Source organism: Vogesella lacus (genome assembly GCF_979366295.1).
On the sequence record NZ_CEETQT010000002.1, the window covers coordinates 195,819 to 252,192 of the forward strand.

Here is a 56,374-nt window from a genome sequence, read left to right on the forward strand (position 1 = left end):
AGCCGGTGACGGTCAGCGCGCCGTCGGCGTCGCTGTCGTTGGCCAGCACATTGCCGGTGGCGTTGCTGTCTTCGGCGACGGTGTTGCTGTCAGCCACCAGGCTGGCCGCGTCGTTGTCCGGGGTGACGTGGAAGGTCAGCGTGTTCGGGGAGCTATCGAAGGCGCTACTGCTGTCCTGCACGCTGAAGCCGATCTGCGCGTAGTTCTGGCCGTTGCCGTTCTCGGCAGGTTTGAACACGAGTTTGCCGGCAGTCAGATCGGCGGCGCTGATGATTTGACCGGCGCTGACGGCTACGCCGTCCAGCAGCAGCTGGCCCTGGGCCGGCAGGCTGTCGATACGGACGGCTTGCAGGCTCTGGCCGGCATCGGCATCCCGGAAGCCGAAGTCTGCGGCGCCCAGGGCTTGCTCGCTGTCTTCTGCCAGGGTGAAGGTCTTGTCGGTGCCGTCCGGCGCGGTGTTGTCACCGATGGTGACGGTGAGGATGGCGGTGTCGCTGCCGTCTTTGCCGTCGCTGATGGTGTATTCGATCTGTACCGCACCGGTGACGTTGGTCGCCGGAGTGAACTTGAGGGTGCCGTCGGTATTGATGCTGACGGTGCCTTTGGCCGGGTCAACGTTGGCCGCCGTGACGGTCAGGGTATCGCCATCGATGTCCTTGTCGTTCACGAGGACGGCGATGTTGTCGAGGGCGGTGTTGATGGCGGTAGTGGCCACGTCGTCTGCGGCGACCGGCGTATTGTTGGCTGGCGGGGTCTTGTCGCCGACCGTCACGGTCAGGGTGGCGGTGTCGCTACCGCCCTTGCCATCGCTGACGGTGTAGCTGATCACAACCGGTCCGGTCACGTCGCTTGCTGGGGTGAACTTGAGGGTACCGTCGGCATTGATGACCACGCTGCCTTTGGTCGGGTCAACGTTGGCCGCAGTGACGGTCAGGGTATCGCCATCGATGTCCTTGTCGTTCGCGAGGACGGCGATGTTGTCGAGGGCGGTGTTGAACGGCGTGGTGGCCACGTCGTCCGCTGCCACCGGCGTGTTGTTGGCTGGCGGGGTCTTGTCGCCGACCGTCACCGTCAGGGTGGCGGTGTCGCTACCGTCCTTGCCGTCGCTGACGGTGTAGCTGATCACAACCGCACCGGTGACATCGCTTGTCGGTGTGAACTTGAGGGTGCCATCGGCATTGATGACCACGCTGCCTTTGGCCGGGTCAACGTTGGCCGCCGTGACGGTCAGGGTATCGCCGTCAGCGTCCTTGTCGTTATCGAGTACCGCGATCTTGTCGAGAACGGTATTGAACGGCGTGGTGGCCACGTCGTCCGCTGCCACCGGCGTATTGTTGGCCGGCGGAGTCTTGTCGCCGACCGTCACCGTCAGGGTGGCGGTGTCGCTACCGCCCTTGCCGTCGCTGACGGTGTAGCTGATCACAACCGCACCGGTGACATCGCTTGTCGGTGTGAACTTGAGGGTGCCATCGGCATTGATGCTGACGGTGCCTTTGGTCGGGTCAACGTTGGCCGCCGTGACGGTCAGGGTATCGCCGTCAGCGTCCTTGTCGTTCACGAGCACCGCGATCTTGTCGAGAGCGGTGTTGAACGGCGTGGTGGCCACGTCGTCCGCTGCCACCGGCGTATTGTTGGCCGGCGGAGTCTTGTCGCCGACCGTCACCGTCAGGGTGGCGGTGTCGCTACCGCCCTTGCCGTCGCTGACGGTGTAGCTGATCACAACCGCACCGGTGACATCGCTTGTCGGTGTGAACTTGAGGGTGCCATCGGCATTGATGACCACGCTGCCTTTGGCCGGGTCAACGTTGGCCGCCGTGACGGTCAGGGTATCGCCGTCAGCGTCCTTGTCGTTATCGAGTACCGCGATCTTGTCGAGAACGGTATTGAACGGCGTGGTGGCCACGTCGTCCGCTGCCACCGGCGTGTTGTTGGCTGGCGGGGTCTTGTCGCCGACCGTCACCGTCAGGGTGGCGGTGTCGCTACCGCCCTTGCCATCGCTGACGGTGTAGCTGATCACAACCGGACCGGTCACGTCGCTTGCCGGGGTGAACTTGAGGGTGCCGTCGGTGTTGATGCTGACGGTGCCTTTGGCCGCGTCAACGTTGGCCGCCGTGACGGTCAGGGTATCGCCATCGATGTCCTTGTCGTTCGCGAGCACCGCGATCTTGTCGAGAGCGGTGTTGAACGGCGTGGTGGCCAAGTCGTCCGCTGCCACCGGCGTGTTGTTGGCTGGCGGAGTCTTGTCACCGACCGTCACCGTCAGGGTAGCGGTGTCGCTACCGCCTTTGCCGTCGCTGACGGTGTAGCTGATGACTACCGGACCGGTCACGTCGCTTGCCGGGGTGAACTTGAGGGTGCCATCGGCATTGATGATCACGCTGCCTTTGGCCGCATCAACGTTGGCCGCCGTGACGGTCAGGGTATCGCCGTCAGCGTCCTTGTCGTTATCGAGCACCGCGATCTTGTCGAGAGCGGTGTTGAACGGCGTGGTGGCCACGTCGTCCGCTGCCACCGGCGTGTTGTTGGCTGGCGGGGTCTTGTCTGCAATAGTTACGCTTGCCGGTGTAGCATCTTCCTTGCCCTGATTATCTACAGCTGCGTAGTTAAAGCTTGCAGAACCATTCCAGCCAGCATCCGGTTTGAATACCAGTGACGCACTATCCCCCGAGGCCGGGATGATATCGCCGGCACCCACTTCTTTTCCGTTCAGATACAACTTGCCACCAGCAGGCGTACCTTTGAGGACAAAGCCGCTCACCGCGCCATCAGGATCACTACCACTCAGTGTGATAGCTACCTCAGTGCTGGCTTTGTCTGTGGTAACCGTGCGATTGTCCGTTTCCGGCCCGATGTTTTCGGTTACCGCCACTTTGACTGTAATGGTATCGGTACCACCTTTGCCGTCGCTGACCGTTACGGTAAAACTATCGTTACCAAAAAATTTGTCTTTCGGGGTGTATTCCCATGTACCGTCGGCGGATACGGTCACCGTACCGTTGGCCGGGTTGCTAGCCTTGCTGAATACCAGCTTGTCGCCATCAACATCGAATGCCTGCAAGGTACCGCCTACCGGGGTTTTCTCGCGGGTTTTTGCCGAAATATCATCACCCAGCGGCTTGCTCTCGCTATCGACAAACTCTGGCGCATCGTTGACCGGGGTGATATTCACGTTGACGGTGATGGTATCCGTGCCGCCCTTGCCATCACTCACCACAACGGTGAAGGTATCCTGGCCGTTGTAGTCCTTCTTCGGGGTGTAGATCCAGCTGCCATCTGCCGCAACGGTGACCGTACCGTTAGCCGGGTCGCTACCCTTGCCAAAGCTCAGGGTGTCACCATCGACATCAGTCGCATTGACCTTGCCACTGACAGCCTTGTCCTCTGGCGTGGTAACACTCAGATCAGCACCCAGCGGCTGATTATTGTCGTCAACGAACTCTGGATTGTCGTTGACCGGCTTGACCGTCACATTGATGACGAGCGTGTCTTCACCGCCGCGGCCATCGGTAACGTTGACAGTAAAGCTGTCGCTGCCGTTGTAATCCTTGTCCGGCACATAGCTCCAGCTGCCGTCGACATTGACGATCAGCTTGCCGTGAGTCGGGTCGGTCAGTTTGGCATAGGCGAGTTGATCGCCATTGGCATCGACGGCAAACAGATTGCCGGACAGGGTATTGTCTTCATCAGTGCTGACTGCAAAAGTACCGCCCAGCGGCTGGCCGCTGGCCTGATCGACAAACTCGGGAGCCTGATTGCCGGTTTCAGCCAGGCTGTAGGTGTTGCCACCACTACCAGTGGCATCTGTGCCGCTGGCCAGAGACAGGGGCTGCACACCCTCGGCGACACGATTGATGCGGATAAAGCTGTTGCCGCCGTCTTCGCCACCGGCACCGTTAAGGCCTGCCGCCGTCGCTTCGAGATCGGCCAGTGGGTCCTGGCCCGCTTCGAGGGCGGCCAGGATTTTTTCTGCTTCGGTAGTCAGTGGCTGGATGGCGGCATCGGTCTGGTCGACAGGGTTGGCCGCAAGCACCTCCTCGGTCAGCAGCACTTCTCTTGGATCATCCAGCTTGACCAGCTGACCATCGGCCAGTTGCAGCTCAAGCTGGGCACCTTCGGCCACAATCAGTCGTTCGCCGGCGCGGACGATATCGCCCAGTTGCAATACACGTTCACTGCCATCAGCGGCAATCGCGATGACTTTGCCAACCAGGGTAACGACTTTGCCTTCAGCGGCGACGGTTTGGGCTGCGGTGGTCATGATCCAGATTCTCCAGACACAAATAGATATGCTGGAGAGCTTAGGCCGACCTTGCCAGTTCGACTACTGTACTAAAGGGCAGTACTGACAGCAGTTTTAAGCAGCGGCTAATTTCAATAGCAGCTGTACGCGGTCATGCACACCGAACTTGGCGAAAATAGCTGTCAGATGTGCCTTGACCGTGCGCTCGGAAATATCCAGTTCACGTGCAATCAGCTTGTTGCTGGCACCGAGGCGCAATTGCGCAATCACTTCCTTCTCACGCTGGGTCAGCTCGACAGTCTGTACGGCGTCGGGTTTGCTCAAGGCACCAAAACGCTCGCACAACTGCTGCATCAGGCTGCTGCCCACCCAGATTCCGCCGGACTGCACCACCGTCAGTGCCTGCCGTAAGGTTTCTGCTTGGGCATAGCCATGCAGATAGGCCACCGCACCATGTCCGAGCCAGGCTACGGCGTCGGCGTCAACTGGCTGCATGCTGAGAATGATGACCTTGACGCGGCCAAGCTCACCCCGGCACAGGGCCTGCAGACTGGCCCTGTCCTGTTCGTCAGCATCCACCCACAGGATGTCGCCTGCCTGCAAGGCATACTTTCCGGGCAGATGATCAAGACTGGCAACGACTTCGACAAAACAACCCAGTGCTTCGGTCAGATGATTACGCAGGGACTGACTCGAGGTCAGCAATAGACTAAACATGCTCAACGCTCGCTCAATGCCTGGGCTTTGGCCCGCAATACCGGTTTCAGCAGATAGCTGAGTACGGTTTTCTCGCCGGTAATGATGTCAACCTCGGCCGTCATGCCCGGGATGATGGGCAACTTGCCATCGCCAAACCCCGCCTTGTCGGTCTGCACCCGTACCAGATAATAGGTATTACCCTTGTCATCGGTAATCGAGTCTGCACCGATTTGCTGAACCTGACCTGCCAGCCCGCCGTAAACAGTCGAATCATAAGCAGTAAAACGCACAAAGGCTTTCTGCCCCGGATGCAGGAAGGCAATATCCCGTGGCAGGATCTTGGCTTCGATCAGCAGCGACTCGTCCAGCGGTACGATCTCGATGATGTCGCGGCCCGGTTGCACCACGCCACCAACGGTATTCACCAGCAGTCTCTTGACCTCGCCACGCACCGGCGAGCGGATTTCGGTCAGCTTGACCTTGTCTTTCAGCGCTACACTACCTTCGGACAGCGCGCCCATCTTGGCCATGGTTTCCGACAACTCGGCACTGGCCTGGTTGCGGAAGGCGAGCTCAACCTCCTGGATCTTGCGATTGGCCTCGGCAATCGCCGCCTGGATGCGCGGTACCTGTGCTGCCGCCATATCACGCTCGCCACGATAGCGGGCGACATCGCGCTCCAGACGCAGGATATCCACATCCGACACGGCACCGGATTCGCGCAGCGGCTTGGTAACCGCCAGCTCGCGCGCGGTCAGTTCCAGGCCCTGATTAGCCTGACTGCGCCGGGCGATGGCTTCGTTAAGCTCCTGCGTACGCTGTGCCAGCTGTTGACGTGCGATACCCAGATTGGCATCCAGCTCGCTGCGACGCGACTGGTACAGATCCATTTCCTGACGGGCGATATCAGGAGCTGCCGCACGCACTTCTTCCGGCAGATTGAAAGCCGAACCTTCGGCCAGCGCACGCAGACGTGCAGCCTTGGCCTGTAGCGCCACATTTTGCACCTGGCTTTCGCGCAGCGACGACACAAAACGGGTGTTGTCCACCTGCAGCAACAGTTGGCCGCGCTCGACGATATCGCCTTCTTTCACCAGAATCTTCGACAACACCCCGCCGTCCAGGCTCTGCAGCCGCTGGATCTGGCTGACCGGCACCACCTTGCCCTCGCCGCGCGCCGACTGGTTGATGGTGGCGAACGCGCTCCACAAAATGGCAACCACCATGAAACTGCCTATGGTCCACAGGAACAAGCGCGGCCGCTTCGGGCTTTGCTCCATGATGGCCCAATCGGCATCGGCCACAAAATCCTGCCTGTCCTGCAAGTCCTTGGCGCTTGCCCACTCCAGCATTCTGCCCAGCAGACGATTGAGCACCGCCTGCATACGAGACCACAATCCCTTGCCCATCATGCGCCCCTCCCTACCTTGCCTTGCTGCAAGGCAGCGATCACTTCATTCTTCGGGCCATCCGCCAGAATCTGCCCACGGTCGATCACGATGATGCGGTCGACCAGATCGAGCAGGGTGTTGTGATGGGTCACCAGAATCATGGTTTTACCCGTCGAGATATCGCGCAGGGTTTTCTTGATGGCCGACTCGGTCGTGTGATCCATATTGCTGGTCGGCTCGTCCAGCAACAGTATCGGCGGCGCATTCAGCAGTGCGCGCGCAATGGTGATCGCCTTGCGCTGGCCGCCGGACAGCGACTCGCCGCGCTCGCCGATGATCATGTCAAAGCCTTCCGGATGGCTATTGACGAATTCGGACAGGCCGGCCAGTTCAGCGGCGGCGTTGATGCTGGCATCGTGGACATGCGGCTGGCCCATACTGATGTTCTGGCGCAATGTGCCATAGAACAGAATAGGGTCCTGCGCGACATAGCCGATATGCCGGCGCAGCTCGGCCGGGTCGATCTGACTGAGGTTGATGCCATCAATGCGCACCGAGCCTTCCTGCGGCTGATACAGACCCATCACCAACTTCTGGATGGTGGATTTGCCCGAACCGACCCGCCCAAGAATCGCCACGCGCTCGCCGCGACGAATGGAGAAGGACACATTGCTCAGCGCACCCAGCGGGCTGCCCGGATAGTTGAAGCTGACATTGTTGAATTCGATGTCGCCGCTAAAGTGCGTGCGATGGAAAAACGATGCCTCATCCGGACGTTCACTAGGCATCTGCATCAGGCCTTCCAGCGAGGTCAGCGAGGACTTGGCATTGCTGTACTGGGTCATCAGGCCGGCAACCTGGCCCATCGGCGCCAGTGCACGGCCGGCCAGCATGGTCGTGGCAATCAGGCCACCCATGCTCAACCATTGCTCGCGAATCAGATACACCCCCAGCACCACGATGCTGACGGTCATCAATTGCTGCACGAAGGCCGAGAAGTTCATGGTCAGCGAGGACAGCAGCTTCAGCCGGCTGCCGACTTGCGCCAGATAAAGCGTGGCTTTCTCCCAGCGGCCTTGCAGCTCGCCTTCGGCACTGATGGTCTTGATGGTTTCCAGTGCCGTCAGGGTTTCGACCAGATGGGCATTGCGCTGGGCACCGGCACGGAAGGTGGTCTCGGTCAGTTCCTGCATACGGCCCTGCACCACAAAGGCAAAACCGACCATCAACACAATCGCAATCAGCGGCGGCAACACCAACCATGGCGAGATCCACCCGATCACCAGCAGGAACAGCAAGGCAAACGGCAGATCGATCAGTGTGGTGATACTGGCCGAGGCAATAAAATCGCGGATGGTTTCGAATGCACGCAGGTTGGCCGCAAAGGCACCGACCGACGCCGGCCTCGCTTCGAGACGGATGCCCAGCACCCGCTCCATGATCAGCGCCGACAGCATCACATCGACACGCTTGCTGGCCAAGTCGAGCAAATAACCGCGCACCAGCTTCATGATCAGGTCAAAGCCCAGCATCAGCAGCACGCCCAGCGCCAGCACCCACAGCGTCTCGAACGCCATATTGGGGATGACCCGGTCGTAGACATTCATGCTGAACAGCGGGAAAGCCAGCGCAAACAGATTGATGAAGAAGGCGGCAATCATCGCATCGCGATACAGCGGACGGCCTTCGTAAATCGCATGCCAGAACCAGTGTTGGCCGCGCGCCTTGCTCAGCTCCGGCACCCGTTTGTCAAAACGGAAGCGCGGCTTGACCAGAATCGCAATACCGGAATATTGCGCGGCCAACTCTTCACGCGAGAACTCGACGACAGACTCCAGCAGCTCGGCCGGGCTGATGCGGTAAACACCATCTGCCGTCACTTCATGCAGAATGCAGGCCTGATTGTCCTGCAGCAACAAGACGGCCGGCAGCATCGCCGCCGGCAGATTATCAAGAGAGCGGCGCAATACACGAGACGTCAGGCCGGCACGGCGTGCCGCCCGGGAAAACATCGCCGGGCTGAGCTGGTTGTTTTCCAGCGGAATACCGGCAATCAGCGAGTCACGCGTGGTGGCAATGCCATTACGCCGCGTCAAATCAAAAAGACAATCCAGTAACGGATCGCTGTGCGTGGCACGCTCTCCTATGCCCTGCCGACCAGAATTCTGCATGCCCCGATCTTCCCCAAAATTTTCCATGCCGTGAACGCCGCCGGTATTTGTCTAGTTGTAAAGATAATCCAAAGAATCTGCCGGCCAGCTTATGTGCGCAGATTATATGACCAACAACTTAAAACAGCAATTCGCTTTAAATTAGATGTAAGTCAATATTTAAAATAAATCAGCAATAAAAGGAGGGCCGCAATGCGGCAACCTCCTTTTTGAATCAGCTCTGCGCAGCCAACTGCAAGCGCTTTGCCCTGACATAAAGCACAACGCAGGCAAAGAACACTACCGTCAGCAGGACTTCCAGCATCGCCAACTGCTGTGACAAACCCTTGTCAGACCAAGCCCGCATCACGCCCTCACCAAAATAGGCGAGGATGAACATGCTCGACCACTGGTAGGTATAGACACGCTCTTTCAGGATGCCCATCAGTGGCAACAATAGCACTACTGCCTTGATAACCAGAAAAGAGCCGCCCGGACGCAAGGGTGCCAGCCACAACTCCCAGGCCAGACTTAACAGGATGAGGGCAATCAGCGAGCTGACTGCCCCCCAGTGAAACAACAAGGGTTTATTCATTCACGGCCTCTTGCGCCGCTGTCTTGCCACGCCCCAGCAGCACGGCCATCAGGATGCCGGCCTCGTACAACAGCCATAGCGGCACCGCCATCATCACCTGCGACAATACATCTGGGGGCGTCACGACCGCAGCCACGACAAAAGCGCCAACAATCACATAAGGCCGCCCTTCACGCAACTGCTCCAGCGTCACGATACCCATGCGATGCAGCAGGATCACCACGATAGGCACTTCGAAGGTCACGCCAAACGCGATAAACATGCCGAGCACAAATGACAGGTACTTGTCGATATCGGTCATCATCGACACACCCTCAGGCGTGACCGAACTCATGAAACCGAACACCACCGGGAAAACGGCGAAGTAGGCAAAAGACATACCGACCAGGAACAAGATAATGCTGGAAACCACCAAGGGCAGAATCAGCTTCTTTTCATGGTTGTACAGCCCCGGCGCAACAAAGGCCCAGATCTGGTACATGGTATTCGGCAGCGACAACAGAAAAGCCACCAGCATGGTGACTTTCACCGGCACGAAGAACGGCGCCGTCACATCGGTGGCAATCATGTTGGCACCGGCTGGCAGTACGTCCAGCATCGGCTTGGCCAGCAGATGATAGATGTCACCAGACCAGTGAAACAGCCCGAGAAAACAGACGAGGAGGCCAATGACAATGCGCACCACCCGGGTGCGCAACTCGATCAGATGAGCTAACAGCGGTTGTTGTTCAATCATTCGGAAGTCTTGCTAGTAGACGGGCGCTCGGCAGGCGTCGGGTTGGCCGCATTGAACAGATCCAGCTGGCCTTCATCGGCATGAGCCGGTGCCGCCGCGCCTTTACCATCGGCATCAGCCGCTTTGTCCACTGGAGAGGTCGCCGCTTCGATCAGGTCGCCGACATCGGCTACGCTTTCTTTCACCGGTTCGCTGACTGCCTGCACCTGCTGCTGTACCGATTCTTCGACCTGATAACCGATCTGGCGGACATCGTTGACCTCGCTCTCGATACGGGTGCGGAACACATTGGCCGCATCCTGTACATCACGCTTGAGATCATCGAAACCAGCCATCTGGCTTTGCTGGTGAATGTCGGACTTCACACTGGAGACAAAGCGCTGGGCGCGGCCAACCAGAGCACCGATGGTACGAGCGACAGTAGGCAGGCGCTCCGGCCCCAGTACCACCAGGGCCACCACGCCAATAATCATGATCTCGCCAAAGCTGATCTCGAACACGGCTTATTTCTTCTGGCTATCGTTTTCGGCGTCGATCACACGGCCGGCCGGCTCGGCAGGCTTGTCGTCCTTGCCTTCATTCATGCCTTCCTTGAAACCCTTCACCGCACCGCCCAGATCCTGGCCGATATTGCGCAGCTTCTTGGTACCGAAAACCAGCACTACTACCAGCAAAACCACCAACCAGTGCCAAATGCTGAAAGAACCCATGACCCATACCTCTTGATGTTGTGCGGGCTGTGCCCGATTTGAATATTTTAACGGTTACCGTAGACATGAACGTGCAGGTGAAATACCTCCTGCCCGCCGCCGCGACCGGTGTTGATCGCGGTCTTGAAACCTTTTTCCAGTCCGTGCTCGGCTGCCAGCTTCGGCGCCAGCAACATCAGCTTGGCCAGCATCTCGGCATGCGTTTCATCGCAATGCGCGAGCGAATCAACGTGCTGCTTCGGAATCAGCAGCAAATGCACATCGGCTGCCGGCTTGATGTCATGAAACACCAGCACGTCTTCGTCTTCATACGCCTTCTTGGACGGAATCTCGCCCGCGGCAATCTTACAGAAAATGCAATCAGTCATGTCAACCCCTCGCCAGCGCAATGCTTACTGGCGCGATTTCTTTTCATCAATGCCGGAAATGCCTTCGCGACGCTTGAGTTCGACCAGCACGTCTTCCGGACGCAGACCGTGATAAGACAGCAAGATCATCGAGTGGAACCACAGATCCGCCACTTCGCGCACCAGGTGCAGCCTGTCCTTGTCCTTGGATGCCATCAGTACTTCGGCAGCCTCCTCGGCCACCTTTTTCAGAATGGTATCCTCACCTTTGTGAAACAGCGACGCCACGTAAGAGGTAGTCGGGCTGGCTTCCTTGCGGGCATCCAGCGTGTCACCGATGTGTTGCAGTACGTCAGCGGCAATCATGTGCTTCCTTTCCGGCCAGGCGGCCAGTATATGTCCATTGTGTGACATTCAGGTAACGGTCTGTATCAGGGTCAACCCTTGGCCTTGTCGCCTTCGCTGTAGATCTGCTGCGGGTCCTTCAGCACCGGATCGGTCACCTGCCACTCACCCTCCTGCCAGACGCGATAAAAACAGCTTTCGCGCCCGGTATGACAGGCAATGCCGCCGTGCTGTTCAATCTGCATGGTGATCACGTCGCCATCACAATCGAGGCGCAGCTCTTTCACGTATTGCAGATGGCCGGACTCCTCGCCCTTTTTCCACAGCTTCTGGCGCGAACGCGTCCAGTAATGGGCAATGCCGGTTTCGGCGGTCAGTTGCAGCGACTCGCGGTTCATATAGGCAACCATCAGCACACGGCCGCTTGCCGCGTCCTGGGCAATCGCCACCACCAGCCCCTTGTCGTCCCACTTCACTTCATCCAGCCAGCTTTTGCTATCCATGCGGCCAACCTTTACAGACGAACTTCGATGCCCGCCGCACGCATCGCTTCTTTCGCCTCGCGCACGGTGTACTCACCGAAGTGGAAAATACTAGCAGCCAATACCGCGTCTGCTTTGCCCAAGGTCACACCTTCTACCAGATGCTGCAGATTACCGACGCCGCCGGAGGCAATCACCGGCACCGACACCGCCTCCGAGACGGCACGGGTCAGCGGCAGGTTGAAGCCGATCTTGGTGCCGTCGCGATCCATGCTGGTCAGCAGGATTTCACCGGCACCGTATTCGGCCATTTTTGCCGCCCACTCCACCGCATCCAGCCCGGTCGGGTTACGGCCGCCGTGGGTGAAAATTTCCCAGCGATCGTTTTGCGGCGTCACCGCCTTGGCATCCACTGCCACCACAATGCACTGGCTGCCAAACTTGTCGGCAGCCTCGCGCACCAGATCGGGGTTGGTTACCGCCGCGGTATTGATGCTGACCTTGTCGGCACCGGCATTCAGCAAGCGGCGAATGTCCTCCACCTTGCGTACGCCACCACCGACAGTCAGCGGGATGAATACCTGCTCGGCCACCGACTCGATCACATGCAGGATGATGTCGCGCTGGTCCGAACTGGCAGTGATATCGAGAAAGGTAAGTTCGTCTGCGCCCTGCTCGTTGTAGCGTTTGGCAATTTCTACCGGGTCACCGGCATCACGCAGACCGACAAAATTGACGCCCTTGACGACACGACCGGCGGTCACGTCCAGGCAGGGGATGATACGTTTGGCTAGAGACATGGTGTTTTGTACTGAAGGTTGGCCGCAAGGCTTGCGGCCAACCTTGGAGGTTATTTCAAACTGCCTCAGGCCTCGGACAGTTCGTCAGCCAGGTCCTGGGCAGCGGCGAAGTCGATGCTGCCCTCGTAGATCGCGCGGCCGGTGATGGCGCCTTCCACGCCCTCATGCTCGACCGCACACAGCTTGCGGACATCATCCAGATCGGTCAGACCGCCCGAAGCAATCACCGGCACGGTCAGCGCCTGCGCCAGCTTGACGGTGGCCTCGATATTCACGCCGTTCATCATGCCGTCACGGCCGATGTCGGTATAAATCACCGAGTTCACGCCATAGTCTTCAAAACGCTTGGCCAGATCGATCACATTATGGCTGGTCACCTTGGCCCAGCCATCGATGGCAACCATGCCATCCTTGGCGTCGAGGCCGACAATGACCTGACCGGGGAAGGCATCGCAGGCATCATGCAAAAAGCCCGGATTCTTCACCGCAGCCGTGCCGATGATCACGTATTTCAGGCCGAGATCGAAGTACTTCTCGATGGTGTCCAGATCGCGGATGCCGCCGCCAAGCTGCACCGGAATCTCGTCGCCGACCGCGGCAAGAATGTCGCGGATCACGCCCAGATTTTTCGGTTTGCCGGCAAAGGCACCATTAAGGTCGACGAGGTGCAAACGGCGTGCGCCCTGTTCCAGCCAGTGACGCGCCACGGTAACGGGATCGTCGGAAAACACGGTGGATTGGTCCATATCGCCTTGTTTCAGGCGCACACATTGACCGTCCTTGAGGTCGATAGCAGGTATCAGCAGCATGATGCTTACAGAATATTGGGTTCGTTAGACTGTGCCATCCCAGGCGAGGAAGTTCTTCATCATCTGAAGCCCGGCCTGGTGACTCTTCTCTGTGTGAAACTGCGTGGCAAAAATATTGCCACGTCCGACGATACAGGAAAACCGTTCGGGATACTCGCTTTGCGCAAGGGTTAGCTGATCCTCATCAGGTGCGAAGTGGTAACTGTGCACAAAATAGAAACGTTCGCCATCGGCAATGCCGGCAAACAGCGGATGTGGCACGTTCTGGTAAACACGATTCCAGCCCATATGCGGCACTTTCAGGCGCTCGCCTTGGGCATCGACAAGGTTGGCCGCAAAGCGTTTGACCTTGCCGGCAAACAGGCCAAGGCCGGCGGTATCGCCTTCCTCGCTGTGTTCAAACAACAGCTGGGCACCGACGCAGATACCGAAGAAGGGCTTGTTCTTCGTACTCTCCAGTACCGCCTCGGCCAGACCATGAGCGCGCAGCTCGCGCATGCAGTCCGGCATCGCGCCCTGGCCGGGAAAGATCACCTTGTCGGCCTTGATCACCTGCTCCGGATCGGAAGTCAGGAAGATGTCGGCCCCGATGTCGTTCACGAATTGCACGGACTTCAGCACCGAGTGCAGATTGCCCATGCCGTAATCAATGACGGCTACTTTCATATCAGCCTTACAGGGTCATGTTCGGGGTATGGCAGAACTCCAGCACGATGCCCGAAGGGTCGTGAAAGAACACCGCGTAATACCCGGGGTTGTAATCGTACTCAGCCGGTGCATCCGTCACCTCGGCACCGATAAGCAGCAATAGCGCATGCAGCTCATCGACCGCCGCTCGCGACGAGGCATTGAAAGCCAGATGCTGCAGGCCAATGCCGTAGCGCTGGAAACCGGCTTGCGGTGAACGGCTTTGCTGCAGATAGATCTCGTAGTTACCGACGACATAGGCTCGCGAATCACTTGAGCGACGCGGCTGCCAGCCCATGGCCGGCATGATGCGATCGTAGAACGCCAGCGAGGCATCCAGATCCGCCACGCACAGACAGAGGTGATTGAGGCCAGCGATACCCGGCTGCACGGTACTCATGCGGTCAGCGTGCCTTTGGTTGACGGCGTCTGGCCGGCCATGCGCTCGTCCACTTCGACAGCCATGCGCAGTGCGCGGCCGAAGGCCTTGAACACGGTCTCGGCCTGATGGTGGCTGTTGACGCCGCGCAGATTGTCGATGTGCAGCGTCACCATGCTGTGGTTGACGAAGCCGTGGAAGAATTCGCTGAACAGATCCACGTCAAAGCTGCCGATACAGGCGCGGGTAAACGGGATGTGATATTCGAGGCCGGGGCGGCCGGACAGGTCGATCACCACGCGGCTCAGCGCCTCGTCCAGCGGCACATAGGCGTGGCCATAACGGCGAATGCCCTTCTTGTCGCCGATAGCCTTGGCAAATGCCTGGCCAAGGGTAATGCCGATATCTTCCACCGTGTGGTGGGCGTCGATATGCAAATCACCGCGCGCCTGCACATCGAGGTCAATCAGGCCGTGGCGGGCGATCTGGTCCATCATGTGGTCAAGAAACGGCACGCCGGTGTCGAAACGGCCAATGCCGGTGCCATCCAGATTCAGGCTGATGGTGATCTGGGTTTCAAGGGTATTGCGGGTAACGGTAGCGGTACGCATGGTGTGGTCAGGCAAAAAAGGATTCGATGGCCGCCAGCATGGCGGTATTTTCTTCGGGGCTACCGATGGTCAGCCGCAGGCAGTGCGTCAATAAAGGATGGCCGCCATGCAGGCTTTTCACCAGAATGCCGGCCGCCTTGAGATGGGCAAACAGCGCCGGCGCATCAGGCAGCCGCACGGTGATGAAATTGGCTTCGGACGGATAGACCGTCAGCGCCGGCAATCCGGCCAGCGCTGTGGCCAACCTTGTCCGCTCGTCGCGCAGCAAGGCTGCCTGCTGCTCGAAGACTTCCAGATGTCGCAGCGCGAAACGGGCGGCGGCCTGGGTCAGCACATTGATGTTGTACGGCGGGCGGATCTTGTCGAGCTGGGCAATCGCATCAGGATGACCAGCGGCATAGCCCAGACGCAGGCCGGCAAGGCCAAGTTTGGACAAGGTACGCAGCACCACGAGGCGCGGATGGCTGCCGGCCAGATCCATCAGGCTGTCAGCAGCAAACGCCTGATAGGCCTCGTCCACCACCACGATGCCGGGCGCTGCGTCCAGCAGCGTCAGGACTTCGTCACGCGCAAAACGCGGGCCGGTCGGATTGTTCGGGTAAGAGACAAACAGCAGCGAAGGTTGATATTCGGCAATCGCCGCCAGCGTGGCCGGCAAATCGAGCGAGAAATCGGCGTTTAGGCTGACACCGGCGTAACGCAGGCGAGAGAACTGGGCATTGAGCTTGTACATCACGAAGGATGGCTCGAGTGCCAGCATGCAGCTGTCTTGCGGCATCGCCTGCGCCAGCAAGGTAATCAGCTCGTCCGAGCCATTGCCGAGGATCACGTCCGCCGTCGCCGGAATGGCGAAGGCGTGCTTCAACTGGTCTTTCAGCCCTGCGCCGTGCGGGTCGGGATAACGGTTGATGGCGACAGTGGCCAGCTCGGCCGCCAGTGCCTGTTGCAACTCGGCTGGCAAGGGAAACGGGTTTTCCATCGCATCGAGCTTGATCAGGCCGGAAGCATCGGCCACGTGGTAGGCAGACATCGCCTGAAGGTCAGGTCGGAACAGTTGCTGTATAGACATTTGTACGGTCAATTCTCGCCGGCGGGAGGCCGGTGGAACTGCCGGCAAAGCCCGACGCATTCAGATCACAAGGTTTTCATCCTACCTGTTTTGGCAGGCCGCGGCCAACCTTAATCCGCAAGGTTGACCGCCAGACATCATTTCATTTATTGCTCGTCCAGCCGCAGCTCGGCGGCACGGGCGTGGGCAGTCAGGCCTTCGCCATGCGCGAGAATGCTGGCGATCTTGCCCAGCTTTTGCGCGCCGGCGTGCGAGACGCGAATCAGGCTGCTGCGTTTCTGGAAGTCATACACCCCCAGCGGGCTGGCAAAACGCGCGGTACGGCTGGTCGGCAGCACATGATTCGGGCCGGCACAGTAGTCGCCGAGGCTTTCCGAAGTAAAACGACCCATGAAGAAGGCACCGGCGTGGCGCAAGCTCGGCAGCCAGGCATCCGGCTCGGCCACCGACAGTTCCAGATGCTCGGGTGCGATGTAATTGGAAATCTCGCAGGCTTCGGCCAGATCCTGCACCTCGATCAGGGCGCCGCGATTGGCAAGGCTCTGCTCGATAATCGCGCGGCGCGGCATCTCGGGCAGCAAGCGCGCGATGCTGGCTTCGACTTTGGCAATGTAATCGGCCGACGGGCACAGCAGGATGGCCTGGGCGATTTCGTCGTGTTCGGCCTGACTGAACAGATCCATCGCGATCCAGTCCGGATCGGTGTCTCCATCACAGATCACCAGAATTTCGGACGGGCCAGCCACCATGTCGATGCCGACCACGCCGAACACGCGGCGCTTGGCAGCAGCCACATAGGCATTGCCCGGGCCGGTAATCTTGTCGACCTGCGGCACACTGTCGGTACCGTAAGCCAGCGCGGCAACCGCCTGCGCGCCACCACAGGTGAACACCTTGTCCACCCCGGCGATGAAGGCTGCGGCCAACACCAGATCATTCTTTTCGCCATTCGGCGTCGGCACCACCATGATGATTTCACCCACGCCCGCCACCTTGGCCGGCATGGCGTTCATCAACACCGAGCTCGGATACGCGGCCTTGCCACCCGGCACATAGATGCCGACCCGATCCAGCGGCATCACCTGCTGGCCCAGCAAGGTGCCGTCCTCGTCTTCGTAGCTCCAGCTATGCGCCAGCTGCTTCTCGTGATAGCGACGCACGCGCTCGGCGGCGGCGGTCAGCGCCTCGCGCACAGCCGGTTGCAAGCGGTCGTGCGCGGCTTGCAATTCTTCGCGGCTGAGGGTCAGCTCGGCCATGCTGGTGGCCTGCATGCGGTCGAAACGGTTGGTGTATTCGACTACCGCGGCATCACCACGCGCTTTCACGTCCTCGCAAATCGCGGCAACGGCCGCGTCTACGGCCGGATCTTGTGCAGTTTCAAACGCCAGCAGCGCCTTGAGGCGCGCGGCAAAATCGGGTTGTCGGGATGACAGGCGTTGCATGAGGCAGGCTCCATAAGCTTGCGGCCAACCTTGCTGAAGGTTGGCCGCACGCGGATTGTCAGGGCTTGATGACGGCAGTAAAGGCGTCCAGCACCGGCTGGATGGTGCTGTACTTGAGCTTGAGCGCCGCCTGATTGACCACCAGCCGCGAGCTGATGTCGATGATGTGCTCGACCGCCACCAGATTGTTGGCCTTCAGCGTGCCGCCGGTCGAAACCAGATCGACAATCGCGTCGGCAAGGCCAACCAGCGGGGCCAGCTCCATCGAGCCGTAGAGTTTGATGATGTCGACGTGCACGCCTTTGGCGGCAAAGTGGTCGCGCGCAATCTGCGGGTATTTGGTGGCGATTTTCAGACGCGCACCGCGTTTGACGGCGGCATCGTAGTCAAAACCGTTCTCGACCGCGACCATCATCTTGCACTTGGCGATGTTGAGGTCCAGCGGCTGGTACAGGCCGTCGCCACCGTGCTCGATCAGCACATCACGGCCGGCGATACCCAGATCGGCCGCGCCATACTGCACATAAGTCGGTACGTCGGAGGCACGCACAATCACCAGCTTCACGTCCGGATGATTGGTGCCGATGATCAGCTTGCGCGAGGATTCCGGCGCCTCGGCCGGCACAATGCCGGCAGCGGCAAGCAAGGGCAGGGTTTCTTCAAAAATCCGGCCTTTGGACAGAGCAATGGTGAGTTTCATGATGGTTGTGCAATGCAGAAAAACGTTGCTCAGCGTACCAGAGCCCGGCGCTCCCGCTCAAGGTTGGCAACATAACGTTGCACCAAGGTTTCACGCGCTGTATTCATATTGCTGAAATAACACCCGACTCTCACCGATTCCTGGCCATTTTTGTGCTGGATTTTCATCAGGTGACGTACTTCCATCTGCACTTGCAGCACACCGAAGGGCTTGAGTTCCATGCTGACGTGATAGACATCACCGGTTTTCAGCAAGCTGGCCTGGGTCGTCGACAGCACCAGCGCCATGCCGCCGATACTGATATCCGCCACCGGGAACTGCAGCTCGCCTTGCGGATGATCGCTGAGGGTACACAGCACCGGATTGGCAATCGGGGTCGGCACACGGAAAAACTCGCGGCGCTGCAGCTTGATCAGCTGGACAGGCAGATCGACCTCGAATGCGGCACCGCCTTCAAAGTCGATAAGGCGTGGAGCACCGGTAGCAAACTGGGTCTTCACCCCGGCCGGAGAACAGACAAAGATATTGCGCTCGCTCTGCTGAAAGATGCGATTGGCTGTCTCGTTGGCACCCCAGTCCAGCACCATGGTTTTGGCCTGGGCATCCAGCGACAGGATGCGCGTCAGGATGAAGGATTTTCCCTTGTTGGAAAACACCGTCACCATCTGGCCATGCTGGATGATGCTGCGCAAATGCTGGGCGATTTCGCCGGGGCTGGTCAGCGTGTATTTGCTCAGATCAATCTCGGCCGTCGCCTGGGAACCACCCTGCTTGTTTTCTTCAGTCACGATATGACGCCTGCAATACCAAAGAATGATTCGAATGATATATACAGTTTACTTCATAAGAGACTGGACATCATGCGCTATATCCACGGCCGCGGTGCCATAGGGCAGATAAACGCTTAACTTGCCTTCGCGGTCCAGCAGATAGCTGCCGGCACTGTGGTCTACGGTGTAACTCTTGCTGTCCTGCACGCCCTGCTTCTGCGCAATCACCTTGTAATGACTGGTGACCTTGTCGATATCAGCCTGGCTGCCGGTCAGCCCGACAAAACTGGTATTGAAATGCGGCACATAACCGGCCAGCAGCGCCGGCGTATCGCGCTGCGGGTCAACACTGATAAACAGCACTTGCAGATCTTTGGCCTTGTCACCTAGCAGTTTGCTGACCTGCGCATACTCGAGCATGGTAGTCGGGCAGATATCGGGGCAATGGGTATAGCCAAAGAACAGCGCTACCACCTTGCCGCGATAGGCAGACAGCGCATGCGGCTTGCCGTCATGACCGGTCAGGGTGAAGTCGCCGCCAAACTCTGCGCCAGTGATATCGGTGCCCTTGAAACTGGGCTTGGGCTCGCCAGGGCTGCAGGCGGCCAACGTCAGGGCAAGAACACTCAGGCAAAGCAGGCGCAAGACATTCATTCAGGGGCTCGTCAGGGGCAGGTAAAGATATTTGTCCAGCAGCAAAGCGGCAAACAGCCAGGCAAGATAATGGATGGACCAGCGAAAACAGCTTCTGGCGGTGGCGTCAGCATAATGACGGTGCAGACGCAGGGCAAGCTGCACGAAACGGCCATTCAGCAGCAGTGCCACCAGCAGATACAGCAGGCCGGCCTCACGTATCGCCACCGGCAACAGCGTAACCGCCGCCAGCAGCAAGGTGTACAGCACGATGGACAAGGTCGTGAAGGCTTGCCCGTGCGTGACGGGCAGCATCGGCAAGCCGGCACGCGCATAATCCTCGCGCCGGTACAGGGCCAGCGCCCAGAAGTGCGGCGGCGTCCAGGTGTAGATGATCAGGAACAGCAGCATCGCCATCACGCTGATGTCGCCACTCATTGCCACCCAGCCCAACAGCGGTGGCATCGCGCCGCTGGCCCCGCCAATCACGATATTCTGCGGCGTACTCGGCTTGAGCAGCACGGTGTAGACAATCGCGTAACCGACAAAAGTCGCCAGCGTCAGCCATGCGGTCAGTGCATTGACCCAGACAAACAACAGCCCCATGCCCGCCAGCAAAGCCAAAGCGGCCACCGGCAGAATCTCGCCCAAACCCAGCTCGCCACTGGCACTGGCACGACCGGCAGTGCGGCGCATGCGGGCATCGACCGTGCGCTCGACCACGCAGTTGATCATCGCCGCCGCCCCTGCCACCAGTGCAATGCCCAGTGTCGCGGCCAACATGCGCCCCGGCTCGGGCACGCCAGGCACCGCCAGCCACATGCCGATAACGGCACAGAAAACGATCAGCGCCACCACCCGTGGCTTGGCCAGTTGCCACAATGCGCGCCAGCGCGGCCGATACAGTTGCAGACCCGAAGCATTCATCATCCTCTCCCCCTCGCCCACGCCAGTTGCCAGGCAGCAACCGTCCGCACCCTGACTGCCACAGCCAGCTGCAAGGCCGCCGCCAGCAACAGCATCGCACCGATGTTATGCATGACCGCCAGTGGGAATGGCAGCATCAGCCAGACGTTGGCCGCACCCAACAGCACTTGCAGCAACAAGGCCATGCCCAGCAAGCGCAGCCGCCCGCGCAAGGCCGGCCAGCGCCACAAGAACAGCATCAGCAAAGTGATATACGACGCCAGCAGCAAGGCCCCCAACCGGTGGCTCCAGTGAATGGCGGCCAACTGCGCCAGCGACAGTGGCGTGCCGTCGGCACTCTCGCCCAGCTCGCGCTGCCAGTGAAAGGCATGGGCAAACTGCAAATCAGGCGGTATCAGGCTGCCGTTACAGGACGGAAAACCCTGACAGGCGAGCGCCGCATAATTGCTCGACACCCAGCCGCCCAGTGCAATCTGACCCAACACCAGCAAGGGCAAGAGCCAGCACAGCAGCGCCAGTCGTCGTGGCAAGGGCTGGTGATCGTCCGGGGCAAACCGCCACCAGGCCAGCAAGGCGACGATGCTCATGCCACCCAAGAGATGCGCGGTCACGATTGCCGGCTTCAGCAGCAAGGTCACTGTCCACATGCCCAGCATGCCCTGCAACAACAGCAAGAGCAGCAGGCCCGCCGCCTGCCAGCCCTGCTGCCGGCGACGCCAGGCCAGCCAGCACAGACCCAGCACCAGCACGCCCAGTGTCGAGGCCAGATAGCGGTGGATCATTTCCTTCCACGCCTTGCCGGCCGATACCGGCCCCTCAGGGTTGGCCGCAACCGCGGCGGCGATATGATCGGCCGCATGATGTGGCGACAGCTGGCCATAACAGCCCGGCCAATCCGGACAGCCCAGCCCGGCATCAGACAGGCGGACATACGCCCCCAGCGGCACCACGACACAAGCCAGCAGCAAGGCCAGCAGCAGCAAACGCTTCATCTCGCCCCCCGGTTTTCTGCCCTCAGGCCAGGCCATTATTGGTTTTCAGGATGCGGCTGATCTCGCGGATGGTCTGCGTTGGCGGCAAGCCATCGCGGTAAAACATCACCACATTGCGCTGCGGATCGACCAGATAAAAACCGTCAGTGCGCAAACCGGCCGCCGCTGTGCGCCATTGCAATTGCACGCGTTCGGCTGCCTCGCCCTGGGCTGCGCGAATCTGCTGCATGGCAAAGCGGCGCTGGCTGTCTGCCGACTGTTTGCCCTCTCCAACTGCCAGCAATACCCAGTTGCCCGCTGGCCAGGCCGTGGCTACGGCGGATGGCAAGGGCTGCACCAGCAACTGGCCGTGGGTGCGCAGCGCCAGATTCGGCCGCGCCAGATACAGAGCCGTCGAGGCCAGTACCGGCGCGATGGCCAGCGCCAGTATCAGCCACAGCGGCCAACGTTCACGATGCAGCGCGTGCGGCATAAGACCTCCTCAGCAGTAAAAACCAGCCGGCCGACAGACAGATACCCAGCAGCAGCCATTGCACGGCATAGGCATAGTGGCGCTGCGGGTCAAAGCCTGGCCGCAATGGCCACGGGCGAAATGGCCGCACTGTCGGTGCCAGCAACACCAGCCCCGGCAGCAGCGGCGACTTGAGTTCTTGCGCCAGGCCTTGCCAGTCCAGCGCATCGACATCACCCGATGTCGCCACCTTGGCCCCACGCAAGAGATAAGGCTGTGGCCGCGCCACCCAATATCCATGATAGGTGCCGGCCGGCAGCGGCATCTCGGTAAAGGATGCCGGCAAAGCCAGCCAGCCACGATCCAGCACCAGCCAGCGGCCATCCGCCAGCCTTGCCGCACGCCACTCGCGCATGCCCTGGCGGCCATCCAGCAGCGCCGGCAAACGTATCGCCGCCCCGATGGTGACGATGTTGAAAATCACCGGCTGCCCCGCCGGCTGCTCGCCCGCCTGCCAGCGCCGCGCCAGATCTTGCGGCGGCTGGCGCACCATGGCTTCCAGCTGCGCCAGTTGTGCCGAGCGTGCTTCGCCGCGCTGCCATTGCCAGATCGCCAGTGCAAAGGGCAGCAAGACCGGAATCAGCAGCCATATCAGCCGCCAGCGTGGCCTAGACTGCAGTATCACGGCTGCGGGAGTCTCACTCATGAACTGGCTCATCCCCCTGTTGTTATTACTGGTGCTCGCCTCGCTGGCTCATGCCATGGTCAGCATGCTGCGCGGCAAGCGCGGCCCGCAGATGGCAAGAGCACTGACCTTGCGTGTCGCGCTGTCGCTGGGTGTTTTTGTGCTGATCATGCTGGGCAAGCTGGCCGGCAGCTGAAGCCGGCTAAACCCAGTACACGAACACAAACAGGATCAGCCACACCACATCGACAAAGTGCCAGTACCAGGCTGCCGCCTCGAAGGCAAAATGCTGACTGGCACTGAAGTGGCCGCGCTGCACGCGAAACCACATCACCGTCAGCATGGTCACGCCCAACAACACATGCAGGCCGTGAAAGCCGGTCAGCATGAAAAAGGTCATGCCATAAGCGCCGGCCGCCATGGTCAGGCCCAGCTCGGTCAACGCATGGTGGTATTCGTAGATCTGCAGCGACAGGAACAAGCCCCCCAGCAACACGGTGGCGGCAAGGCCAGTGGACAACTGCTGACGGCTGCCGGACAGCAAGCCCCAGTGTGCCCAAGTCAGCGTCGCGCCCGAGGTCAGCAGGATCAGCGTATTGAGTGCCGGCAAGCCCCAGGCCGGCATCGCACGGTATTCGGCGGTGATGCCAGGCCCGGTCTGCAGCGGCCAACTGGCAGTAAAGTCGGGGTAAAGCAGCTTGTGTACCTCGTCGCCCAGTTCGGGCACCGAAATCACCCGCACGTAGTACAAGGCCCCGAAAAAGGCGGCGAAGAACATCACCTCCGAAAAAATGAACCAGCCCATGCCCCAGCGGAAGGAGCCATCCTCGCGTGCCTCGTAACGCCCGGCCAGACCCTCGCGGATCACATCGCCAAACCAGCCGAACAGCATCCACAGCAGAATGGCAAAACCCGCCAGCAAACCGAGCTTGCCCGCCGCGATACCATTCACCGCAAACGAGGCACCCAGCCCGAGGCAAAACAGCGCCAGCGCACCGATAATCGGCCAGCGCGACGGATCGGGCACAAAATAGTGAGTCTGTTCGCCAGCATCCATGATTTCACTCCCTCAACTCGCCAGCTGGCGCACCAGCAACACCAGCAATAACACCAGCACACCGGCCAGCACGATGGCCGCCGTGACAATCTCTGCAAAGCCCAGCCGTTTGTCCTGTCGCGCTGCCTCGCCCTTGCGGATACCGGCGAAAGCCGACAGCACCGCTGCCAGTGCCTGCCACGGTTTCATGTCCGCCCCGGCACATCGAATACGGTGTAGGCCAGCGTGATGCTGTCTATGCTGGCCGGCACCGATTTATCGACGAAAAACACCACCGGAAAACGTTTGGTCTGCCCCGGCTCGAAGGCCTGCTGGGCAAAGCAGAAGCAATCAAGCTTTTTCACATACTCGGCCGCCGCCGCCGGCAGATAACGCGGAATCGCCTGGCCAATCACGCGGCGATTGCTGGCATTGGTGATTTCGTAATCCACCCGCACAAACTCGCCCGGTTTGGCTGTCAGCGTATGCAGCAGCGGCCGCACCTGCCACGGCAGACCTGGCTGCACCGTGGCATCGAATGTCAGCGTCAGCGGTGCGGCCAAGGTTGGCCGCAGCGGTTCCGCCGCGACCTTGTCCGGCTGCAACAGGGTATTCAGGCCGGTAATGCGGCACAGCGCGTCGTAAAGCGGAATCAGCCCCCAGCTGAAGGCAAACATCAGCGCCGCCAGCAGCGCCAGTTTGAGTAGCAGGCGACGGTTGGCCGCCGGTTTGGCCAGCGCAGTCATCTCAGTGGTGCTTTCCGCCCGTCATGGCATCGATACGGCCGTTGTCACCCACCTCCACCACCGGTGCCTCGACAAAGCTGTGATACGGCGCGGGGGTCGGAATCTGCCACTCCAGCGTGTCCGCACCCTCCCACGGCTGTTGCGGCGCGGCTTTGCCGTGGCGAATGCTGTGCAGCATGTTGTAGAGGAAGATCAGCTGACCCAAGCCGAAACAGAAGGCACCGACACTGGCCATGGCATTGAAGTCGGCAAACTGCAGGTTGTAGTCGGGGATGCGGCGTGGCATGCCGGCCAGCCCCAGAAAATGCATGGGGAAGAAAGTCACGTTGAACCAGATCATCGACCACCAGAAGTGGAACTTGCCCAGCCCCTCGTGGTACATGCGCCCGGTCATTTTCGGGAACCAGTAATAGATCGCGGCAAACAGGCTGAACAGCGCGCCGGCCACCAGCACATAGTGGAAATGCGCCACCACGTAATAGGTGTCCTGCAGCTGGATATCGACCGCCGCGATACTCAGCGTCACGCCCGACAGGCCGCCGACGGTAAACAGGCAAATGAAGCCAACGGCAAACAGCATCGGTGTCTCGAAGCTCATACTGCCCTGCCACATGGTGCCTATCCAGTTGAACACTTTCACCCCGGTCGGCACCGCAATCAGCATGGTCGCGTACATGAAAAACAGCTGCGCGGTGGCCGGCATGCCGGTGGTGAACATATGGTGCGCCCACACCATGAAACTGAGGATGGCGATGGAGCTGGTGGCATACACCATCGAGGTGTAGCCGAACAGCGGCTTGCGGCTGAAAGTCGGGATGATATGGCTGACGATGCCGAAGGCCGGCAGCGCCATGATGTAGACCTCGGGGTGGCCGAAGAACCAGAAAATATGCTGGTACAGCACCGGGTCTCCGCCGCCGGCCGCGTTAAAAAAGTGTGTGCCGAAGTGGCGGTCGGTCAGCACCATGGTCACCACACCGGCCAGCACCGGCATCACCGCGATGATCAGATAGGCAGTAATCAGACTGGCCCAGGCAAACATCGGCATTTTCATCATCGTCATGCCCGGTGCGCGCAGATTCAGAATAGTCACGATGATGTTGATCGAACCCATGATGGAGCTGACGCCCATGATGTGAATGGCAAAGATGGTCAGGTCCATGCCCATGCCCATCTGCGTCGACAACGGCGCGTAGAGCGTCCAGCCCGCCGCCGCCGCCCCACCCGGCACCACGAACGAAATCAGCAGTAACAAGGCGGCCGGTGGCAACAGCCAGAAGCTCCAGTTGTTCATGCGCGCAAACGCCATGTCCGGCGCGCCTATCATCAGGGGCAGCATCCAGTTGGCGAGGCCGGTAAAGGCCGGCATGATGGCGCCAAACACCATGATCAGCCCGTGCAGGGTGGTGAACTGGTTGAACAGCTCCGGCTGCCAGAACTGCAAGCCGGGGCGGAACAGCTCGGCACGGATGCCCAGCGCCAGCACGCCACCGAAAATGAACATCGAAAACGCAAACCACAGATACAGGCTGCCGATGTCCTTGTGGTTGGTCGCATACAGCCAGCGCGTGATGCCGTGCGGCTTGCCGTGATGATCGCCATGCGCGGCGTGTGAAGTCTCTGCCATCGCCATGATGCCTGCTCCTTACACCTTGCCACCGCGGGCCGCGGCGATCTCTTTGGGTTGTATCGCCTGACCGGTCTGATTGCCCCAGGCATTGCGCTCGTAAGTCACTACCGCCGCGATATCGGTATCCGACAGCTGCTTGCCCCAGGCCGCCATTGCCGGATTTTTCTTGCTGCCGTTGAGCACGATATCGATATGCGCTGCCTTGTCCTGAGTCACCATTGCCGAGCCATCCAGCGCCGGGAAAGCGCCCGGTATGCCCTTGCCGTTGGCCTGATGACAGGCCACGCAGTTCTGGCTGTAGACCTTCTCGCCGCGCGCTTTCAGATCGGCCAGCGCCCACACCTTGTTCGGGTCATCAAGGTTGGCCGCAGCGGCTTTTTGCCTTGCGGCCAACCATGTCTGGTAATCCGCCGGCGATTTGGCCTCCACCACAATCGGCATGAAGCCGTGATCCTTGCCGCACAGCTCGGCGCACTGGCCGCGATAAGTACCGGGCTGCTCGACCTTGAACCACGCATCGCGCACAAAGCCCGGAATCGCATCGGCCTTCAGCCCCAGCTGCGGCACCCACCAGGCGTGAATCACGTCATTGGCGGTCAGCAGCAGCCGCACCTTGACGCCGGTCGGCACCACCAGCGGCTCGTCAACCTCCAGCAGATAGTGTTCGCCACGATTGGCGGCCTTGACGATGGCGTCTTGCGGCGTGGCCAGGTGACTCATGAACTTCACGCCCTGATCGAGATAGTCGTACTGCCACTTCCACTGATAGCCGGTGACCTTGATGGTCAGCTCGGCGCCGGCGCTGCTTTTCTGCGCCAGAATCAGCTTGGTGGCCGGCCACGCCATGCCGACCAGAATCAGCAGCGGCACCACCGTCCAGATGATTTCGACCGTGGTGTTTTCATGGAAGTGTCTGGCCTGATGGCCGGCGGCCTTGCGGTGGCGCCAGATCGCCCAGAACATCACGCCGAACACCAGCACGAAGATGCTGCCGGTGATGTAGAGCAACAGCATGTGCAGGTCGTAGATGTCCTGCGCCATGCCGGTGGCCGGTGTCTGGAAATTGAGGCCGGCGGCGAAGGCAAGCGGTGCCGGCAATGTCCACCCATAGATCAGATAACGGGAATGCATGACGACTCCCAATGCAAAACGGGGACAGCCACTGCTTAAGGTGGCATCCCCGTTTGGCAAATGCAGTCAACGCCAAGGTTGGCCGCAGGTTCTCGTGTTGGCCGGAAACCGGTCACTCCGGTCGGCCTTGTCTGGTCTGGCCGACTCTGTCAGCAGAATAGGAAGTTAAATCAGGCAAAACAAGTAATTATCATGCGGCATCGCAGCATGACGTCAGCCTTCAAATGGCAGCTCCAGCAAGGGCTGGCCGAGCTTGGCCTGCAAGGTGGCAAGGTTGTCGGCATAGGCCAATTGCTGTGGCACCACGCGATTGGCCACCCAGCCGGCCAGCGTCGCGCCCGACGCATTAATGGCCTGCGCTGTCAGCAGTGCATGGTTGATACAACCCAGTTTCATGCCGACCACCAGAATCACCGGCAAGCCCAGCTGACGTGCCAGATCGGCCATGCTCAGCTCGTCCGACAGAGGGGCCAGCCAGCCGCCCGCGCCTTCCACCAGCAGCACATCGCATTCGGCGGCCAGGCTTTGCATATTGGCACGGATAACATCGAGCGAGATCGTCACGCCCGCCTCGCGGGCCGCGATATGCGGCGACACCGGCGGCAAAAAGCGGTACGGGTTCATCAGCTCGAGATCGGTCTGGCCGGTGGCCGCCGTCAGTCGCGCTACATCGTCATTAAACCAGCGGCCATCCGGCAGAATCTCGCAGCCGGAAGCCACCGGCTTCATCGCCAGCACCTTGCGGCCCTGCGCCTGCCAGTGCTCGATCAGCTTGACCGCGCTGTGGGTCTTGCCGATTTCGGTGTCGGTGCCGGTAATGAAATAGATCTGCGCCATGCTGGCCTCCTGCTTGCAATAAGGCCGTCACTATGCGGCCAACCTTGGCCGCTGCCAAGCCTGCAAGCTCAGCGCGCAAACGCCTCGCGCCAGTCGCCGCACACCGTCACCTTCAGCGCTGCCACATCGACTGCCACTTCCACGCCAATCGGCAAAGTCAGCATCGGGTGGGTGTGGCAGCAATCAAACTCCGCCAGCAACGGCACCGGATTCCCGTCCAGCACTTCCAGCAGGATATCCACCGGCGTGCGCCCCGTACCCTGATCCTTGAAGCCTTCATGCTTGCCCAGCAAGATCGCGCCGACCTTGTCGAACACGCCGGCCAGCTTCAGCATGGTCAGGTTTTTCTCCACCGTCGCCGCGTCTTTCAGGCTGTCTTCAAGCAGCAAGATATCGCCCGCGCGAATCTCAGGCATATACGGGCTGGCCATGATGCCGTACAGCGTATTGTTGTTGCCGCCAATCAGCCGCCCGCGCGCCACGCCGGGCTGCACACAGCGCCAGGCGTTCGGTTGCATGGTCTTGGCGCGGTCTTGCGTTTCCCACGCGATGAATTCTTCCGTCCACTGCGCTGGCATGGTCAATTCATGCGGAAAGCGTGCCTGTTCGCCGACGATATCGACAAAAGCCTGCCAGGTGTCATCCACCAGCGGCGCAAACTCGCCCAGAGATGCCACCAGCGCCGGGCCGTAAAAGGTCGGAATGCCGGTCTGCGCGTACAGCGCCAGCAGCACCGCCGTGGCGTCGGAATAGCCGACCACGATCTTCGGGTCACGGCGAAACGCCGCGTAATCCAGATAGGGCAACAGCGCATTGCTGTTGCTGCCGCCGATGGTAGACATGATGCAGCGCACCTGCGGGTCACGCAGCAGCGCATTCAGCTCCTCGGCCCGCTCGCGCGCCGTACCGGCACGGTAAAAATCCTCCTTGCCGCACAGATTGCCGGGCAAGAAGGCGATGCCTTTTGCGGCGAGAAAATCCTGCGCGCGCTGATAACGGGCGGGGCTTTTGGCGGTAATCGGGAAGGAAGGCGAAAACGCGGCGAGGGTATCGCCCGTGCGCAAGGCGTAGGTCATGGTTTGTCCTGGATAAAGAAACCGTACCGGCCAGCCTAGCGATAAACATGACAAGCGGCAAGGTTGGCCGCAGCGGGTAATGGTGCTTGGCCTGGGAAGCCGGCTGACTGCACCCGACGGGTTGGTGATTAATCAGTTCGTAGGCCGGATTGCCCGCAAGGCCATACCCGTATCTGCAGCCAGTTTGCGCGTTTTTTACTCAGAACCGGTAATGATAGGTTAGGCAGTCGGTTGCTTTCGGCGACGTACATGCGCGACAACAGCCAATATAAATGACGCAAGCAGCGACGATACAACTCCTAAAGCAAATCCAATCCACCGTTCATTACTTTGTGCGGCTTGGTTTCTTGCCTCCTGCGCGGCAAAAAGTGCATCAATAGTCTTGCGGTCCGATTCAACCAGCGGCCGGAGTTGCTCGTGTTCTTGCTGAAGCGACCTGAGTGCCTGCTCCGAAGCAGCAACAGTTGTTCGCTCGTCTTCGACGAATTGAAGAAGCGCTTGAAGGTTGGACTTGGTCTCTTCGAGCTTTTGCGCTTGTACTGAGTAGTTCATGTTTTGAAGGCGCTTGGCTTCGCGTTGCTCGGCCGACCGTTGCTCGACGACGTAAATGGTGGAAGCCCCAACAATTGAAATAACTAATGTCAGGAAGCCAGTTACGCGTGGTGAACGTTCATATAGTTTTTGCCACTTTCGGACAAGAAGCTCTGCTGCACTATCAATTAAAAGAAACGACATAGGAATCTCTGGAGTAATTATTGCCTGCTGCCTGACATGTAGTTGACACCGATTCAGGTGTCTCTTTCTTTTGTTGATGTATTTATCACGTCATGATATTGAGATATCGATAGAACAGGCAAGGCGCTTATGCCTATGACCACCAGCAAAGCATGGCCAGTCAGCCCCCCCCCCCCGCAGCCCAGACCAAACGCAGCAAAGCTCCGCACTCGCCGAGCAGACGTCACGCCACCTGACCGCAAACACAAACAACAATGCCGACCTCGTGGGTCGGCATTTTGTTTTGTCCGCGATGGCGGCAGAACCGGTATGGGTCGGCCTTGTGAGCCTTTGATCTCTGGCCTTGCGGCCAACCTTGTCCGGTATGAGGGTTGGCCGCAAAGCTTGCGCGCTCTGTGCGATGCCGGCCGCAGACGGCAGCCGGCGACGGATTTACACCGGGCCTTGCGCGTGGACGCGCTCGACCTTGCTGTGCAGTTTGTTGAGGGCCGCCAGATACGCCTTCGCGCTGGCGACGATGATGTCGGTGTCGGCGCCCTGACCGTTGGCGATGCGCCCATCCTTGGCCAGACGCACGGTCACTTCGCCTTGCGACTCGGTGCCCTTGGTAATGGCATTCACCGAGTACAGTTCCAGCTAGTAGGGTACGTCACCCCTCGCGTGCGAATCTTTGATTCGCTCAGCACGGGGCGACGTACCGATTGTTTGGCGAGTGAGCGGACTGATCAGGAATGGCTTGATGGTGTGCCTCCCGGCAAGCCGGGAGACAGCCCCCTACGAATTGGTGATAACCCCGCCTTACGGCCTTCAGTTTTGCAGCTGTAATTCAGCAGCTCTGCGGCCAGCCTGTTGTTCTATCACGATCTTGCCCACGGCCAGCAGCACCCCGGCGGCCAACAAAGACATGACTTGCCAGTCTGCCGCCGCACCGAAAAATACTTCGCTGGCATAGCTGAACAAAGGAATCACGCTCAGGCACAGCATGGTGATCATTGGCGAACAAGTCTGCATGCCTTTCTGCATCAGAAACATCGGCGCGACCACGCCGCCAATCATCAGCAACCACAGTTTCCCGTCCAGCAGGGTGATGCCCGCTTCATGCGGCGACAGCCAGACCATGAGGAAAGCAGCCAGCCAGGTGAGGTAAAAGCGGTGCGCCAGGATCAGGCTGGCACCCAGTCCGCGAGCTGCGGCCTCGGCAGAGTAGCCGGCAATCAGAGCGGCACCGGCGGCAGCCAGCAAGGCCAGCACAATGCCAGAGATTTCTGCCACGCCCGGCATGGCGACCTGCATCAGCATGGCAATCAGGCCCAGCATCATGATAGCCAAGCTGACCAGCAAGGTGGACAGTTCGAGACGCCCCGTGCGCAGCAGCCACAGACTGATCCAGAATGGCCCTGCCGCGGCCTCGAGCAAGCTGGCGATCGAGGCCGGAATCAATGTGATGGCGACAAAGAAGCTGATAAAAACTACCGCCGAGGCAAGATTCAACTTGAGCAAGAGCATGCGACTGCCAGCCGGCAGGCGCATCCCCATCAGGCGCGAGCCAGTGCCATAGACAAGCGTACAGGCAAGAAAGGCCAGCGCCACGCACAGCAGAGTCGCGGTCGCATTCATGCCTTGAGTCATATAGCCGTAGGAAAGGCCTTGCAACAATACCGAGGCCAGAATGCAGACGATGGGATAAGCAGACATGACTATCTCCTGGCATGGCAAAACGCCGACCTCGTGGGTCGGCATTTACCATGGCCTAGATGGGGGCAATGGGGGAATGGGTCGGCCTTGTGAGCCTTTGATCTCTGGCCTTGCGGCCAACCTTGTCCGGTAAGAGGGTTGGCCGCAAAGCTTGCGCGCTCTGTGCGATGCCGGCCGCAGGCTGCAGCCGGCGACGGATTTACACCGGGCCTTGCGCGTGGACGCGCTCGACCTTGCTGTGCAGTTTGTTGAGGGCCGCCAGATACGCCTTGGCGCTGGCGACGATGATGTCGGTGTCGGCGCCCTGACCGTTGGCGATGCGGCCATCCTTGGCCAGTCGCACGGTCACTTCGCCTTGCGATTCGGTGCCCTTGGTGATGGCATTGACCGAGTACAGCTCCAGTTCGGCTTCGGATTTCACCACGCTTTCGATGGCCTTGAAGGCGGCATCAACCGGGCCGGAGCCAGTGGATTCGGCACGCTGTTCGTTGCCGTGTTCGACAAACACGATCTGCGCTTGCGGCGCTTCGCCGGTTTCGGTGGCCACACGCAGCGACACGAATTTGTAGTCTTCCTGCTCGGCCGCCACCAGCTGGTCGGATACCAGCGCGTGCAAGTCTTCGTCGAAGATTTCGCGCTTCTTGTCGGCCAGCTCCTTGAAGCGGGCGAAGGCGGCGTTCAGCGCTTCTTCGGATTCCAGCACGATGCCCAGCGCCTGCAATTTGGTGCGGAAGGCATTGCGGCCGGACAATTTGCCCAGGGTCAGACGGTTGGCCGTCCAGCCCACCGATTCGGCCGACATGATTTCGTAAGTCTCGCGGTGCTTGAGCACGCCATCCTGATGGATGCCGGATTCGTGGGCGAAGGCATTCGCGCCGACAATCGCCTTGTTCGGCTGCACCGGGTAGCCGGTGATGGTGGACACCAGCTTGGACGCCGGCACGATCTGCGTTGCGTCTACCGCTGTCTCGACATTGAACACGTCCTTGCGGGTCTTCACCGCCATCACGATTTCTTCCATCGCGGCATTGCCGGCACGCTCGCCCAGACCGTTGATGGTGCATTCCACCTGACGCGCGCCACCCAGAACAGCCGCGAGGCTGTTGGCGACAGCCATGCCCAGATCGTTGTGGCAGTGCGCCGACCAGATCACCTTGTCGCCGCCTTCGGTCTTGGCGATCAGCTCGCGGAAGAAGGCTTCGGTGATTTTCGGTACGGCATAGCCGACGGTATCCGGCACGTTCAATGTGGTGGCGCCAGCCTTGATCACTTCGCCAAAAATGCGGGCGAGGAAGTCGATGTCGGAACGCAGGGCGTCTTCGGCCGAAAACTCCACATCATCGGTGTATTCACGCGCCAGTTTTACTGCCTTCACCGCGGCCTCGACCACTTCGTCCGGCGTCATGCGCAGCTTTTTCTCCATATGGATAGGGCTGGTGGCGATGAAGGTGTGGATACGCTTTTTCGGGGCCGGAGCAATCGCCTCGCCGGCGGCACGGATGTCGCGCTCGTTGGCACGCGCCAGGCTACAGACGGTGGAATCCTTCACCACTTCGGCAATGGCGCGAATCGCATCGGCGTCGCCCGGACTGGCGGCGGCAAAGCCGGCCTCGATGATGTCTACACCCAGACGTTCCAGCTGGCGGGCGATGCGTACCTTTTCTTCCTTGGTCATGGCTGCGCCTGGCGATTGTTCGCCGTCACGCAAGGTGGTGTCGAAAATGTAAAGACGGTCGCCCATGTCTGGTGATCTCCATTGTCCCGCCGGCTGTGCGCCAGTCAGATAGTCGTTGAAATCGAATCGTTTGCCCTGGTTGGCCGCAATGTGCGCCAGCTTGTTGAGCTGGGCGAGGGGCAAGGTGCCGCGCTCGCGCCATTTATAGATAGCTGCACGCGACACCGGCTCGTCTGGAAAGGCTGCCGTCAACGCTTCTGCGAGCGTTCCCGGGCCGCCAAAGTCCGCGATCAGACGTTCGATGTCTAACTGCATGCTGCTTCTCCTCTTGGTTTATGGCCTTACCATACGGGCCATCACGACAAGATGTCAAACATTCGCCACGATTTTGTGTTGCATCTGCACAAAAGCTGTTGTCCAAAGTGAAATATTAGACAATTTGTCTGATTTTGACTGCAAAAAAAGCGCTGTCATGCAGCGCTTGTCTGAATTTGCCGGCTGCCGTCGCAGATCTGTCAAAGCGGCAGGGCCAGCACGATGGCGGCCGGCGAGAACACTGCCGCCGCCCGATCGCCCGTTTGCCAGGCCGGCACGGCCACACCTTCGTGCACGAGGCTGGCAACAATGCTGAGGCCGTCGCCAAGTGCCAGCACCACCTCGCTATTGTTGGCCGCATGCTGCACGCGGCTGATCTGCCCCGCCAGCACATTGCCGCCCGCCGCCACCACCGCCTCCTCCGGCAATAGCCGTACTGCCGGTGCCTTCAGCAGCGCAAACAGCGCCATGCCTTCGCAAAGGCCCAGCTGGGCCGCGCTTTCGGCGGTGATGTCGGCATGCAGGGTCTGGCCACCAGCCAGCGCCAGCCTCACTCGCACATTCACGCCATCGGCCTGCAGACTGATGACGTTGGCCGCAAACTGGTTGCGCGCACTGGTCTGCAAGGCCAGCCGGCGCAGCAGCAGATAATCGTCGGCCATGCCGGCCGTCTGCCGCGACAGCTGCTGCACAAACTGCTGGTGCACCGCTTCGATCTGGCGGAAGTTGGCCACCAGCTGCTGACCGCGCTGCGTCAGGCGCGTGCCGCCGCCGCCCTTGCCACCGGCCAGGCGTTCCACCAGCGGCTGCCCGGCCAGATTGTTCATGGTCTCGATCGCATCCCACGCCGCCTTGTAGCTGAGGCCGACCGCCTGCGCCGCACGGGTAATCGAGCCGCAATCGGCAATCGCCGCCAGCAAATCCAGCCGGTTACGACCACCAAATCGCTGGCCATCGACACTCAGCCAGATCTCGCCATGTACTTGCAGCCCTTGTTCAGCCATTGCCTTGCTCCACTACCCTGCCCTCACGCAGATGTACGACCTCGCCGGCAAACGCCGCCACGTCTTCGGGGTCGTGACTGATCAGCACCATCGGCATCGCCAGCCGCTGCTGCAGCTGCAACAGCTCGCGGCGCATGCCGGCGCGCAATTCGCCATCGAGTGCGGCGAATGGCTCGTCCAGCAGCAGCACTTGCGGCTCGGCCACCAGCGCGCGCGCCAGTGCCACCCGCTGGCGCTGGCCGCCAGACAAGGCCGCCGGATACATCGCCGACAGCGCCTCCAGCCCCAGTGCGGCCAACCAGTAATCGACCGCCTCATCCTGATGACGCCGCGAGGGATTCAGCCAGCCACGCGCCAGCGCAAACGCCACGTTCTGCCGCACATCCAGATGCGGAAATAGCGCGTAATCCTGAAACACATAGCCGACCCGGCGCTGTCGCGCCGGCATATCCATAAGGTTGGCCGCATCAAACAGCGTCTGCCCCGCCACACGGATATGGCCATGATCGGGCTGCAGCAGGCCGGCGATAGCCTTCAGCGTCAGACTCTTGCCCGAACCGGATGGCCCGAACAACACCAGCCGCTGGCTGTCGGTGGCCACGCGCACGTCCAGATCAAAACGGCGCGTGCCGCTTTGCAGGGTTTTCTGCAGATGAAAGTCAATCAGCATGCTGGCCTCCACCTCGTTTGCCCAGCCAGTTGGCCAGCAGCAGAATGCTGATGCACAGCGCCGAGATGATCAGCACCAGCGTATTGGCCAGCTCGTCCTGCCCGGCCTGCACTGCCTCGTAGACGGCGATCGACAGGGTTTGCGTCTTGCCCGGAATGCTGCCGGCCACCATCAGCGTGGCACCGAATTCGCCCAGCGCCCGCGCAAACGCCAGCAAGACGCCGGCCAGAATGCCGCGCCAGGCCAGCGGCAGGGTCACGCGGAAAAACAGTGCCAGCTCCGACAGCCCCAACACGCGGGCGGCCTGCTCCAGCTGGCCATCCACCGACTCGAAGGCCGCGCGCGCCGGCTTGAATACCAGCGGGAAAGCCACCACCGTGGCGGCAATCACCGCGCCCTGCCAGCTGAAAATCAGCTGGATGCCGAGGCTGTCATGCAGCCAGCCCCCCAGCGTGCTGCGCCGCCCCAGCAACACCAGCAGGTAATAACCGAGCACCGTCGGCGGCAGCACCATCGGCAGCGTCAGCACGGTATCCAGCAGATCACGCCCGACAAAACGGCCGCGCGCCAGCACAAAGCCGGTGGCCACACCAAGCAGTGCGGCCAACACGGTGGCGCAGCCGGCGACCTTCAGCGATAGCCACAGCGCCGGCCAGATATCGGGAGTCATCAGGGTTTCAGAAAGCCGTAGCGCAGCAGCACGGCCTGGCCTGCTGGCGAACGCAAATGATCGGCAAATTGCCGTGCCACTTGCGGCTGTTTGCTGTCACGGGTCACGGCCAGCGGATAGCGCACCGCCTCGGCCAATGGCACGCGCAGCGCTTGGCGTACCTTGTCCGGCATGATGGCGGCGTCGGTGGCGTAGACAAAACCGGCCTCGACTTCGCCCCGCGCCACGTAATCCAGCGATTGGCGCACATTCTGCGTCAGGATGGCCTTGGCACTGATGGCCGGCCACAATCCGGCCTGCTGCAAGGCATCCTGGGCATAGCGCCCTACCGGCACACTGGCCGGATTACCGATGGCAACCTTCTGCACCGCCGCCTGCTGCAAGTCGGCCAGACTTTGCAGCTTGAGTTTGCTATCAGCCGGCACCACCAGCACCAGCGCATTGCCGGCAAAGTCACGGCGGCTATCGTTGCGGATCAGGCCCTGTTGCTGCGCCTGATCCATGCTGTCCTGATCGGCGCTGGCAAATACATCGACCGGTGCACCCTTGGCGATCTGCTGCAACAGCGCGCCGGAGGCGGCAAAGTTCAGCAGCACTTTGTGTTGCGGATGCTTCTGCTCGAAATCACGCGCGATATCGCGCATGGCATTGCTGAGGCTGGACGCAGCCGACACGGTGATTTCCGCCGCCTGCGCCATACCCGCACCAATAAGCAGCATCACGCCGGCACATACTGATTTCAATTGCATTGCCCTCTCCCGTTCACGCCAATGACATGCTGCGCAATATAGCGCGATATATAGCGCCGGAACAATGCCCACAAGGATATAGCTCATCCCTGTGTCGGCAGGTTGGCCGCGACAATACAACAAATGCACAAATGAGAATGGTTCCTATTGCATTTCATTGCTATGATAGGCAACTTCTCAGCAGCATCAGCCCTGCCCACAAGCAAACACGGCGCGGCGACCTTCACGACCATGAACCTTGTACAAACTCGCAGCAGCTCAGCCAACACCATCGTCTGGGCACAGGAAAGCAGCCCCGGCCTGCATATCAGTGCCAATCGCACCTTTGGCCATAAGCACCGCCACCAGAATGCCTGCAGCAGCGGCATGCGCGTGATCATCATGCTGCGTGGCGAGCTGAGTCTTGGCTTTGACCAGCAAAGACACGAGGTCGGCAACGATCGCTCGGCTTCACCCGAGATCCTGCTGGTGAATCTGCGCGAGGATGGCGAGTTTGCCCGGCTGGACAGTCGCGGCGCGGAAGAAAGCAAGGTCTGCCTGTCGCTGAGCCATGACTGGCTGCAACAGCATGGTCTGGAGCAAGCGCTGCATGGCTCGCGCCTTGGCCAGTTGCTGGGCGAGCATCTGGCACATGCACGGCTGCAGGCCAATGGCCGCATCCGGCAACTGGCGCGGCAGCTGCTGGAACAGCGCAGCGAACTGCCGGCGCTGCAAGCCCTGCAGCGTGACAGCCTGGCGCTGTGCCTGCTGAGCGAGCTGTTCGGCACACTGGAGCAGGCGCGCAGCGACAATCATGCACCGCTTGCGGCCAACCCAAGACTGCAGCGTTTGTGCGAGTTGATTCGCGATGATCATCAGCGCGACTGGAATATGGCCGAGCTGGCCAGCGAAGCCTGCATGAGTAGCAGCACGCTACAGCGCCATTTCCGCCGTGCTTATGGCTGCAGCGTGATGGACTTCATCCGCAAGGCACGGCTGGAACATGCGCGCCAGCAGCTGCTCAGCAGCGATGCCAGTATCACCCATATCGCGCTGGATGCCGGCTATAACTCTGCGGCCAACTTCGCCACGGCCTTCCGCCGCCAGTTCGGCCACCCGCCCAGCCAGCTGCGGCAATAAGGGCATCACCATGAAAAAACCCCGGCGGATACCGGGGTTTCATTTTGCCATCAGGCCTGCTTAGACCGCCGGCTTGCGTCGCAACAGCTGCCAGGCGGTCATCACATAGCCCGACAAGGCATAGCAGACAAAGAAGCCGAACAGCACCAGCGGCGGTTCGGACACCAGCAGCATCAGCCCGACCACCAGCGCCAGCAGCATCACGAACGGCACGCGACGGCGCAAGTGGATTTCCTTGAAGCTCCAGTACTTCACATTGGTCACCATGGTGATGCCGGAAAACGCGGTAAACGCCAGCAACACCCAGTCGAGGCCCGGCGTTGCCTGATAGCCATAGGCATGACAGATCCACACCAGACCAGCCACCAGTGCCGCCGCGGCCGGACTTGGCAGGCCGATAAACCAGCGCTTGTCGGTGCTGCCTATCATGGTGTTGAAACGCGCCAGACGCAGCGCCGCACCGGCACAGTGAATGAAGGCAACCATCCAGCCCAGCTTGCCGAAGTCCTGCAGCAGCCACTCGTAGGCCACCAGCGCCGGTGCCACACCGAAACTCACCATGTCCGACAGACTATCGAATTCGGCACCGAAGGCACTCTGGCTATGGGTAAGGCGTGCCACGCGGCCATCGAGACCATCCAGAATCATCGCCATGAAGATGGCCACGGCGGCGTGTTCGAAGTTCTGGTTCATCGCCTGCACGATGGCGTAAAAGCCGGCAAACAAGGCCGCCAGCGTAAAAGAATTGGGTAAGAGGTAGATGCCCTGACGGCGCAGGGAGGGCTTGTGCCCCGGTTCTGTATGCATTGCTCAGCCCTTGTGATTATTGTTGGCACCAGGCGAGACACCCGGCTAATGGCGCATTCTAAAACGCGGGAGCAGGCAAGCCAATGTTTGTTGCCTCTCACTCCAGAATGCTTGCAGGGCTCTGCCGCTGGCAAAGAGGCCTATCCCTGCGCTGGCGAGATCAGCAGCAGGTAGTAGCACCCTCAATACCAAGCGACGATTGCCTCGGCAGATCTGATGATTTTCTGCAGCGGGAGTAAGCTATCGCCCGGTCAGCCGCATGATGGCCAGATAGGTCTGAACAACACACGGGCGCATTTTCAGCACAAACGCATCGCGTTGCACAAGCCAGACCAGTTGCGTATTCTGGGCCATCTCTCCATACCCCAATGCCATGAAGATCATTTCGCCCCTTTGTGCCATCACCATGCTTGCCTTGAGCCTGCCAGCCATGGCCGGCAATTTTCGCGTCATGGTTGACCTGATTCCGCCCTATACCTATCAGCTGGGACAGCGCGTCGGCGAATCGGATGGTGTCGTGATCGAGATCGTTGAAGCCGCCCTGCAAACGGCCGGCATGAGCTACGACAAACCACCCAGGCAACTCCCCTGGCGCCGGGCACAGCAAGAGGCGGCTGAAACACCAGGGGCACTGATCTTCCCGTTTGCCCGCACACCGCTGCGCGAAACACACTGGCAGTGGATCGGTGTCGTGATCGATGAAAGCCTCTACATTTACACCAATACCAACAAGGCCCTGTCCGGCAACCTTGAGGAGCTGGCAAGGCTGCAACGTATCGGCGTACTGGCGGGTGGCGCACCGCATAGCCTCGCCATCGAACACAAACTGAATTTCGAGACGGCAGCCAACGAGATGATCAACTTCAACAAGCTGGCCCTGAATCGCGTGGATGCCGTACTAAGCCAAGAATTCATGGCAAAGGCCGGACTGCAATGCGCGGCGCTGCGCGCCCCCAAGCAAAGCCCCTTGCCACAACTGCTTGCCGGCATCCGGCAAACCGGCAAAGTACAGCCCTTGCCTTTATGGCTGGCAACTTCACTCAAAACACCTGAAGCCGATGTGTTGCGCTTGCGTCATGCACTGGAAAGCTTCCGGACAACAGCAAGCTACAAGCTGATTCTGAAACGCTATCTAAGCAACCAAGTCAATCACGCAAGTTATTGCCCTCAGAACGAAAGCTAAGTGCGCCAAGACCGGGCCGCAGGCGCAAAAAAGCCGGGTTGCCCCGGCTTTTTTGTGAACAGCTGTCAGATCAGTTCTTGGACTGGTCAACCAGCTTGTTCTTGGCGATCCATGGCATCATGGCGCGCAGTTCGGCACCGACTTTTTCGATCGGATGATCGGCATTCAGGCGACGACGGGCAGTCATGCTTGGATAGTTGGTCTTGCCTTCCAGGATGAACATCTTGGCGTATTCGCCGGACTGGATGCGGTACAGCGCCTTTTTCATGGCTTCCTTGGTGGCGGAAGTCACGACTTCAGGGCCGGTCACGTACTCGCCATACTCCGCGTTGTTGGAGATGGAGTAGTTCATGTTGGCGATACCGCCTTCGTACATCAGGTCCACGATCAGTTTCAGTTCGTGCAGACATTCGAAGTAGGCCATTTCCGGTGCGTAGCCGGCTTCAACCAGGGTTTCGAAACCGGCTTTCACCAGCTCGACCGCGCCGCCACACAGTACGGCTTGCTCGCCGAACAGGTCGGTTTCGGTTTCTTCGCGGAAGTTGGTTTCGATCACGCCGCCCTTGGTGCCGCCGTTGGCCGCAGCATAGGACAGGGCGATGTCACGCGCCTTGCCGGATTTGTCCTGGTACACAGCGATCAGGGTCGGTACACCACCGCCCTTCACGTACTCGGAACGCACGGTGTGGCCCGGGCCTTTCGGGGCAACCATGATCACGTCCAGATCTTCGCGTGGCACGATCTGGTTGTAATGCACGTTGAAGCCGTGAGCGAAAGCCAGTGCCGCGCCCTGCTTGATGTTGGCCGCGATTTCCTTGTAGTACACGTCCGGCTGCGATTCGTCCGGCAGCAGGATCATCACAACGTCAGCAGCTTTTACCGCTTCGGCAACTTCACGAACCTGGTGACCGGCTGCTTCAGCCTTTTTCCACGATGCGCCATCCTTGCGCAGACCGACGATCACGTTGACGCCGGACTCTTTCAGGTTTTGCGCGTGGGCATGACCCTGCGAGCCATAACCGATGATGGCAACCTGCTTGCCCTTGATGATGGAGAGGTCCGCGTCTTTGTCGTAGAAAACTTGCATTTTTATGTCCCTATTGTTATCGGGCAGCGGGTAGCCACCCTGGTGATATTTAGATCTTCAGTATACGTTCGCCACGACCAATTCCGGATGCACCAGTACGTACCGTTTCCAGGATCACTGCACGGTCGATCGCCTCGATAAAGGCGCCCAGCTTTTCACTTGTACCAGTCAGCTCGATGGTGTAGGTCTTTTCCGTCACGTCGATGATGCGACCGCGGAAGATGTCAGCCATGCGCTTCATCTCCTCCCGATCCTTGCCGGTGGCACGGACCTTGATCAGCATCATTTCGCGTTCGATATGGTCGGACTCGTTGAGGTCAATCACCTTGACCACCTCGATCAGCTTGTTGAGCTGCTTGGTGATCTGTTCGATGACTTCGTCAGACCCATGGGTAACGATAGTCATCCGTGACAGTGTCGGATCTTCGGTAATCGACACCGTCAGCGAATCGATATTGTATGCGCGGGCAGAAAAAAGTCCTACTACTCGCGACAGGGCGCCGGCTTCGTTTTCCAGCAGAATAGAAAGAATGTGTCTCATCCTTGGCCTCAGCACATATTGCCGTAGTCACGGTTGTTCTCGAACGGGGCGATCTGCAGGTCACGCATATGCGCCGGCAGGTCCATCTGGTCCAGACCCTTGCCGTTCTGGATCATCGGGAACACGTTCTCGGACTGGTCGGTACGGAAGTCGAGGAAGACCAGACGCTCTTTCAGCGCCGGGCTGAATGCCTCGCGCAGTACCGGCTCGACATCGGCCGGATTCTCGACCTTGAAGCCGATATGGCCATAAGCCTCGGCAATCTTCACGAAGTCCGGCAGTGCGTCCATATACGACTCGGAATAGCGCGTGCCGTAGAAGAACTCCTGCCACTGGCGCACCATGCCCAGATAACGGTTGTTCAGCGCAATCACCTTCACCGGGGTGTGGTACTGCTTGGCAGTAGACAGCTCCTGGATATTCATCTGGATCGAGCCTTCACCGGTAATGCAGGCCACTTGCGCATCCGGATTGGCCAGCTGTGCGCCGATGGCGGCCGGCAGGCCAAAGCCCATGGTGCCAAGACCACCCGAGTTCAGCCATTGCTTGGCACGCTTGAACGGGTAGTACTGCGCGGCCCACATCTGGTGCTGGCCCACGTCGGAAGTAACGATGGCATCACCACCGGTAATCTCGTACAGCTTCTGCACCACGTACTGCGGCTTGATGAACTCGGTAGACGGGGTGTACAGCAGGCTGTTGTAGCTGCGCCATTTTTCGATCTGCTGCCACCAGTCAGCCAGCGGCTCGGGCTCGATACGCTGGTTGTTCTGCTTCATCAGGTCGATCAGATCGCGCAGTACATGCTTCACGTCACCCACGATAGGCACGTCCACTTTCACGCGCTTGGCGATGGAGGACGGGTCGACGTCGATATGCACGATTTTCTTCGGCTGCGACAGGAAGTGCGATGGCACGCTGATCACGCGGTCGTCAAAACGCGCACCCACGGCAATCAGCACATCGCAGTACTGCATCGCCATATTGGCTTCGTAAGTACCGTGCATGCCGAGCATGCCGAGGAACTGGCGGTCGTCACCCGGATAAGCACCCAGACCCATCAGGGTATTGGTGCAAGGTACGCCCAGCATTTTCACCAGCTCGGTGACTTCGGCCGAAGCATTGCCCTGCACCGCGCCACCGCCGACATAAATGTACGGACGCTTGGCACCGGCCAGCAGGCTGGCGGCTTTCTTGATCTGGCCCGGATGACCACGGGTCACCGGCACGTAGGAGCGGATGCTCACGCTTTCCGGATAGTGGAACTCGGCCAGACGCTGGGTCACATCTTTCGGAATATCAACGACTACCGGGCCCGGACGACCGGACGCAGCAATGTAGAAGGCCTTCTTGATGGTAGTGGCCAGCTCGTTGATGTCTTTCACCAGGAAGTTGTGCTTCACGCACGGGCGGGTAATGCCCACCATGTCGACTTCCTGGAAAGCATCCATGCCGATGGCAGGCGTCGGCACCTGGCCGGAGATCACCACCATCGGGATCGAATCCATATAGGCCGTCGCAATGCCGGTCACGGCATTGGTCGCGCCCGGGCCGGAGGTCACCAGCGCGACACCGACCTTGTTACAGGAACGCGAGTAAGCATCTGCCGCATGTACGGCGGCCTGCTCGTGACGTACCAGTACGTGTTTGAACTGTTGCTGCCTGAAAATGGCATCATAAATTTCGAGTACTGCGCCGCCGGGGTAGCCGAATACGAATTCGACACCTTCCTCCTGCAAGCTGCGTACCAGGATTTCCGCGCCCGATATCTGCATCATTGCCTCATTTGATTGCTATTGTGGAATGTTGTTATATGTCCCGTAGTAAATGAACTTAGCGTAACTTCGAAATAGCGGTCAAGCAGTTTTGTGCAGGTGCAAAAAAAGCGCATTTTGCTGAAAAAACAGTCACTTTTACGGATAGGCACCAAATCAGGGCTTTGCTAAGATGTTCTGTTGTGTTGTCGCTGCTTGCGGCCAACCTTTGCCATCCGGATTCTGTCCCTGCCATGACCCCAGCCCTGACTACTCCCGGCCTGCTCCGTCGCCTCGCCAGCCTCGTTTATGAAAGCCTGCTGATCGGTGCGCTGCTGATGCTGGCCTCGGCCGTGTTTACCCCGCTGATTGCCCTTGCTGGCGACTCCAGCCTGATGCATCACCTGCTGCAACTGTTCATGGCGCTGGTGCTGTTTGCCTACTTCGGCTATTGCTGGGTCAAGAGTGGCCAGACGCCGGCGATGAAGCCGTGGCGCCTGCAATTGCAGCGTGCCGATGGCAGCCTGCTCGACTGGCAACATGCCGCCATCCGTTACCTGCTGGCCCTGCTACTGTTTGTCGGCTTGCCGGCACTGGCGCTGCAGATCTGGCAGTTTCCGCTGGAGGCGCGCTTCAGCCTGACGCTGGTGATCCTGTCGTGGTGGCTGGTGCCTTTGCTGTGGGCGCTGGTTGATCCCGATCGCCAGTTTTTGCATGACCGGTTGAGCGGCACCCGCATCAGCCTGACCGCTGCCAAAAAAGACTGAGCGCAGCGAAAACCGTCAGCCAAGAAAAAGCCCGTCCAGCTGGACGGGCTTTTTTTACTGCTGGGAACTCGTTGCGTGAGCGACGAATCAGCCCTTCAAGGCATTGGCAAAGCGCTCGGCATCGCTGCCAACCACCAGATGCACCAGATTGCCAGGCAGTGCCTGCACACCTTCGGCACCCAGCGACTTCAGACGCGCTTCGTCGATCTTGTCGGCATTGGCCAGCTCGACACGCAGACGGCTGCCGGCAACCAGCTCGACCGACTTCACATTGGCTTCGCCACCGAGTGCGGCCAACCATTGTGCACGATCCACACCACCGCTCACGCTGCCACCTGCAGCCAGGAAGGCGCGGATTTCGTCAGCCACGATTTCGGCCTCAGGGCCCAATACCACCTGCACGCTACCGGCTGCCGGCTTGATCAGACCACGCGCGCCCAGTGCCTTCAGCGCGGCATCGTTTACCTTGTCATTGCTGGCTACCTGCAGACGCAGACGCGTGGTGCAGGCATCAACCGACTTCAGGTTTGCCGCGCCACCCAGTGCGGTCACAAAACCACCGGCACGGTCAGTACTCTTGCCCAGATTCACCGCCAGCGGTGCGTCGGCAGTGGCTTCTTCACGACCCAGGGTCATCAGGTCAAACTTCTTGATGAAGAACACGAACAGACCGTAGTAAACCGCAAAGTACGCCGCACCGATAGGCAGCAGCCACAGCGGCTTGGTCGAGATGCCGAAGTTCAGCACGTAGTCGAACAGACCTGCCGAGAAGCCGAAGCCCAGCTTCACACCCAGCACATGCATCAGCGCCATCGACACACCGGTCAGCACGGCGTGAATCGCGTACAGCGCCGGCGCCAGGAACATGAAGGCGAATTCGATCGGCTCGGTCACACCGGTCAGCATCGCGGTCAGTGCCATCGACAGCAACACGCCACCGACAGCGGCACGGTTTTCCGGACGGGCGCAACGGTACATCGCCAGACACGCAGCCGGCAGACCGAACATCATCACCGGGAAGAAGCCGGTCATGAACATGCCGGCAGTCTTGTCACCGGCAAAGAAACGGGTCAGATCGCCATGCACGACCTTGCCGGCCACATCGGTGAAATCACCGAGCTGGAACCAGGCGTAGGTATTGATGATGTGGTGCAGACCGGTCACGATCAGCAGACGGTTCAGTACGCCGTAGATGAACAGGCCGATTTCACCGGCGTTCATGATGGCGTGACCGGCAGCGTCAATCGCGTGCTGGATAGGCGGCCAGATAAAGCCCAGCAACCAGCCGGCAACCAGCATGGCAAAGCCGGTGGCAATCGGCACAAAGCGCTTGCCGCCAAAGAAGGCCAGATAGGATGGCAGCGCGATGTCCTTGTACTTGTTGTACAAGAGACCGGCGCTGATACCGGCAGTAATACCCGCCAGTACGCCCATATTGATCTTGGCATCAATCACCTTCAATACCGCGGTCAGTACCAGATAACCGATGGCACCGGCCAGGCCTGCAGCACCGTTGTTATCCTTGGCAAAACCGACGGCCACACCGATCGCGAACAACAGCGCGAGGTTGCCGAAAATGGCATCCCCGGCTTGCGCCATGATAGGCAGACCCAACAGGTCAGGCTGACCCAGACGTAACAGCAGACCGGCTACCGGCAGCACGGCAATCGGCAGCATGAGCGCGCGGCCCAGCTGCTGAACACCGGCAAACTTGCTAGATGTCGACATGTATTCCTCTCCTCGTCCTTTTTGCTGTGGGCCCGGCCGCCGCAAGGACAACGTCGGCCAGGTTGAAACTCAGTGCTGGCTGCTGGTTTGCTTGAGCAAGGCACGCACGGCTTGCGGCGAGCTCTGGCGCAGCAGTTGTTCGGTTTCCTGGCGACGCTGGCCATGATTGAGCTGACGCACCACGGCTTTCACCTCGGGCACCAGCGCCGGGCTGACCGACAGCTCGGTCACACCCAGACCCACCAGCACCGGCACCGCCTCCAGATCGGACGCCATCGCGCCGCAGACGCCAACCCACTTGCCATGCTGGCGCGCGCCACGCACGGTCAGCTCGATCAGGCGCAATACGGCCGGATGCAGCGGGTCAAGGTTGGCCGCAAGCTGCGGGCTGCAACGATCCATCGCCAGCGTGTACTGGGTCAGGTCATTGGTGCCGATGGACAGGAAGTCGGCATGTTCGGCCAGCTGGTCGGCCAGCAAGGCGGCCGACGGCACTTCGATCATCACGCCCAGCTCCGGACGTTCTTTCACGCCCAGCTCCAGACTCAGCGCATCCAGCCGTTCACGCACGCGCTTCAGATCCGCCACATCGGCAATCATCGGCAGCAGAATGCGCAGACGCGACAGCGGCGACAGTTGCAGCAAGGCGCGCAGCTGGGTGTCAAGCACCTCCGGCATGGCAAAGCCGGTACGGATGCCGCGCAGACCCAGCGCCGGGTTTTCTTCCGGCGGCAGCGTCAGGTAAGGCACATCCTTGTCACCACCGGCATCGAGGGTGCGGATGATGGCAGTACGGCCTTCGAGGTTGTCCAGCACCGCCTGGCAGGCGGCACGCTGTTCTTCTTCGCTAGGCGCATCGGTACGATGCAGGAACAGGAATTCGGTACGCAGCAGGCCGACACCGTCAGCACCGTTAACCACCGCGTCGGCGGCTTCTTCGGCATTGGCAATATTGGCCGCTACCTCGATGGCGACGCCATCGACGGTACGCGCCGGGGCCACGGCATTGCGGCGCAGGCTGTCACGACGAGCTTCGCGCTCGCTGATTTCCTGACGGGCTGCGGCCAAGGCTTCGGCGCTTGGTGCCGGGTCAACCCAGCCTTCGCCGGCATCCAGCCACACTTCGCTGCCAGCCGGCAGGGCCAGTGCTGCATCACCGACCGCCACCAGACATGGAATCGCCAGCGCACGCGCCAGAATCGCCACGTGATTGGTCGCGCCACCGCGTGCCAGCACCAGACCAGCCAGCTTTTCGCGTGGCAGACGAGTCAGCTGCGACGGGGTCAGATCATCTGCCGCCACGATCGCGTTTTCCGGCAATACCAGCGCGCTGCTTTCCTCACCCAGCATCGCCGCCAGCACGCGGCGCTCCAGGTCCTTCAGATCCGCCACACGCTCGGCCAGCAAGGCATTGCCGAGGCTCAGCAGCACTTCGCTCTGCTGGCGGATGGCGCTGCGATAGGCAAAGGCGGCGCTGCGGCCATCAAGTACAAAACGCTCGGCGGCTTTTTCCAGCTCCGGATCTTCCAGCAGCGCCAGATGCGCACCAAAGATCTCGCTTTCGGCTTCGGCATGACGCGCCTTGGCATGGGCGATGTCCTGTTTGATCGCATCACGCACTGCGGCCAAGGCCTTGTGCAGCGCAGTCATTTCCGGCTCGACGCCATCACCGCGCTCCTTGACGCTGCGCTCCTGCTCGGCCAGCAGCACCAGGGTGCCGACGGCCATGCCCGGCGCGGCGCATACGCCGGCCAGCTTGCCATCGTCACGCGCCTGCACCGGCGCAGCCACCATGGCAGCCTCTTTGTGGCCGGCATGGCTGGCGGTTTCGAGGGCGGCAATCATTTCGGCCAGCGCCAGCTGGGCCTGTTCGCCACGCACATGCACGCTGACGCGCGCACCTTCGGCCACGCTCAGGCCCATTACGGCAATCACGCTGCGCGGATTGGCACGCTGGCCATTACTTTCGATTTCGATTTCGGCGCTGAAACGGCGGGCCACACTTTGCAGCAACGCGCTAGGACGTGCATGCAGGCCGCCTTCATGCGCCACCACGGCTTCGCCGCTGGCACTTTCCTGCGATTCCTGATGGGTCGGCGCAGCATGGGAGACAGCATGCTGCGCCGCCACGCTCAGAAAACCCGGCTTGCCGGCCTGGGTCAGGCCCAGTGCGCCGGGGGAGAGAGCCATTTCTTCGCCATTGGTCACCACCACCACGGTGACCAGCGAAGGCACGCGACGCGCTACCGCGTCGGCATCAAAATCGATCAAGGGTTGGCCGCAGCTGACGCGCTGGCCTTTCTGCACATGCAGGGTGAAGCCGGCACCGCCCAGCTTCACGGTGTCGATACCGATGTGCATGAGGATGTCGGCACCGTTGTCGGCCCGAACGGTCACCGCGTGACCGGTAGACGACACTTGCACGACTTCGCCATCACATGGCGACAGCAGGGAAGAAGACAGCGGGTCGATGGCCAGGCCATCCCCCATCATGCCGCTGGAAAAAACCTCGTCAGGTACTGCCGACAGTGGCAATACCAGGCCGCTCAACGGCGCTGCAAGGGACAGGGTTGAGGTCATGGCGCTCCTCCATATGGGTTACGCTGCCGGCAAGAAAACATGTCGGCAGGCCAATCGGTTCATGGTTAGATCGTTTTTGTTGTGCTCCCGCCTTCAGGTCGGGAGGTGCTGCTTTCTTTTTGCATCAGCGTCTGCGCGCTGTGTGATGACAGCCATGCCTGCGGGCAACAGCTCACCCTCGCCGCAGCGCCTCTGCACGCTGCCGCGATAAGGAATTAAGTGCGTACCGCCAGACAATCCGCCGCTCAGGCGGCGCTATCCAGTGCCTCGCCTTCGATGAAGACTTGTTTCAGTTGCAATTCGGCATCCATGACCACCACGTCTGCCCACGCTCCGGCTTCCAGCCGGCCGCGATCGGCCAGGCCCAGATAGTCGGCCGGGTACAGCGACAGGCGGTTGCTGGCTTGCGCCAGCGGCACGCCGATCTGCACCAGATTGCGCAGGGCCTGATCCATGGTCAGCGTACTGCCTGCCAGCGCACCATTGGCCAGACGAACGCCGCCCATGCACTTGGTTACGGTTTGCGAGCCGAGCTTGTACTGGCCATCCGGCATGCCGGCGGCAGCGGTCGAATCGGTAACACAGAACAGTTTGGGGATGGCGCGCATGGCGGCCTTCATCGCACCGGGGTGCACATGCAGCAGATCGGGAATCAGTTCGGCATATTCGGCATGCGCAAGTGCCGCGCCGACCATGCCCGGCTCGCGATGCTGCAGACCGGTCATGGCATTGAAGAGGTGGGTAAAGCCGGAGGCGCCGTTTTCCAGCGCTTCCACGCCTTGCTCGTAGGTGCCGAGCGTGTGTCCGAGCTGGACACGAACGTTGGCCGCAGCCAGCTCGCGGATCACGGTCATGTGACCGGCCACTTCGGGGGCCAGTGTCACCAGACTGATCGGGGCCAGGCTACGGTAGTAAGTGATTTCTTCGAGGGTGGCCTCAACCGCATTGTCGGGCTGGGCACCCAGTTTGCCCTTGTTGATGTAAGGGCCTTCGAGATGAACGCCGAGGATGCGGGCACTGCCCGGCTGGCGCTGGCGGCTGAGACCGCCCAGGGCTTCCAGCACGACCTCGAGGTCTTCGCGCGGTGCCGTCATTGTAGTGGCCAGCATGGCCGTGGTGCCAAAGCGGGCATGGGTACGCGCTACTTTCAGCGCCGCCTCGCCGGCTTCCATGATGTCGACACCACCACCGCCGTGTACATGCAGATCGATGAAGCCCGGCAGGATATAGCGTTCCGGCTTGCCGCCCGAGGCCAACCTGCCCTCTACCGCAGCAATGCGTCCGTCTTCCGCCATTTGCAGCTGGCCATCCATCCAGCCGGCGCTGGTCAGCATCCGGCCTTGCAGTACACGTTTCTCGCTCATCGTCTCAGTTCTGCTACAAAGTCGTAATAATCGTTGCGACACCAGGTGTCGGTCAGCTCTATGGCTGCGTTGTCAGCGGTGAAGCCGATACGGGTAATCAGCAACATCGCCTCGCCCGGACGGATGCCGGCAATCGCGGCAATATCCGGACTCGCATTCACGGCGCGGATGTGCTGCAAGGCCCGCACAATCGAGTGCCCGTTGGCATCCAGATGCGCATACAGCGAACCACCCACTGCCTGGGGGTCTGGCAGATAAGCCAGCGGCAGCGAGCTTTGCTCGATTGCCATCACCACCCCGTCGGCCAGACGCTGTCGCTTCAATCGCGCTACCTGCGCATTTGGCGACAAGCCCAGCTTGATCACTTCCTCATGCGTGGGGGCCGCAATCGTGCGCGACAACCACACCGAGGCGGGCTCGAAGCCCTTCATCTTCAACATCTCGGTAAAACTGGTCAGACGCGACAGCGGTTGCTCCAGTCGCGGGGTGATGAAAGTCCCCGAACCATGACGCCGTCTGATCAGACCTTGCTCCAGCAACACATCCAGCCCTTTGCGGGCGGTGACACGGGAAATCCCCAGCGCATCGGAAAAGGTACGCTCCGACGGCAGCGCCTCGTCTGCCTGCCACCAGCCGGCATTGATTGCATCAGCCAGACGCCGGGAAAACTGCAGGTAAAGCGGGGTGGACTCGGTTTCGTCCGGCTTCAAACTGTTCCAGCGGTTATCCATAAACAAGCCATTCCAAAGTGGTCTTCTCGAAGGAAGGCCATTGTAGAACCGTGATTCCGGCAACAGGAAGGGAAAACCCGTGCTGTGTTTGCTGGAAATTAATACCACTCACAAACCACGTCAATACCACTAAGTGTAGTGTAGCAACTACCACCACAATTGCCGGCCATGCCGGCAAACAATTGAAATCACTATTTTGTTTATTATTGGAATTAAATTGCCGCCATTTATAGATACTTGATTTATCAGACATCAAATGTGGTATCAATCTGGTATTGAATATATAAAATCACAGAGTGTAAAAACCAAAAAACCCGACACATGCGGGTCGGGTTTTTGGCAACACATTTTACTTTTCAGGCAGGTTTGCGCGGCCGCCAGTTAATCAGCACCACCGCCAGCACGATGATCAGCATCGCCAGCATCTCGTGACTACCGACGTGCTCGCCCAGAAAAGCCACCCCGAGCAGCACCGCAATCACCGGATTCACATAGGCATAGCTGGTGGCCGCCGCCGGCGCGACATTCTTCAGCAAGAACAGATAAGCGGTATACGCCACCATCGAGCCGAAGAACACCAGATACAGCACCGCCAGCCAGCCCGCCAGCGTCGGCATCGCCAACAGGCGCTCGCCGGTGACCGCACTGGCCAGCAACAGGGTCAGGCCACCGGTCATCATCATCACCGCGCTCGACATCAGTCCCTCTGGCTGTGTCAGATGCTTGCTCCAGGCCGAGCCGAAGGCCCAGCCGGCCGAGGCCAGCAACAGGTAAAACGCACCGGATGGCGAGGCACGCAAATTATCACCAAGATTCAGCACCACCATGCCGGTAATGCCCAAGGCGATGCCGGCCAGCTCGATAGCACGCGGCTTGTGGCCAAAAAAGCGCGCAAACAGGGTAGCAAACAAGGGCACGGTCGCGACCACCAGTGCCGCCACACCTGAGGACACCTCGGTCTGCGCCAGGGTGACAAAACCGTTGCCGACAGCCGGCATCAGCACACCCAGAATCGTCGCCCCCCCAATCTGCCTGAGACCGGGGTTGGCCGCACCGCGCCAGCGCAAGATCACATACATCAGGATGCCGGCCAGCGAGAAGCGCACACCGGCCATCATGAAGGGCGGCCAGCTTTGCACGCCGATACGGATGGCAAAGTAGGTCGAACCCCAGATGATGTAGAGGGCAAAGAAGGCGGCGAGCAGCTTGAGCTGGTGCGATGTCAGATTCATGATTTTCACTCTTGAGAGCTCATCATGATGCGTGCGGCATGGCAAGACCACAAGCCGGCTTTACAGAAAAGCCTGTTCTGCGAATCTGCTCATGCCCCGACAGTCAGGCCAGCGCAAGCCGCTCACGCAAACACCACAATCCAGGCAGGCAGCCAGCACAAAGGCAGCGTTTTTTGCACCGCCTGCTTATGCCAGTGACGAGCCGGTTTTATACTGCCAGCTTCTGCCCCCTTCCCTGTCCCATGTCATGCCACGCAAACCGCATCTGCTTGCCAGCCTCGGGCTGATGCTGGCGACGGCAACAAGCCTTGCGGCCGAGCCGCAACTGATCAGCGACGAACAGCCCCCGCTGCTGTTCAGCCTGCCCGGCCAGCCCGCCAAAGGCATGCTGGCAGAAATCACCAGTCAGTTGGCCGCACAAGCCGGCAGCAGCCCGGCTTTGCGAATCGTCAGTTACCCCGAAGTGATCGAGCGGCTGGGGGCCCAGCCTGATCTGTTGTACCCGCTGGCAGACAAGCAATTGGCCGCCAAACTGGGACTGACCCTGCTCGGCCCGCTATTGCGTATTCGTGGCGAGGTGTTTGCACTCAGCAGCCAGGCAGCGCGCATACAGCAGCTGGGCGCGCAGATGCTGGGGCTGTCGACCGTAGCCGAAAGCGGCAGCAACGGTGAAATCATGGCCAAGCAGGCCGGCTTTCGCGTCTACCGCGTCAGCGATAACGATCAGGCTGCCAAACTGGTGCAATCCGGCCGCGCCCTGCTGTGGTCTACCGATAACCTGACCGCCAGCATCCAGCAGCAATTCGCTGGCGGCCAGCGACTCAGCAGCGTTCGCACGCTATACGAATACGACCTCTATCTCGGTTTTTCACGCCAGAGCGACAGCGCGCAGATCGAGCGCTGGCGACAGGCGCTCAGCAACATGAAACAGGATGGCAGCCTGCAGCAGCTGGTTCAGCGCTGGGCACCCGACTACTACCCGCCGCAACATATCGAGCTGCTCAAATACTGAAAAAGGCCGCTGGGACAGCGGCCTTTTTAACGGGAACACCCGGCTTCAGCGCACGGCCAGTCGCTGCAGGATGTTCGAGAACTCTTCCATGAACGAATCAAAACGGCCGGCCAGACGATCGACATCGGCCGCAAAACGGTTGTACGCCACCACTGCAGGAATCGCGGCAAACAGGCCGATAGCCGTGGCGATCAGCGCCTCGGCAATACCCGGTGCCACTGTCGCCAGCGTGGCCTGACCGGCATTACCCAGACCGATAAACGAATGCATGATGCCCCACACAGTGCCGAACAGGCCGATATACGGGCTGACCGAACCTACCGTGGCCAGGAAGCTGTTGTGGTGATCCAGCGCATCAAGTTCGCGCTGGGCGGCGGCACGCATCGCCCGGCGCGCGCCATCCAGCTGGTCAGATACTTCCACCCCACCCTGGCGGCGCAATTTCTGGAACTCGGCAAAACCGGCCTGGAACAGCTTTTCCACGCCGTCCGGCTCGCCGCCGCGACGGCCATTTTCATACAGGGCATTCAGGTCCGAGCCGCCCCAAAATTTCTGTTCGAAAGCCATGGTTGCCAGACGCGCGCGCCGCAGCACCGTCAGCTTGTTGAAAATGATGCCCCAGGACACCAGCGACAGCAGCAGCAGGCCAGCCATCACCAGTTGCACCAGCAGGCTTGCCTCCATGATCAGGCTGATTACCGAAATTTCTTGCACGTTTACTCCCCAGGGTCAGCGCAGTATGCGCCCCGTTTCCAGATCAATAATGGTTGATGGCTTGCGGCGTTTGCCGACACGTCCGGACAAGGTCAGTACCTTATCACCAAATACCCGACGGCAGGCCTTTGCGGATTTTAACGACTGTTTCCCCGCCAGATTGGCCGAGGTCGAGACCAGTGCCGAACCCAGCATGCGGCACAGCGCGGCCGCATCGGCGTGATCACTGACGCGCACAGCCAGCCGCTGATGGCGACCGCGCAGCAGCGCCGGCACCTTGTCTGCCGCCGGCAGCAAAAAGGTATAAGGGCCGGGCCAGTATTGTGCCAGTAATGCCTGCTGTTGCGGGCTCAGCGGCCCAACCAGCGGCTCCAATTGCGCCAGGTTGGCCGCAATCACGATCAGACCCTTGTGATTGGGTCGTCGCTTGAGCGCCAGGATGCGGCGAATGGCGCGGACATCAAACGGGTTGCAGCCCAGACCAAAACACGACTCTGTCGCATAGCCCAGTACGCCGCCGGCACGAAAACGTGCTCTGGCGGCCCGCTGCATGGCGGCACTGGCTGATCGGGTCATACACGCTCCGCTGGCTGGGCACCAGCCACGCGGACCGGCACTAGGGATTCAGATACTGGGCGGTGATTTTAGCGGCGGAACCGTCTTTCTGCATACTGCGCAGCGCCGCGTCGAGCTTCTGGAAGGTGGCATCCGGCAGATGCCGGTTGCAGGCCAGATACATGAAGGTCGTGTTGAAGGTGAGCACCTGCACGATATTGTCAGCCTTTTCGTTGGCCAGATAACGCTCCCCGCTGTATTTGCCGGTGGCCCAGTAATCGATGCGGCCTGCCTGCAGCTTGCGCACATTCTGCACATCGCTATTAGCCATATCGACATCGAAATTGCGCGCAATCAGGTATTGCGCCACAGCATCGCCAGCGTAGCCACCGATACGATAGGGCCGTGCCGACTCGAGCGAGCTGAGCTGACGGGTATCGTTCTTGCGCGCATACAGCACCCACGGATTCTCGACGATAGGGCCAACCCAGCGGAACTGGCCCTCGCGCTGCTCGGTCCGCGTCGTGGAAAACACGCAGGTATTGTCTTCGAGTACCGCGCGGTTGAAAGCACGCAACCACGGCAACAGCTCGATCTGGTAGGGCTGGCTGGCGCGCTTCATCATTTCGCGCACGATGCCGCTAGACAGGCCGCCAACCTGCCCACCGGGCATCGTCATATTGAAAGGCGGGTATTCTTCGGTCAGCAGCTTCAGGGTTGCCGCACCGGTGTCGGCACCGGCACTCAGGGCACAGGCGGAAATCAGCACCAATGGCAGGATCTTGTTCATGATGCGACCTCTCGTTTACACCCAGCTATGAGTGTAGCTGCCGCCCCGCACAAATTGAGACAAATCAGTGTTTGCCCACCTGCGGCCCTTGTGGCGGCTTGGCATGCCAGGCCTGACAGCGCAGGCATTGTGCCTCCGACTGACCAAGACGGCCCAGCCAGTAGGCAATACGGCAATAACTGCGACGCTCGTGTCGCCAGTAACGACGCCAGGCCACAGCCCAGGATTTCAACACTGTCAGACTCATGATCTTGCTCCGTGATGAACACAGCCCAAGATTAGAGAGCGCGCCGTAAAGTTGGCCGCAAAAGCACGCTGGCGGCCATCAACAAGACATAAAAAACGGCACCCGCAGGTGCCGTTTTCACTGCAACAGCAAGATTTACTTCTGGCGGTTCAGCGCACGATTACCGATATCGCGGCGCAGCTGCTTGCCGGCGAAGCGGATCTCGTCGGCTACCGCGTAGGCTTTCTGCTGTGCCAGCTTCACACTGTCACCCAGACCTACCACGCACAACACGCGGCCACCATTGGTTACCAGCTGCTGCTCGGCATTAAAGGTGCTGCCGGCATGGAAGGTCATGGTGTCGGCGGTATTGGCCGGAATATCGCTGATCACATCGCCCTTGCGCGGCGCTTCCGGATAGCCTTCGGCCGCCAGTACCACACCCAGTGCCACGCGACGATCCCACTCGGCCTCGACGCTGTCGAGCTTGCCGTTGACCGCCGCCTCCAGCAGCACGGTGAAGTCGGACTTCAGGCGCGCCATGATAGGCTGGGTTTCCGGGTCGCCAAAGCGGCAGTTGAACTCGATGGTGAACGGATTACCGTCGGCATCGATCATCAGGCCGGCGTACAGGAAGCCGGTATAGCTGTGGCCATCGGCCTTCATGCCGCGCACGGTCGGCAGGATGATCTCGCGCATCACGCGGGCGTGGATTTCCGGCGTCACCACCGGAGCCGGGCTGTAAGCACCCATGCCGCCGGTGTTCGGGCCCTTGTCCTCGTCCAGCAGACGCTTGTGATCCTGGCTGGTGGCCATCGCCAGCACGTTGTCGCCGTCGACCATCACGATGAAGCTGGCTTCCTCGCCCTGCAGGAAATCCTCGATCACCACGCGCGCGCCGGCATCGCCCATCTTGTTGCCGACCAGCATGTCGTCGATGGCGGCGTGCGCCTCATCCAGCGTCATCGCCACCACCACGCCCTTGCCGGCAGCCAGACCATCGGCCTTGATCACGATAGGCGCGCCCTTGCGGCCAACGTAGTCATGGGCAGCAGCGGCATCGCTGAAGGTTTCATAGCCGGCAGTCGGAATGCCATGGCGCTGCATGAAGGCCTTGGCAAAATCCTTGGAGCTTTCCAGCTGGGCGCAGAACTGCGTCGGGCCAAAAATCTTCAGGCCGGCGGCACGGAAGGCATCTACCACGCCGGCAGCCAGCGGCGCTTCGGGGCCGACCACGGTCAGTTCGATCTTTTCTTGCAGGGCAAAATCCAGCCAGCCTTGCACATCGTTGGCCGCAATATTGCTCAGGTGCGGATCCAGTGCGGTGCCGGCATTGCCCGGTGCCACGAATACCTTGGAAACACGCGAAGACTGGGCAATACGCCAGGCCAGTGCATGCTCGCGGCCACCGGAACCGATTACGAGTACTTTCATCTATCGCTCTCTTTCAAGGGATAAAGCTTGGCCGCAGCGGCGGCCAAGCTTGCAGGCAATCTCTTGCTGCCAGCGGCCAGGCGACCGCGGCAGCTTTGCCACTCGGCTCTTAGTGACGGAAATGACGCACG

General features: G+C 60.3%; 59 protein-coding genes and 1 pseudogene (1 of these 60 running past the window's edge). 5 read left to right on the plus strand and 55 right to left on the minus strand.

Translation table 11 applies throughout. The features are described from left to right. The 25 genes from ACZ9W6_RS03185 to ACZ9W6_RS03305 all read right to left on the minus strand — a co-directional run. A partial coding sequence (locus ACZ9W6_RS03185; RefSeq protein ID WP_465189634.1) for a retention module-containing protein occupies positions 1-4,258 on the minus strand: 4,258 nt, incomplete at its 3' end. Positions 4,259-4,354: 96 nt separating this feature from the next. Further along, positions 4,355-4,957: a response regulator transcription factor gene (locus tag ACZ9W6_RS03190; protein WP_465189635.1), complete on the minus strand. Its 603-nt coding sequence runs from the start codon at positions 4,955-4,957 to the stop codon at positions 4,355-4,357. A gap of 2 nt (positions 4,958-4,959) precedes the next feature. Then, a complete protein-coding gene (locus ACZ9W6_RS03195) occupies positions 4,960-6,351 on the minus strand; it encodes an HlyD family type I secretion periplasmic adaptor subunit (RefSeq protein WP_465189636.1) in 1,392 nt (463 codons plus the stop codon). After that, entirely contained in the window at positions 6,348-8,501 is a 2,154-nt protein-coding gene (locus ACZ9W6_RS03200) for a type I secretion system permease/ATPase (RefSeq protein WP_465189637.1), read from the minus strand. The genes ACZ9W6_RS03195 and ACZ9W6_RS03200 overlap by 4 nt, the downstream gene beginning before the upstream one ends. A 214-nt stretch (positions 8,502-8,715) precedes the next feature. Beyond that, entirely contained in the window at positions 8,716-9,075 is a 360-nt protein-coding gene (locus tag ACZ9W6_RS03205; protein ID WP_465189638.1) for a DUF2069 domain-containing protein, read from the minus strand. Then, positions 9,068-9,811, minus strand: a complete 744-nt coding sequence (tatC, locus tag ACZ9W6_RS03210; protein ID WP_465189639.1) for a twin-arginine translocase subunit TatC — start codon at positions 9,809-9,811, stop codon at positions 9,068-9,070. Before tatC ends, ACZ9W6_RS03205 begins: the two co-directional genes overlap by 8 nt. Beyond that, positions 9,808-10,311, minus strand: a complete 504-nt coding sequence (tatB, locus tag ACZ9W6_RS03215) for a Sec-independent protein translocase protein TatB (RefSeq protein WP_465189640.1) — start codon at positions 10,309-10,311, stop codon at positions 9,808-9,810. The genes tatC and tatB overlap by 4 nt, the downstream gene beginning before the upstream one ends. A gap of 3 nt (positions 10,312-10,314) precedes the next feature. After that, positions 10,315-10,521: a Sec-independent protein translocase subunit TatA gene (tatA, locus tag ACZ9W6_RS03220; RefSeq protein WP_465189641.1), complete on the minus strand. Its 207-nt coding sequence runs from the start codon at positions 10,519-10,521 to the stop codon at positions 10,315-10,317. A 47-nt stretch (positions 10,522-10,568) separates the two neighbouring features. After that, positions 10,569-10,889, minus strand: coding sequence for a histidine triad nucleotide-binding protein (locus tag ACZ9W6_RS03225; protein WP_465189642.1), 321 nt, complete (start codon positions 10,887-10,889; stop codon positions 10,569-10,571). Between the two features lie 24 nt (positions 10,890-10,913). Further along, on the minus strand, positions 10,914-11,231 hold the full coding sequence (locus tag ACZ9W6_RS03230) for a phosphoribosyl-ATP diphosphatase (protein WP_465189802.1): 318 nt from the start codon (positions 11,229-11,231) through the stop codon (positions 10,914-10,916). A gap of 74 nt (positions 11,232-11,305) precedes the next feature. Further along, on the minus strand, positions 11,306-11,716 hold the full coding sequence (gene hisI / locus ACZ9W6_RS03235; protein ID WP_465189643.1) for a phosphoribosyl-AMP cyclohydrolase: 411 nt from the start codon (positions 11,714-11,716) through the stop codon (positions 11,306-11,308). A gap of 11 nt (positions 11,717-11,727) precedes the next feature. Continuing rightward, positions 11,728-12,495 (minus strand): imidazole glycerol phosphate synthase subunit HisF, encoded by a 768-nt coding sequence (gene hisF, locus ACZ9W6_RS03240; RefSeq protein WP_465189644.1) that lies wholly within the window; start codon positions 12,493-12,495, stop codon positions 11,728-11,730. Between the two features lie 65 nt (positions 12,496-12,560). Continuing rightward, positions 12,561-13,304 carry a 1-(5-phosphoribosyl)-5-[(5-phosphoribosylamino)methylideneamino]imidazole-4-carboxamide isomerase gene (gene hisA, locus ACZ9W6_RS03245; RefSeq protein WP_465189645.1) on the minus strand — a complete coding sequence of 248 codons (744 nt, stop codon included), beginning with the start codon at positions 13,302-13,304 and terminating at the stop codon, positions 12,561-12,563. 24 nt (positions 13,305-13,328) lie between these two features. After that, the gene (hisH, locus tag ACZ9W6_RS03250) at positions 13,329-13,970 is read right to left on the minus strand and encodes an imidazole glycerol phosphate synthase subunit HisH (protein ID WP_465189646.1); all 642 of its coding nucleotides are present in this window, start codon (positions 13,968-13,970) and stop codon (positions 13,329-13,331) included. Positions 13,971-13,977: 7 nt separating this feature from the next. Beyond that, the gene (locus ACZ9W6_RS03255; RefSeq protein WP_465189647.1) at positions 13,978-14,391 is read right to left on the minus strand and encodes a VOC family protein; all 414 of its coding nucleotides are present in this window, start codon (positions 14,389-14,391) and stop codon (positions 13,978-13,980) included. Beyond that, positions 14,388-14,981, minus strand: a complete 594-nt coding sequence (hisB, locus tag ACZ9W6_RS03260) for an imidazoleglycerol-phosphate dehydratase HisB (protein ID WP_465189648.1) — start codon at positions 14,979-14,981, stop codon at positions 14,388-14,390. The genes ACZ9W6_RS03255 and hisB overlap by 4 nt, the downstream gene beginning before the upstream one ends. Positions 14,982-14,988: 7 nt before the next feature. Next, complete coding sequence (hisC, locus tag ACZ9W6_RS03265; protein WP_465189649.1) at positions 14,989-16,050, minus strand: histidinol-phosphate transaminase; 1,062 nt, start codon at positions 16,048-16,050, stop codon at positions 14,989-14,991. A gap of 146 nt (positions 16,051-16,196) precedes the next feature. Next, positions 16,197-17,492, minus strand: a complete 1,296-nt coding sequence (hisD, locus tag ACZ9W6_RS03270; protein ID WP_465189650.1) for a histidinol dehydrogenase — start codon at positions 17,490-17,492, stop codon at positions 16,197-16,199. A 58-nt stretch (positions 17,493-17,550) separates the two neighbouring features. Continuing rightward, positions 17,551-18,192: an ATP phosphoribosyltransferase gene (hisG, locus tag ACZ9W6_RS03275; protein ID WP_465189651.1), complete on the minus strand. Its 642-nt coding sequence runs from the start codon at positions 18,190-18,192 to the stop codon at positions 17,551-17,553. 29 nt (positions 18,193-18,221) lie between these two features. Further along, the gene (locus ACZ9W6_RS03280; RefSeq protein ID WP_465189652.1) at positions 18,222-18,980 is read right to left on the minus strand and encodes a flagellar brake protein; all 759 of its coding nucleotides are present in this window, start codon (positions 18,978-18,980) and stop codon (positions 18,222-18,224) included. Positions 18,981-19,028: 48 nt separating this feature from the next. Next, positions 19,029-19,616: an SCO family protein gene (locus ACZ9W6_RS03285; protein ID WP_465189653.1), complete on the minus strand. Its 588-nt coding sequence runs from the start codon at positions 19,614-19,616 to the stop codon at positions 19,029-19,031. Beyond that, positions 19,617-20,525: a heme o synthase gene (gene cyoE, locus ACZ9W6_RS03290; RefSeq protein ID WP_465189654.1), complete on the minus strand. Its 909-nt coding sequence runs from the start codon at positions 20,523-20,525 to the stop codon at positions 19,617-19,619. Next, positions 20,522-21,514: a COX15/CtaA family protein gene (locus ACZ9W6_RS03295; protein WP_465189655.1), complete on the minus strand. Its 993-nt coding sequence runs from the start codon at positions 21,512-21,514 to the stop codon at positions 20,522-20,524. The genes cyoE and ACZ9W6_RS03295 overlap by 4 nt, the downstream gene beginning before the upstream one ends. Positions 21,515-21,536: 22 nt before the next feature. Then, on the minus strand, positions 21,537-21,986 hold the full coding sequence (locus ACZ9W6_RS03300) for a hypothetical protein (RefSeq protein ID WP_465189656.1): 450 nt from the start codon (positions 21,984-21,986) through the stop codon (positions 21,537-21,539). Continuing rightward, positions 21,964-22,671 carry an SURF1 family protein gene (locus ACZ9W6_RS03305; RefSeq protein ID WP_465189657.1) on the minus strand — a complete coding sequence of 236 codons (708 nt, stop codon included), beginning with the start codon at positions 22,669-22,671 and terminating at the stop codon, positions 21,964-21,966. Before ACZ9W6_RS03305 ends, ACZ9W6_RS03300 begins: the two co-directional genes overlap by 23 nt. Between ACZ9W6_RS03305 and ACZ9W6_RS03310 the strand changes: the two genes are divergently transcribed. Further along, the gene (locus tag ACZ9W6_RS03310; protein WP_465189658.1) at positions 22,670-22,846 is read left to right on the plus strand and encodes a DUF2909 family protein; all 177 of its coding nucleotides are present in this window, start codon (positions 22,670-22,672) and stop codon (positions 22,844-22,846) included. The two genes, ACZ9W6_RS03305 and ACZ9W6_RS03310, sit on opposite strands and share 2 nt — an antisense overlap. Positions 22,847-22,852: 6 nt before the next feature. On the opposite strand, the gene ACZ9W6_RS03315 is transcribed toward ACZ9W6_RS03310, so the two are convergent. From ACZ9W6_RS03315 to modA, 15 genes and pseudogenes are all read right to left on the minus strand, one after another. After that, complete coding sequence (locus ACZ9W6_RS03315) at positions 22,853-23,707, minus strand: cytochrome c oxidase subunit 3 (RefSeq protein ID WP_465189659.1); 855 nt, start codon at positions 23,705-23,707, stop codon at positions 22,853-22,855. A gap of 12 nt (positions 23,708-23,719) precedes the next feature. Further along, positions 23,720-23,896, minus strand: a complete 177-nt coding sequence (locus tag ACZ9W6_RS03320) for a DUF2970 domain-containing protein (protein ID WP_465189660.1) — start codon at positions 23,894-23,896, stop codon at positions 23,720-23,722. Continuing rightward, positions 23,893-24,432, minus strand: coding sequence for a cytochrome c oxidase assembly protein (locus tag ACZ9W6_RS03325; protein ID WP_465189661.1), 540 nt, complete (start codon positions 24,430-24,432; stop codon positions 23,893-23,895). Before ACZ9W6_RS03325 ends, ACZ9W6_RS03320 begins: the two co-directional genes overlap by 4 nt. A gap of 1 nt (position 24,433) precedes the next feature. Continuing rightward, positions 24,434-26,065 (minus strand): cytochrome c oxidase subunit I, encoded by a 1,632-nt coding sequence (gene ctaD / locus ACZ9W6_RS03330; protein WP_465189662.1) that lies wholly within the window; start codon positions 26,063-26,065, stop codon positions 24,434-24,436. A 12-nt stretch (positions 26,066-26,077) separates the two neighbouring features. Then, positions 26,078-27,193, minus strand: coding sequence for a cytochrome c oxidase subunit II (gene coxB, locus ACZ9W6_RS03335; protein WP_465189663.1), 1,116 nt, complete (start codon positions 27,191-27,193; stop codon positions 26,078-26,080). Between the two features lie 213 nt (positions 27,194-27,406). Further along, entirely contained in the window at positions 27,407-28,030 is a 624-nt protein-coding gene (gene bioD / locus ACZ9W6_RS03340; protein ID WP_465189664.1) for a dethiobiotin synthase, read from the minus strand. Between the two features lie 68 nt (positions 28,031-28,098). Then, complete coding sequence (locus tag ACZ9W6_RS03345; RefSeq protein WP_465189665.1) at positions 28,099-29,106, minus strand: S66 family peptidase; 1,008 nt, start codon at positions 29,104-29,106, stop codon at positions 28,099-28,101. A gap of 219 nt (positions 29,107-29,325) precedes the next feature. Continuing rightward, the gene (locus ACZ9W6_RS03350) at positions 29,326-29,841 is read right to left on the minus strand and encodes a hypothetical protein (protein ID WP_465189666.1); all 516 of its coding nucleotides are present in this window, start codon (positions 29,839-29,841) and stop codon (positions 29,326-29,328) included. 432 nt (positions 29,842-30,273) lie between these two features. Beyond that, a pseudogene (locus tag ACZ9W6_RS03355) lies at positions 30,274-30,477 on the minus strand (alpha-isopropylmalate synthase regulatory domain-containing protein); the annotation flags it as partial. Positions 30,478-30,648: 171 nt separating this feature from the next. Continuing rightward, positions 30,649-31,536, minus strand: a complete 888-nt coding sequence (locus tag ACZ9W6_RS03360; RefSeq protein WP_465189667.1) for a hypothetical protein — start codon at positions 31,534-31,536, stop codon at positions 30,649-30,651. Positions 31,537-31,735: 199 nt separating this feature from the next. Then, positions 31,736-33,526 carry a 2-isopropylmalate synthase gene (locus ACZ9W6_RS03365; protein ID WP_465189668.1) on the minus strand — a complete coding sequence of 597 codons (1,791 nt, stop codon included), beginning with the start codon at positions 33,524-33,526 and terminating at the stop codon, positions 31,736-31,738. A 200-nt stretch (positions 33,527-33,726) separates the two neighbouring features. Next, a complete protein-coding gene (locus ACZ9W6_RS03370) occupies positions 33,727-34,530 on the minus strand; it encodes a TOBE domain-containing protein (protein WP_465189669.1) in 804 nt (267 codons plus the stop codon). After that, entirely contained in the window at positions 34,523-35,200 is a 678-nt protein-coding gene (locus ACZ9W6_RS03375; RefSeq protein WP_465189670.1) for an ATP-binding cassette domain-containing protein, read from the minus strand. The genes ACZ9W6_RS03370 and ACZ9W6_RS03375 overlap by 8 nt, the downstream gene beginning before the upstream one ends. After that, entirely contained in the window at positions 35,190-35,870 is a 681-nt protein-coding gene (modB, locus tag ACZ9W6_RS03380) for a molybdate ABC transporter permease subunit (protein WP_465189671.1), read from the minus strand. Before modB ends, ACZ9W6_RS03375 begins: the two co-directional genes overlap by 11 nt. Further along, positions 35,870-36,619, minus strand: coding sequence for a molybdate ABC transporter substrate-binding protein (gene modA / locus ACZ9W6_RS03385; protein WP_465189672.1), 750 nt, complete (start codon positions 36,617-36,619; stop codon positions 35,870-35,872). Before modA ends, modB begins: the two co-directional genes overlap by 1 nt. A gap of 231 nt (positions 36,620-36,850) precedes the next feature. Here modA and ACZ9W6_RS03390 point away from each other — a divergent pair, with 231 nt between their 5' ends. Continuing rightward, entirely contained in the window at positions 36,851-37,738 is an 888-nt protein-coding gene (locus tag ACZ9W6_RS03390; protein WP_465189673.1) for a helix-turn-helix domain-containing protein, read from the plus strand. A 60-nt stretch (positions 37,739-37,798) separates the two neighbouring features. On the opposite strand, the gene pssA is transcribed toward ACZ9W6_RS03390, so the two are convergent. After that, positions 37,799-38,545: a CDP-diacylglycerol--serine O-phosphatidyltransferase gene (pssA, locus tag ACZ9W6_RS03395; RefSeq protein ID WP_465189674.1), complete on the minus strand. Its 747-nt coding sequence runs from the start codon at positions 38,543-38,545 to the stop codon at positions 37,799-37,801. Between the two features lie 373 nt (positions 38,546-38,918). Here pssA and ACZ9W6_RS03400 point away from each other — a divergent pair, with 373 nt between their 5' ends. After that, on the plus strand, positions 38,919-39,728 hold the full coding sequence (locus tag ACZ9W6_RS03400) for a hypothetical protein (protein WP_465189675.1): 810 nt from the start codon (positions 38,919-38,921) through the stop codon (positions 39,726-39,728). 70 nt (positions 39,729-39,798) lie between these two features. Here ACZ9W6_RS03400 and ilvC read toward each other — a convergent pair whose 3' ends face one another. Genes ilvC through ilvB form a run of 3 tightly spaced genes read right to left on the minus strand, consistent with a single transcriptional unit; the run spans position 39,799 to position 43,131 of the window. Continuing rightward, entirely contained in the window at positions 39,799-40,815 is a 1,017-nt protein-coding gene (ilvC, locus tag ACZ9W6_RS03405) for a ketol-acid reductoisomerase (RefSeq protein ID WP_465189676.1), read from the minus strand. A gap of 49 nt (positions 40,816-40,864) precedes the next feature. Then, positions 40,865-41,356: an acetolactate synthase small subunit gene (ilvN, locus tag ACZ9W6_RS03410; protein ID WP_465189677.1), complete on the minus strand. Its 492-nt coding sequence runs from the start codon at positions 41,354-41,356 to the stop codon at positions 40,865-40,867. Between the two features lie 8 nt (positions 41,357-41,364). Further along, positions 41,365-43,131, minus strand: coding sequence for a biosynthetic-type acetolactate synthase large subunit (gene ilvB / locus ACZ9W6_RS03415; RefSeq protein WP_465189803.1), 1,767 nt, complete (start codon positions 43,129-43,131; stop codon positions 41,365-41,367). 233 nt (positions 43,132-43,364) lie between these two features. Between ilvB and ACZ9W6_RS03420 the strand changes: the two genes are divergently transcribed. Then, the gene (locus ACZ9W6_RS03420; RefSeq protein ID WP_465189678.1) at positions 43,365-43,877 is read left to right on the plus strand and encodes an RDD family protein; all 513 of its coding nucleotides are present in this window, start codon (positions 43,365-43,367) and stop codon (positions 43,875-43,877) included. Positions 43,878-43,964: 87 nt separating this feature from the next. Here the strand turns inward: ACZ9W6_RS03420 and nagE are convergent, their stop codons facing one another. The 5 genes from nagE to yedA form a co-directional block, all read right to left on the minus strand. Then, complete coding sequence (gene nagE / locus ACZ9W6_RS03425; protein WP_465189679.1) at positions 43,965-45,605, minus strand: N-acetylglucosamine-specific PTS transporter subunit IIBC; 1,641 nt, start codon at positions 45,603-45,605, stop codon at positions 43,965-43,967. 69 nt (positions 45,606-45,674) lie between these two features. Next, positions 45,675-48,185: a phosphoenolpyruvate--protein phosphotransferase gene (ptsP, locus tag ACZ9W6_RS03430; RefSeq protein WP_465189680.1), complete on the minus strand. Its 2,511-nt coding sequence runs from the start codon at positions 48,183-48,185 to the stop codon at positions 45,675-45,677. Between the two features lie 245 nt (positions 48,186-48,430). Further along, the gene (gene nagA / locus ACZ9W6_RS03435; RefSeq protein ID WP_465189681.1) at positions 48,431-49,549 is read right to left on the minus strand and encodes an N-acetylglucosamine-6-phosphate deacetylase; all 1,119 of its coding nucleotides are present in this window, start codon (positions 49,547-49,549) and stop codon (positions 48,431-48,433) included. Beyond that, on the minus strand, positions 49,546-50,280 hold the full coding sequence (locus tag ACZ9W6_RS03440) for a GntR family transcriptional regulator (RefSeq protein WP_465189682.1): 735 nt from the start codon (positions 50,278-50,280) through the stop codon (positions 49,546-49,548). Before ACZ9W6_RS03440 ends, nagA begins: the two co-directional genes overlap by 4 nt. Before the next feature lie 356 nt (positions 50,281-50,636). After that, positions 50,637-51,512 carry a drug/metabolite exporter YedA gene (yedA, locus tag ACZ9W6_RS03445; RefSeq protein WP_465189683.1) on the minus strand — a complete coding sequence of 292 codons (876 nt, stop codon included), beginning with the start codon at positions 51,510-51,512 and terminating at the stop codon, positions 50,637-50,639. 247 nt (positions 51,513-51,759) lie between these two features. Between yedA and ACZ9W6_RS03450 the strand changes: the two genes are divergently transcribed. Then, positions 51,760-52,524, plus strand: coding sequence for a substrate-binding periplasmic protein (locus ACZ9W6_RS03450; RefSeq protein WP_465189684.1), 765 nt, complete (start codon positions 51,760-51,762; stop codon positions 52,522-52,524). 45 nt (positions 52,525-52,569) lie between these two features. On the opposite strand, the gene tolQ is transcribed toward ACZ9W6_RS03450, so the two are convergent. The 6 genes from tolQ to purH form a co-directional block, all read right to left on the minus strand. Beyond that, complete coding sequence (gene tolQ, locus ACZ9W6_RS03455) at positions 52,570-53,238, minus strand: protein TolQ (protein WP_465189685.1); 669 nt, start codon at positions 53,236-53,238, stop codon at positions 52,570-52,572. A 15-nt stretch (positions 53,239-53,253) separates the two neighbouring features. After that, positions 53,254-53,814 carry an L-threonylcarbamoyladenylate synthase type 1 TsaC gene (gene tsaC, locus ACZ9W6_RS03460; protein ID WP_465189686.1) on the minus strand — a complete coding sequence of 187 codons (561 nt, stop codon included), beginning with the start codon at positions 53,812-53,814 and terminating at the stop codon, positions 53,254-53,256. 40 nt (positions 53,815-53,854) lie between these two features. After that, positions 53,855-54,583: a substrate-binding periplasmic protein gene (locus ACZ9W6_RS03465; RefSeq protein ID WP_465189687.1), complete on the minus strand. Its 729-nt coding sequence runs from the start codon at positions 54,581-54,583 to the stop codon at positions 53,855-53,857. Positions 54,584-54,647: 64 nt separating this feature from the next. Next, on the minus strand, positions 54,648-54,830 hold the full coding sequence (locus ACZ9W6_RS03470) for a hypothetical protein (protein ID WP_465189688.1): 183 nt from the start codon (positions 54,828-54,830) through the stop codon (positions 54,648-54,650). Between the two features lie 135 nt (positions 54,831-54,965). Then, positions 54,966-56,243, minus strand: a complete 1,278-nt coding sequence (gene purD, locus ACZ9W6_RS03475; RefSeq protein WP_465189689.1) for a phosphoribosylamine--glycine ligase — start codon at positions 56,241-56,243, stop codon at positions 54,966-54,968. A gap of 109 nt (positions 56,244-56,352) precedes the next feature. Continuing rightward, positions 56,353-56,374: the final stretch of a bifunctional phosphoribosylaminoimidazolecarboxamide formyltransferase/IMP cyclohydrolase gene (gene purH / locus ACZ9W6_RS03480; protein ID WP_465189690.1), read on the minus strand. It continues 1,556 nt past the right edge of the window; the window shows 22 of its 1,578 coding nt (coding positions 1,557-1,578); the start codon falls outside the window, past its right edge; its stop codon occupies positions 56,353-56,355.

Coding starts and splice junctions, on each gene's coding strand:
- hisB (WP_465189648.1), bottom strand. CDS start 14,981: ATGCGTACCGCTACCGTTACCCGCAATACCCTTGAAACCCAGATCACC.
- ilvB (WP_465189803.1), bottom strand. CDS start 43,131: ATGCAGATATCGGGCGCGGAAATCCTGGTACGCAGCTTGCAGGAGGAA.
- ilvC (WP_465189676.1), bottom strand. CDS start 40,815: ATGCAAGTTTTCTACGACAAAGACGCGGACCTCTCCATCATCAAGGGC.
- ACZ9W6_RS03200 (WP_465189637.1), bottom strand. CDS start 8,501: ATGCAGAATTCTGGTCGGCAGGGCATAGGAGAGCGTGCCACGCACAGC.
- tatC (WP_465189639.1), bottom strand. CDS start 9,811: ATGATTGAACAACAACCGCTGTTAGCTCATCTGATCGAGTTGCGCACC.
- hisI (WP_465189643.1), bottom strand. CDS start 11,716: ATGGATAGCAAAAGCTGGCTGGATGAAGTGAAGTGGGACGACAAGGGG.
- hisC (WP_465189649.1), bottom strand. CDS start 16,050: ATGTCTATACAGCAACTGTTCCGACCTGACCTTCAGGCGATGTCTGCC.
- modA (WP_465189672.1), bottom strand. CDS start 36,619: ATGCAATTGAAATCAGTATGTGCCGGCGTGATGCTGCTTATTGGTGCG.
- ACZ9W6_RS03360 (WP_465189667.1), bottom strand. CDS start 31,536: ATGTCTGCTTATCCCATCGTCTGCATTCTGGCCTCGGTATTGTTGCAA.
- ACZ9W6_RS03310 (WP_465189658.1), top strand. CDS start 22,670: ATGAACTGGCTCATCCCCCTGTTGTTATTACTGGTGCTCGCCTCGCTG.
- nagE (WP_465189679.1), bottom strand. CDS start 45,605: ATGTCGACATCTAGCAAGTTTGCCGGTGTTCAGCAGCTGGGCCGCGCG.
- ptsP (WP_465189680.1), bottom strand. CDS start 48,185: ATGACCTCAACCCTGTCCCTTGCAGCGCCGTTGAGCGGCCTGGTATTG.
- nagA (WP_465189681.1), bottom strand. CDS start 49,549: ATGAGCGAGAAACGTGTACTGCAAGGCCGGATGCTGACCAGCGCCGGC.
- modB (WP_465189671.1), bottom strand. CDS start 35,870: ATGACTCCCGATATCTGGCCGGCGCTGTGGCTATCGCTGAAGGTCGCC.
- ACZ9W6_RS03420 (WP_465189678.1), top strand. CDS start 43,365: ATGACCCCAGCCCTGACTACTCCCGGCCTGCTCCGTCGCCTCGCCAGC.
- cyoE (WP_465189654.1), bottom strand. CDS start 20,525: ATGATGAATGCTTCGGGTCTGCAACTGTATCGGCCGCGCTGGCGCGCA.
- ACZ9W6_RS03370 (WP_465189669.1), bottom strand. CDS start 34,530: ATGGCTGAACAAGGGCTGCAAGTACATGGCGAGATCTGGCTGAGTGTC.
- ACZ9W6_RS03320 (WP_465189660.1), bottom strand. CDS start 23,896: ATGAAACCGTGGCAGGCACTGGCAGCGGTGCTGTCGGCTTTCGCCGGT.
- ilvN (WP_465189677.1), bottom strand. CDS start 41,356: ATGAGACACATTCTTTCTATTCTGCTGGAAAACGAAGCCGGCGCCCTG.
- purD (WP_465189689.1), bottom strand. CDS start 56,243: ATGAAAGTACTCGTAATCGGTTCCGGTGGCCGCGAGCATGCACTGGCC.
- ACZ9W6_RS03470 (WP_465189688.1), bottom strand. CDS start 54,830: ATGAGTCTGACAGTGTTGAAATCCTGGGCTGTGGCCTGGCGTCGTTAC.
- ACZ9W6_RS03390 (WP_465189673.1), top strand. CDS start 36,851: ATGAACCTTGTACAAACTCGCAGCAGCTCAGCCAACACCATCGTCTGG.
- ACZ9W6_RS03465 (WP_465189687.1), bottom strand. CDS start 54,583: ATGAACAAGATCCTGCCATTGGTGCTGATTTCCGCCTGTGCCCTGAGT.
- tsaC (WP_465189686.1), bottom strand. CDS start 53,814: ATGACCCGATCAGCCAGTGCCGCCATGCAGCGGGCCGCCAGAGCACGT.
- ACZ9W6_RS03400 (WP_465189675.1), top strand. CDS start 38,919: ATGAAGATCATTTCGCCCCTTTGTGCCATCACCATGCTTGCCTTGAGC.
- ACZ9W6_RS03195 (WP_465189636.1), bottom strand. CDS start 6,351: ATGATGGGCAAGGGATTGTGGTCTCGTATGCAGGCGGTGCTCAATCGT.
- ACZ9W6_RS03350 (WP_465189666.1), bottom strand. CDS start 29,841: ATGTCGTTTCTTTTAATTGATAGTGCAGCAGAGCTTCTTGTCCGAAAG.
- coxB (WP_465189663.1), bottom strand. CDS start 27,193: ATGCATTCCCGTTATCTGATCTATGGGTGGACATTGCCGGCACCGCTT.
- ACZ9W6_RS03300 (WP_465189656.1), bottom strand. CDS start 21,986: ATGCCGCACGCGCTGCATCGTGAACGTTGGCCGCTGTGGCTGATACTG.
- ACZ9W6_RS03225 (WP_465189642.1), bottom strand. CDS start 10,889: ATGACTGATTGCATTTTCTGTAAGATTGCCGCGGGCGAGATTCCGTCC.
- ACZ9W6_RS03365 (WP_465189668.1), bottom strand. CDS start 33,526: ATGCAGTTAGACATCGAACGTCTGATCGCGGACTTTGGCGGCCCGGGA.
- ACZ9W6_RS03205 (WP_465189638.1), bottom strand. CDS start 9,075: ATGAATAAACCCTTGTTGTTTCACTGGGGGGCAGTCAGCTCGCTGATT.
- ACZ9W6_RS03285 (WP_465189653.1), bottom strand. CDS start 19,616: ATGAATGTCTTGCGCCTGCTTTGCCTGAGTGTTCTTGCCCTGACGTTG.
- ACZ9W6_RS03450 (WP_465189684.1), top strand. CDS start 51,760: ATGCCACGCAAACCGCATCTGCTTGCCAGCCTCGGGCTGATGCTGGCG.
- ctaD (WP_465189662.1), bottom strand. CDS start 26,065: ATGGCGATGGCAGAGACTTCACACGCCGCGCATGGCGATCATCACGGC.
- ACZ9W6_RS03440 (WP_465189682.1), bottom strand. CDS start 50,280: ATGGATAACCGCTGGAACAGTTTGAAGCCGGACGAAACCGAGTCCACC.
- ACZ9W6_RS03375 (WP_465189670.1), bottom strand. CDS start 35,200: ATGCTGATTGACTTTCATCTGCAGAAAACCCTGCAAAGCGGCACGCGC.
- ACZ9W6_RS03255 (WP_465189647.1), bottom strand. CDS start 14,391: ATGAGTACCGTGCAGCCGGGTATCGCTGGCCTCAATCACCTCTGTCTG.
- yedA (WP_465189683.1), bottom strand. CDS start 51,512: ATGAATCTGACATCGCACCAGCTCAAGCTGCTCGCCGCCTTCTTTGCC.
- tatA (WP_465189641.1), bottom strand. CDS start 10,521: ATGGGTTCTTTCAGCATTTGGCACTGGTTGGTGGTTTTGCTGGTAGTA.
- ACZ9W6_RS03325 (WP_465189661.1), bottom strand. CDS start 24,432: ATGACTGCGCTGGCCAAACCGGCGGCCAACCGTCGCCTGCTACTCAAA.
- ACZ9W6_RS03295 (WP_465189655.1), bottom strand. CDS start 21,514: ATGAAGCGTTTGCTGCTGCTGGCCTTGCTGCTGGCTTGTGTCGTGGTG.
- ACZ9W6_RS03190 (WP_465189635.1), bottom strand. CDS start 4,957: ATGTTTAGTCTATTGCTGACCTCGAGTCAGTCCCTGCGTAATCATCTG.
- hisG (WP_465189651.1), bottom strand. CDS start 18,192: ATGAAACTCACCATTGCTCTGTCCAAAGGCCGGATTTTTGAAGAAACC.
- hisF (WP_465189644.1), bottom strand. CDS start 12,495: ATGTCTCTAGCCAAACGTATCATCCCCTGCCTGGACGTGACCGCCGGT.
- hisA (WP_465189645.1), bottom strand. CDS start 13,304: ATGCTGCTGATACCTGCTATCGACCTCAAGGACGGTCAATGTGTGCGC.
- bioD (WP_465189664.1), bottom strand. CDS start 28,030: ATGGCGCAGATCTATTTCATTACCGGCACCGACACCGAAATCGGCAAG.
- ACZ9W6_RS03315 (WP_465189659.1), bottom strand. CDS start 23,707: ATGGATGCTGGCGAACAGACTCACTATTTTGTGCCCGATCCGTCGCGC.
- pssA (WP_465189674.1), bottom strand. CDS start 38,545: ATGCATACAGAACCGGGGCACAAGCCCTCCCTGCGCCGTCAGGGCATC.
- hisD (WP_465189650.1), bottom strand. CDS start 17,492: ATGCAACGCCTGTCATCCCGACAACCCGATTTTGCCGCGCGCCTCAAG.
- ACZ9W6_RS03345 (WP_465189665.1), bottom strand. CDS start 29,106: ATGACCTACGCCTTGCGCACGGGCGATACCCTCGCCGCGTTTTCGCCT.
- hisH (WP_465189646.1), bottom strand. CDS start 13,970: ATGAAAGTAGCCGTCATTGATTACGGCATGGGCAATCTGCACTCGGTG.
- ACZ9W6_RS03305 (WP_465189657.1), bottom strand. CDS start 22,671: ATGAGTGAGACTCCCGCAGCCGTGATACTGCAGTCTAGGCCACGCTGG.